Source organism: Ferrimonas sediminicola (assembly GCF_005116715.1).
GTDB lineage: Bacteria > Pseudomonadota > Gammaproteobacteria > Enterobacterales > Shewanellaceae > Ferrimonas > Ferrimonas sediminicola.
Genome location: NZ_SWCI01000008.1, coordinates 115,344 through 168,991 on the forward strand (window position 1 = coordinate 115,344; position 53,648 = coordinate 168,991).

General features: G+C 62.2%; 46 protein-coding genes (1 of these 46 only partly in view). 29 read left to right on the forward strand and 17 right to left on the reverse strand.

What is annotated here, in order from left to right; all coding sequences use genetic code 11:
- Positions 1-384 carry the beginning of a bifunctional diguanylate cyclase/phosphodiesterase gene (locus tag FCL40_RS13180; RefSeq protein WP_136853768.1) on the reverse strand. The gene continues 1,824 nt to the left of window position 1, outside the view, so the window shows 384 of its 2,208 coding nt (coding positions 1-384); the start codon lies at positions 382-384; the stop codon falls past the left edge of the window.
- Positions 385-769: 385 nt separating this feature from the next.
- Between FCL40_RS13180 and FCL40_RS13185 the strand changes: the two genes are divergently transcribed.
- The 4 genes from FCL40_RS13185 to FCL40_RS13195 all read left to right on the forward strand — a co-directional run bounded on the left by FCL40_RS13185 (position 770) and on the right by FCL40_RS13195 (position 4,588).
- On the forward strand, positions 770-2,398 hold the full coding sequence (locus FCL40_RS13185) for a PAS domain-containing protein (protein WP_136853769.1): 1,629 nt from the start codon (positions 770-772) through the stop codon (positions 2,396-2,398).
- 745 nt (positions 2,399-3,143) lie between these two features.
- Positions 3,144-3,677: a hypothetical protein gene (locus FCL40_RS13190; protein WP_136853770.1), complete on the forward strand. Its 534-nt coding sequence runs from the start codon at positions 3,144-3,146 to the stop codon at positions 3,675-3,677.
- Between the two features lie 196 nt (positions 3,678-3,873).
- Positions 3,874-4,041 (forward strand): hypothetical protein, encoded by a 168-nt coding sequence (locus FCL40_RS18605; RefSeq protein ID WP_169307124.1) that lies wholly within the window; start codon positions 3,874-3,876, stop codon positions 4,039-4,041.
- A 91-nt stretch (positions 4,042-4,132) separates the two neighbouring features.
- Complete coding sequence (locus FCL40_RS13195) at positions 4,133-4,588, forward strand: low molecular weight protein-tyrosine-phosphatase (protein WP_136853771.1); 456 nt, start codon at positions 4,133-4,135, stop codon at positions 4,586-4,588.
- A 72-nt stretch (positions 4,589-4,660) separates the two neighbouring features.
- Here FCL40_RS13195 and FCL40_RS13200 read toward each other — a convergent pair whose 3' ends face one another.
- Together FCL40_RS13200 and rne are read right to left on the reverse strand one after the other, a co-directional pair.
- On the reverse strand, positions 4,661-6,037 hold the full coding sequence (locus FCL40_RS13200) for a cytochrome C biosynthesis protein (RefSeq protein ID WP_136853772.1): 1,377 nt from the start codon (positions 6,035-6,037) through the stop codon (positions 4,661-4,663).
- A gap of 232 nt (positions 6,038-6,269) precedes the next feature.
- Positions 6,270-9,572 carry a ribonuclease E gene (rne, locus tag FCL40_RS13205; RefSeq protein ID WP_136853773.1) on the reverse strand — a complete coding sequence of 1,101 codons (3,303 nt, stop codon included), beginning with the start codon at positions 9,570-9,572 and terminating at the stop codon, positions 6,270-6,272.
- A 554-nt stretch (positions 9,573-10,126) separates the two neighbouring features.
- Between rne and rluC the strand changes: the two genes are divergently transcribed.
- Together rluC and FCL40_RS13215 are read left to right on the forward strand one after the other, a co-directional pair.
- A complete protein-coding gene (gene rluC / locus FCL40_RS13210; RefSeq protein ID WP_136853774.1) occupies positions 10,127-11,107 on the forward strand; it encodes a 23S rRNA pseudouridine(955/2504/2580) synthase RluC in 981 nt (326 codons plus the stop codon).
- A complete protein-coding gene (locus tag FCL40_RS13215; RefSeq protein ID WP_136853775.1) occupies positions 11,104-11,748 on the forward strand; it encodes an HAD family hydrolase in 645 nt (214 codons plus the stop codon). The genes rluC and FCL40_RS13215 overlap by 4 nt, the downstream gene beginning before the upstream one ends.
- Before the next feature lie 105 nt (positions 11,749-11,853).
- Here FCL40_RS13215 and gltA read toward each other — a convergent pair whose 3' ends face one another.
- Positions 11,854-13,143 (reverse strand): citrate synthase, encoded by a 1,290-nt coding sequence (gltA, locus tag FCL40_RS13220; protein WP_136853776.1) that lies wholly within the window; start codon positions 13,141-13,143, stop codon positions 11,854-11,856.
- 410 nt (positions 13,144-13,553) lie between these two features.
- Here gltA and sdhC point away from each other — a divergent pair, with 410 nt between their 5' ends.
- The 8 genes from sdhC (at position 13,554) to sucD (ending at position 23,109) form a co-directional block, all read left to right on the forward strand.
- Positions 13,554-13,928, forward strand: a complete 375-nt coding sequence (sdhC, locus tag FCL40_RS13225) for a succinate dehydrogenase cytochrome b556 subunit (RefSeq protein ID WP_136853777.1) — start codon at positions 13,554-13,556, stop codon at positions 13,926-13,928.
- Positions 13,922-14,269 carry a succinate dehydrogenase, hydrophobic membrane anchor protein gene (gene sdhD / locus FCL40_RS13230; protein ID WP_136853778.1) on the forward strand — a complete coding sequence of 116 codons (348 nt, stop codon included), beginning with the start codon at positions 13,922-13,924 and terminating at the stop codon, positions 14,267-14,269. The genes sdhC and sdhD overlap by 7 nt, the downstream gene beginning before the upstream one ends.
- Complete coding sequence (sdhA, locus tag FCL40_RS13235) at positions 14,270-16,024, forward strand: succinate dehydrogenase flavoprotein subunit (protein WP_136853779.1); 1,755 nt, start codon at positions 14,270-14,272, stop codon at positions 16,022-16,024.
- 13 nt (positions 16,025-16,037) lie between these two features.
- Positions 16,038-16,745 carry a succinate dehydrogenase iron-sulfur subunit gene (locus FCL40_RS13240; RefSeq protein ID WP_136853780.1) on the forward strand — a complete coding sequence of 236 codons (708 nt, stop codon included), beginning with the start codon at positions 16,038-16,040 and terminating at the stop codon, positions 16,743-16,745.
- Positions 16,746-16,936: 191 nt separating this feature from the next.
- Positions 16,937-19,750, forward strand: a complete 2,814-nt coding sequence (gene sucA, locus FCL40_RS13245; RefSeq protein WP_136853781.1) for a 2-oxoglutarate dehydrogenase E1 component — start codon at positions 16,937-16,939, stop codon at positions 19,748-19,750.
- Positions 19,751-19,770: 20 nt separating this feature from the next.
- Positions 19,771-20,973 (forward strand): 2-oxoglutarate dehydrogenase complex dihydrolipoyllysine-residue succinyltransferase, encoded by a 1,203-nt coding sequence (gene odhB, locus FCL40_RS13250; RefSeq protein ID WP_136853782.1) that lies wholly within the window; start codon positions 19,771-19,773, stop codon positions 20,971-20,973.
- A 97-nt stretch (positions 20,974-21,070) separates the two neighbouring features.
- Positions 21,071-22,237: an ADP-forming succinate--CoA ligase subunit beta gene (gene sucC, locus FCL40_RS13255; protein WP_136853783.1), complete on the forward strand. Its 1,167-nt coding sequence runs from the start codon at positions 21,071-21,073 to the stop codon at positions 22,235-22,237.
- Positions 22,237-23,109 (forward strand): succinate--CoA ligase subunit alpha, encoded by an 873-nt coding sequence (gene sucD / locus FCL40_RS13260; protein WP_136853784.1) that lies wholly within the window; start codon positions 22,237-22,239, stop codon positions 23,107-23,109. Before sucC ends, sucD begins: the two co-directional genes overlap by 1 nt.
- 125 nt (positions 23,110-23,234) lie before the next feature.
- Here the strand turns inward: sucD and FCL40_RS13265 are convergent, their stop codons facing one another.
- On the reverse strand, positions 23,235-24,272 hold the full coding sequence (locus FCL40_RS13265) for an energy transducer TonB (RefSeq protein WP_136853785.1): 1,038 nt from the start codon (positions 24,270-24,272) through the stop codon (positions 23,235-23,237).
- Positions 24,273-24,510: 238 nt separating this feature from the next.
- Here FCL40_RS13265 and FCL40_RS13270 point away from each other — a divergent pair, with 238 nt between their 5' ends.
- Positions 24,511-24,813, forward strand: coding sequence for an NrfJ (locus tag FCL40_RS13270; protein WP_136853786.1), 303 nt, complete (start codon positions 24,511-24,513; stop codon positions 24,811-24,813).
- A gap of 72 nt (positions 24,814-24,885) precedes the next feature.
- Here FCL40_RS13270 and FCL40_RS13275 read toward each other — a convergent pair whose 3' ends face one another.
- Positions 24,886-25,233 carry a DUF1904 family protein gene (locus FCL40_RS13275; RefSeq protein WP_136853787.1) on the reverse strand — a complete coding sequence of 116 codons (348 nt, stop codon included), beginning with the start codon at positions 25,231-25,233 and terminating at the stop codon, positions 24,886-24,888.
- Between the two features lie 380 nt (positions 25,234-25,613).
- Between FCL40_RS13275 and napF the strand changes: the two genes are divergently transcribed.
- Genes napF through FCL40_RS13300 form a run of 5 tightly spaced genes read left to right on the forward strand, consistent with a single transcriptional unit; the run spans position 25,614 to position 29,964 of the window.
- Positions 25,614-26,099 carry a ferredoxin-type protein NapF gene (gene napF / locus FCL40_RS13280; RefSeq protein ID WP_136853788.1) on the forward strand — a complete coding sequence of 162 codons (486 nt, stop codon included), beginning with the start codon at positions 25,614-25,616 and terminating at the stop codon, positions 26,097-26,099.
- Entirely contained in the window at positions 26,092-26,334 is a 243-nt protein-coding gene (locus tag FCL40_RS13285; RefSeq protein WP_136853789.1) for a chaperone NapD, read from the forward strand. Before napF ends, FCL40_RS13285 begins: the two co-directional genes overlap by 8 nt.
- A gap of 25 nt (positions 26,335-26,359) precedes the next feature.
- Positions 26,360-28,852, forward strand: a complete 2,493-nt coding sequence (gene napA, locus FCL40_RS13290) for a nitrate reductase catalytic subunit NapA (RefSeq protein ID WP_136853790.1) — start codon at positions 26,360-26,362, stop codon at positions 28,850-28,852.
- A 50-nt stretch (positions 28,853-28,902) separates the two neighbouring features.
- Entirely contained in the window at positions 28,903-29,349 is a 447-nt protein-coding gene (locus FCL40_RS13295) for a nitrate reductase cytochrome c-type subunit (RefSeq protein ID WP_136853791.1), read from the forward strand.
- Between the two features lie 3 nt (positions 29,350-29,352).
- On the forward strand, positions 29,353-29,964 hold the full coding sequence (locus tag FCL40_RS13300) for a NapC/NirT family cytochrome c (RefSeq protein ID WP_136853792.1): 612 nt from the start codon (positions 29,353-29,355) through the stop codon (positions 29,962-29,964).
- Between the two features lie 105 nt (positions 29,965-30,069).
- Here the strand turns inward: FCL40_RS13300 and FCL40_RS13305 are convergent, their stop codons facing one another.
- Both FCL40_RS13305 and FCL40_RS13310 read right to left on the reverse strand, forming a co-directional pair.
- On the reverse strand, positions 30,070-30,723 hold the full coding sequence (locus FCL40_RS13305) for a DsbA family oxidoreductase (RefSeq protein ID WP_136853793.1): 654 nt from the start codon (positions 30,721-30,723) through the stop codon (positions 30,070-30,072).
- A 171-nt stretch (positions 30,724-30,894) separates the two neighbouring features.
- Positions 30,895-31,689 carry a CLCA_X family protein gene (locus FCL40_RS13310; protein ID WP_136853794.1) on the reverse strand — a complete coding sequence of 265 codons (795 nt, stop codon included), beginning with the start codon at positions 31,687-31,689 and terminating at the stop codon, positions 30,895-30,897.
- A 169-nt stretch (positions 31,690-31,858) separates the two neighbouring features.
- Here FCL40_RS13310 and FCL40_RS13315 point away from each other — a divergent pair, with 169 nt between their 5' ends.
- Positions 31,859-32,236, forward strand: a complete 378-nt coding sequence (locus FCL40_RS13315; RefSeq protein ID WP_136853795.1) for an acyl-CoA thioesterase — start codon at positions 31,859-31,861, stop codon at positions 32,234-32,236.
- Here FCL40_RS13315 and FCL40_RS13320 read toward each other — a convergent pair.
- Together FCL40_RS13320 and FCL40_RS13325 are read right to left on the reverse strand one after the other, a co-directional pair.
- Positions 32,220-32,570: a DUF952 domain-containing protein gene (locus tag FCL40_RS13320; RefSeq protein ID WP_169307125.1), complete on the reverse strand. Its 351-nt coding sequence runs from the start codon at positions 32,568-32,570 to the stop codon at positions 32,220-32,222. The two genes, FCL40_RS13315 and FCL40_RS13320, sit on opposite strands and share 17 nt — an antisense overlap.
- Positions 32,571-32,697: 127 nt before the next feature.
- Positions 32,698-33,093, reverse strand: a complete 396-nt coding sequence (locus FCL40_RS13325; RefSeq protein ID WP_136853797.1) for a hypothetical protein — start codon at positions 33,091-33,093, stop codon at positions 32,698-32,700.
- A gap of 97 nt (positions 33,094-33,190) precedes the next feature.
- Here FCL40_RS13325 and FCL40_RS13330 point away from each other — a divergent pair, with 97 nt between their 5' ends.
- Positions 33,191-33,784: a DUF938 domain-containing protein gene (locus tag FCL40_RS13330; RefSeq protein WP_136853798.1), complete on the forward strand. Its 594-nt coding sequence runs from the start codon at positions 33,191-33,193 to the stop codon at positions 33,782-33,784.
- On the opposite strand, the gene FCL40_RS13335 is transcribed toward FCL40_RS13330, so the two are convergent.
- Both FCL40_RS13335 and sstT read right to left on the reverse strand, forming a co-directional pair.
- Positions 33,769-34,926, reverse strand: a complete 1,158-nt coding sequence (locus FCL40_RS13335) for a GNAT family N-acetyltransferase (protein ID WP_136853799.1) — start codon at positions 34,924-34,926, stop codon at positions 33,769-33,771. The two genes, FCL40_RS13330 and FCL40_RS13335, sit on opposite strands and share 16 nt — an antisense overlap.
- A gap of 104 nt (positions 34,927-35,030) precedes the next feature.
- Positions 35,031-36,251, reverse strand: coding sequence for a serine/threonine transporter SstT (sstT, locus tag FCL40_RS13340; protein WP_136853800.1), 1,221 nt, complete (start codon positions 36,249-36,251; stop codon positions 35,031-35,033).
- 274 nt (positions 36,252-36,525) lie between these two features.
- Between sstT and FCL40_RS13345 the strand changes: the two genes are divergently transcribed.
- The 3 genes from FCL40_RS13345 to FCL40_RS13355 all read left to right on the forward strand — a co-directional run bounded on the left by FCL40_RS13345 (position 36,526) and on the right by FCL40_RS13355 (position 38,260).
- Positions 36,526-36,849, forward strand: a complete 324-nt coding sequence (locus tag FCL40_RS13345; RefSeq protein WP_136853801.1) for a cupin domain-containing protein — start codon at positions 36,526-36,528, stop codon at positions 36,847-36,849.
- A 165-nt stretch (positions 36,850-37,014) separates the two neighbouring features.
- Entirely contained in the window at positions 37,015-37,464 is a 450-nt protein-coding gene (locus FCL40_RS13350) for a tellurite resistance TerB family protein (RefSeq protein ID WP_136853802.1), read from the forward strand.
- A 52-nt stretch (positions 37,465-37,516) separates the two neighbouring features.
- A complete protein-coding gene (locus tag FCL40_RS13355) occupies positions 37,517-38,260 on the forward strand; it encodes a class I SAM-dependent methyltransferase (RefSeq protein WP_136853803.1) in 744 nt (247 codons plus the stop codon).
- A gap of 73 nt (positions 38,261-38,333) precedes the next feature.
- Here FCL40_RS13355 and FCL40_RS13360 read toward each other — a convergent pair whose 3' ends face one another.
- The 5 genes from FCL40_RS13360 to FCL40_RS13380 all read right to left on the reverse strand — a co-directional run bounded on the left by FCL40_RS13360 (position 38,334) and on the right by FCL40_RS13380 (position 45,467).
- Positions 38,334-41,399 (reverse strand): molybdopterin-dependent oxidoreductase, encoded by a 3,066-nt coding sequence (locus FCL40_RS13360; protein WP_136853804.1) that lies wholly within the window; start codon positions 41,397-41,399, stop codon positions 38,334-38,336.
- A gap of 6 nt (positions 41,400-41,405) precedes the next feature.
- Positions 41,406-42,122, reverse strand: a complete 717-nt coding sequence (locus FCL40_RS13365; protein WP_136853805.1) for a 4Fe-4S dicluster domain-containing protein — start codon at positions 42,120-42,122, stop codon at positions 41,406-41,408.
- A gap of 1,083 nt (positions 42,123-43,205) precedes the next feature.
- Positions 43,206-44,003, reverse strand: coding sequence for a DODA-type extradiol aromatic ring-opening family dioxygenase (locus tag FCL40_RS13370; protein ID WP_136853806.1), 798 nt, complete (start codon positions 44,001-44,003; stop codon positions 43,206-43,208).
- Between the two features lie 16 nt (positions 44,004-44,019).
- Positions 44,020-44,967, reverse strand: a complete 948-nt coding sequence (locus FCL40_RS13375; protein WP_136853807.1) for a glutathione S-transferase family protein — start codon at positions 44,965-44,967, stop codon at positions 44,020-44,022.
- Between the two features lie 50 nt (positions 44,968-45,017).
- Positions 45,018-45,467: a DoxX family protein gene (locus FCL40_RS13380; RefSeq protein ID WP_136853808.1), complete on the reverse strand. Its 450-nt coding sequence runs from the start codon at positions 45,465-45,467 to the stop codon at positions 45,018-45,020.
- Positions 45,468-45,630: 163 nt separating this feature from the next.
- Between FCL40_RS13380 and FCL40_RS13385 the strand changes: the two genes are divergently transcribed.
- The 4 genes from FCL40_RS13385 (at position 45,631) to FCL40_RS13400 (ending at position 52,833) form a co-directional block, all read left to right on the forward strand.
- Positions 45,631-46,542 carry a LysR family transcriptional regulator gene (locus FCL40_RS13385; RefSeq protein ID WP_136853809.1) on the forward strand — a complete coding sequence of 304 codons (912 nt, stop codon included), beginning with the start codon at positions 45,631-45,633 and terminating at the stop codon, positions 46,540-46,542.
- Between the two features lie 707 nt (positions 46,543-47,249).
- Positions 47,250-50,963 carry an ATP-binding protein gene (locus tag FCL40_RS13390; protein WP_136853810.1) on the forward strand — a complete coding sequence of 1,238 codons (3,714 nt, stop codon included), beginning with the start codon at positions 47,250-47,252 and terminating at the stop codon, positions 50,961-50,963.
- A complete protein-coding gene (locus tag FCL40_RS13395; protein ID WP_229360334.1) occupies positions 50,960-51,589 on the forward strand; it encodes a condensin complex protein MksE in 630 nt (209 codons plus the stop codon). The genes FCL40_RS13390 and FCL40_RS13395 overlap by 4 nt, the downstream gene beginning before the upstream one ends.
- Positions 51,589-52,833 carry a hypothetical protein gene (locus tag FCL40_RS13400; RefSeq protein ID WP_136853811.1) on the forward strand — a complete coding sequence of 415 codons (1,245 nt, stop codon included), beginning with the start codon at positions 51,589-51,591 and terminating at the stop codon, positions 52,831-52,833. The genes FCL40_RS13395 and FCL40_RS13400 overlap by 1 nt, the downstream gene beginning before the upstream one ends.
- Positions 52,834-53,648 lie beyond the last annotated feature (815 nt).

The following is a 53,648-nucleotide window of genomic DNA, read 5'->3' on the forward strand; positions in this document are numbered from 1 at the left end:
CAGCAGATTATGGCCTATGGCGCGGCGGTTGTTGCCCAGGGGATAGATGGCTTTGACTATGGCGTCAGGGGCCAGCTGAAGGTTGGAGACCGCTGGAGCCAGAGCCAGATAGGTGGGTGCCAGGGTATTGAGCCGGGTTTGGCCGATCTCAGGGTTGGCCTGAATCTCCTGGTCAAGGGCGGTCAATATCGAGACAATATCGTCTAACTGACGATTAAGATCCGTCAACTGGTGTTGTGCGATGGCTTCCAGGTGCCACTGGTCGTTCTCTTGCCAACGTTGAAGCTGATCCTGAATGATGCCTCCCCCACAAAGGATGGTGATCAGGGTCAGCAGCCAGGGAGAGAGTGAGCGAGCAGGCAACCTGGGAAACATAGCACGCATAAGATACCGTTGATAACCACTCCAATGTGATGAATGTGATTATATGTATTTAGCAACAATTGTGGTCAATATTCGCGTCAAATAATCCGATTTAGTTGAACTTGATCATGCTTGTTATTTCTCAAAACTGAGAAATAAACTCATTGGGGTTTATTGTTTGTTCTACTTCAAATTAGACGCTCGAACTTATTTGTTTTTTGATTCACGTGTGATAATAATCCCCTGAGCAGGGATGAACCGTTTAAATTTTGAGAGCAGTTGAGTGATTGTTGAGCTTAGACGACTTTACCATTTCCCAACTCAGTTTCTAAGCCAGCAGGATGTGGCGGAACTGCAGACGCGGGCCAGGAGAAGGTTTGGCTTTGCCTTTCTGAAACTGAGCTTAGTGCTGCTGATCCTGCTCGGCCTGCTGGTGACGGGCAGCCATTATGGCACCTATCAAAGCAGCGTGGATGCCAAGCGGCGGGAGCTGGGTCAGACCGCTGTGCTGATTCATAACAGGGTAGGGCTGATCGAGCTGGCTCTGGATAGGGAGGTGGACGCCTTTTCCGCACACTTGGCGGCCGGCCTGGATCCGCGCAGTCGCAGTTTTTCTGTTCCCTCCAGCCTGTCGACCATCATCATGGCCCTGGGTTACGTGGATATGGGCACCTACAGTCAGGAGCTGTTCCTGAGGGCCAATGGGACAGAAAAATACCGCTACACCATGAGCCAGGCCGCCACCAGCGAGGAGCACTGGGCCAACTATTTCAAAGACCCGGACAGTCGCCAGGCGGTGTTCAGCATGGGGTCCCAACCCGATCAGGAATCCACCCTGTTTATCACTAAGCCTATCGTTATTCAGGGAGAGCTGATAGGGCTGTTGCAGCTTCATCTCGACAGTGCCCTGCTTGAATCCGACACCGTCAACCGTGGCAGCAATGACTGGATGATGTTTGCCAATGGCAGGGAGCTGTTTGGACGTGAGCTTGCTTACCCGATGCAGGCGCTGTCCGGCAGCAAGGTCGCCCAATGGGCCTTTTCCCACGGACCCTCTGGGGTCCTGCCGGTCAGGGCGGGGGTGCTGGCCTACCAGAATCTGGAGTTCCGGGCGAGAGAGGGGGAGCCCAACCCCCTGCGCATCAGCCTGGTGGCCCATGTTCCCTTCTGGAAGGGTTTGATCGATAACCCTTCCTTCCTGGTGCTGTGCCTGGTCGGGATCGGGGTGATGTTGCTGGCCTGCATGGGCGTCGCCGCCATGTTCACCCTGATGAGGTTGCAGGGCTGGGTGGAGGGGATGGAGTCCAGGATTCAGGCGATGGCGTTTGAGTCAGGGGAGGGGATGATCATCAGGGACAAGCAGGGGGTTATCATCAATGCAAACAGGAGTTTTCTCAGCCTGACCGGCTATGCCAAGGAGCAGCTAACCTGCACCAGCCGAAGCTTTATCGATCAGGATCAGCTTCAACCCAAACTGCACCAGGCACTGGTGAGGGAGCTGGAACGCTCCAGCTACTGGCAAGGCGAGGTACAGGTCCGAGATTGTAATGATGACACCGTGCCGTGTCAGCTGACCATGGCTGCGGTGATGGATGATGACGACAGACTGGGTTATATCGTAGAAAACTACTCGGATCTGACTCGCATCAAAGCACAGGAGAGCGAGCTAAGGGTGGCGGCGGCGGCTTTCGATTGCCACAATGCGTTGGCGGTCACCGATGCCGATGGTCGTTTCAAGAAGGTCAACCGCGCCTTTGAGCAGCTGACCGGCTACGATCAGAGCGAAGTGCTGGGTCATCGCCCCAATATCCTCAGGTCGGGTCGTCATGATGCTGAGTTCTTTCAAGGGTTGTGGCGTGAGCTTAGCCAAACCGGCTGCTGGCGCGGAGTAATCTGGAACCGGCGAAAAGATGGGTCAATCTACCCAGAAATGAAGGTGATCTCCGCCGTACGGTCAAAAGAGGGGCGGGTGACCCACTATGTTTCCATCGGCAGTGAACTTGCCCTGTCGTCGGTGCCCTCCCCCAAGGAGTGAGCCACACGCTATGCTTCGATGCGGCCTATACTTATAGGTGAAATGAATAGGAAATTCTGACAAGGTTCCACAGGCTTTGCCATGAGTGCTCGGGGTAGTGTGAGAACCTGTTGCTCAGGGAGGAGGTGTTCGGCGATGGGCCGGCGCTAAGTGCAAACTGCTGAGAGAGGGGAGGCGCGGCCTGAGGTACACCTTCATACAGGCATACAGGAGGTGCTCATGGACTGGTACTACATCACCCATGTGTTGTTCACCAAAGATATCCTGGGTCAACTGCTGCTTATCGTTTCCATAGTGGCTTTCGTTTACTGGACCGCGACCCGCACCTGAACCGGCGCCAATCTGGCGTCAGCGGCAGCTATCGCCGCTGTCTGTCGACAATGGCAATCTTGCCTAGCGATCATTGACCTCCTGTCCCCACCTGTTAGCTTCTTTGTCTGGCTTGGTATACGGGCCAATAAAGCGCATCAAGGATGAGCATTTTTCTAACCTCAATGGCACCACTGCTGCCGGCGTCCCGGTCCCGCGATGTTCACTGCCTATCTCAGGCAGGGATCCCTCCGCTGGGCTCAGGCCGAGGCGCTGACCTGCCAGTCATCATGGAGAGAGCAATGACGAAGGGAGTCATAACCGGCTTTATCGGGGGCGTGCTCACCGCCGTGGTTGGCCTCTATTGTGCGGAGCGTCTTGGATCTCCGGTGTCGAAGGGCTGGGAACGGCTGGGGCCACCGGCGGCGGGAAACCCATGGCAACGGAGAAGACCGTCAATCAGGATATTGCCCCCCATCCACTGGAGCAGAGGCTGGAGGCTGCGGCTGCCAAGCCGATCAGGATCGCCGTCAATCCCGGGAGCGCGGCGGAACCGGATTTCGACGCCCTGGTGAGGGATCAGCGTGTCGACGCTTCGGCGCTGTATCCGCTGATCAGCGCAACACGCTTTGATGCCGTTTTGGACAAGTTTGACGTCCAGGGGCAGCCGTCGGAAGAGGTGGCCCAGTTTCAGGCCCGCATCGAGGAGTTTATCCTTGCCTCAGAGATCAACCCCTTGCTCCAGGATGCCCGGGTTGCCTGTAACAATGACCTCTGCCTGGCGGAGTTCTCCTCGCTCTCCGGGCCTCAGTTGCAGGGTTTTGTCCAGGAGTTCCTAAGCGGAGCGGAGAGCCCCCTTCATCCGGGGGGCACCGTCACCCGTTATGAGAGGGAGGGGGATGGACGCCACTGCATCCGATTGGCGTTTAACTCAGATCCGGAGATTGTCGCCCTGATGATGCCACGGTAGTTGAACGTCATTGTTCAAAAATTAGGCGGTAATGCCTAATTTTTCAGTTTACCCTCAGATCAGGTTGGTGATCAGGGCCTGAGATCAGGAGGCGGTGATCACTGTCGTTCAGCCATGGAGACCGGCTGTCCCCAAGGGAGGACCTGGCTGCTGTCACGGTCTGGGGGGCAAGCTTCGGGTACAGGAGGGGGGGGTTATGACCGTATCCTCAACTGCAGTGACCGCACTTATCCATTTTTGTCTGACGCTGTTGGTGGTTCTGGCGTTGCTGCTCGGCTGGATCTGGCGGGTCAGCTGGCGTTTCGACGTGCCCAGGGGCATCACCGACAAGGCGATCGACGACGATCTCCACTATCACTCGTGAGAACCGAGGGGGGCGGTCCGAGCGGGGCTCGCCCCGGCGGGACGGGTCTGATAGTCTGACAGGCTCAGATTTAGTGGATTCGTGTCACTCAATGAACTATCAAGCTGTCTCCTCCGTTCTGTTTGTCTGCCTGGGCAACATCTGCCGCTCCCCCACCGCCGAGGCGGTGTTCCGTCACCGCTTTCAGGGAGCGGGGTTGGCCTTGGAACTGGACTCCGCCGGCACCGATGCCTATCACGCCGGTGAACGACCGGACCGGCGCTCCGCCTCCGCCGGCAGGCTCCGGGGATATGACTTCTCCGGCATCCGTGCCCGCCAGGTGACCGCCGAGGATTTCGAGCGTTTCGACCTGATCCTGGCGGCCGACAGCAGTAACCTGCGCGATCTGCGCGCCCGCTGTCCGGGCCACCTGGCCTACAAGCTGGATAGGATCGTCCACGCCGGCGAGGTGCCCGACCCCTATTACGGCGGCAGTGAGGGCTTCGAGCTGGTGCTGGACCTGCTGGAGCAGGCGGCGGACCGCTGGATAGAGCGTCTGGGGCACTAAAGAGGGACGTAGGAAAGAAAAAGCCGGCTCAGTGAGCCGGCTTTTTAGTGCCCGATTGGGGGCAGCACGCCCTTAGGCTTGTCTGCGCTCCCAGCGGCGCTTGATGGGCACGATGATGGCGGTGGCAGCGATGGCTCCCAGGATCATGCCGATGGCCACTACCGGGCTTTGCAGGGCGTTGGGGTTGACCGCCAGGGTACCGCCCAGGGACAGCATCATCACGCCGGACATCAGTTTCAGGGTCTGTCCCTCCTTCTCGGTCAGCTTGCGCTTGCCCATGGTCATGGCGAACACGGTGACGATCGCCGCCAGCGGGATCACGTACACCACGTTATACATCACCAGGTAGAGATAGCGGGTGCTATCGGTCATCTCATGCATGGAGAGCACGCTGGTGTAGATCATCGGGAAGCCGGCGGTGCACAGCAACTCGTAGGCGTTGGCCAGGATCGCCAGCACGGTGGCGCCGACGATCATCGCCGCCAGGCTGGAGGCACTGGAGAGCTTGCCCATCCGCTTGATCAAACCGGTGCGGTTCTCCGCCGACATGGACAGGGAGATCTCGCCCCGTTGCAGGAAGAACTCCTTGATGTTGATGCCACCCGCGACGATGGCCAGCATTCCCGCCGCCAGGATGATCCAGCCGCCGTCGGCGCCGTCCCCCAGCAGCTGGAACAGGTTTAGCCAGGCGGTCATAAACAGGAAGTAGATAAGACCAGAGAAGAACACGAAGATGCCGCCGACGATCAGCATGCGGCCGCGACTCTTGGCGTTCACCATCACGCTGAGCAGGAACAGCAGCACGAAGAAGGCGCAGGGGTTAAAGGCGTCCACCCCGGCCAGTACCACGGTCAACGCCGGCAGCGAAAGCTTCTCGGGATTGACCACGCCGATAAGGGGCAGCTCCACCGGTTGCACCGCAGGGGCGTTCATGTCGGTCACGCCGCAGGTGCCCTCCTCACCGTCGCCGCACTGGGCACCCAGATCCAGCGGGGCATCCATGTCGAGGCTGTCGCTGGCCACCATGTCGACGCCACTGAGGCTGCCTCCCAGGCGCTGATAGCAGGCGCGCAGCTGGTTCTCCAGGAACTGGCCGGTGGTTTGTTCGCTGGTGTAGCCAACGATGGGGGTGCCACACACCGCCATAAAGGGCACAGAGTTGGGGGCGGTGCCGGTCAGTTCGGCCACCCTCTGCCAATGGGCCCGGGTACCGGCGTCCTGTACCTTGTAATCCTTGAGGTCGATCCAGGGGTAGTGGGGCAGCAGCTCCTCCTCGATGAAGGGGTGAGCCTCGGCGCAGTGGGGACAGGTCTCGGACCAGAAGAAGTAGAGGGTCACCCTGGGTTGGCCCGCACTGTCATGGGTGAACCAGTCCGCGTCGGCGGCCTGGCTCAGGGGGGAGAGGAAGACGAGTAACAGGCCCAAAAGCAGGCCTCTGATGGGATTCATCGAGAATCACTCCTAAAACCGATTAACTACCATGTTAGTTTTCACTCTAAGGTGCGGAGTTCAGTGTTGGTAAAGGATTTTTATCAGGATGTTATCCAAGCCACGTTTTGGGCGACTTTCCATCGAAAAAGATGCAAAGGCGCACAGATTGTGATGCGGGGCAGCGGCTGACACCGCGGGCAAAAAAAAACCGACAGCCTGGGCTGTCGGTTTCTGTGCGGGTTGAGCGCGCTTACTCGGCGTCGGTCGGCTTGGTCATGCCTGCGTTGGAGGAGAAGCGGTAGCGGCTCTGAGCGAACTCGTTGGGCTTGGCTTCCACCTTGCTCTCTTCACTCTTGGGCACCACTACAGGCTCGAAATCCGGCACCTCCACCTGGGGCGTGGCGGCCTGGGAGAAGGCGGCCTTGGCAAAGCGGCTGCCTGCAGCCTTGGGCGCCGCGGCTTTCGCTTCCACAGCCTTAGGTGCTTCGGCGGGTGCTTCGGCCTGGGCTTCTACGGCCTTGGGCGCTTCCGCCTGGGCTTCGGCCTTGGGCGTTTCCGCCTGGGCTTCGGCCTTGGGCGTTTCCGCCTGGGCTTCGGCCTTGGGTTCTTCCGCCTTAACTTCGGCCTTGGGCGCTTCTACCTTGGTTTCGACCGCCTCGGGGGCGTCCGCCTTGGCTTCGGTGGCCTTAGGGGCTTCCGCCTTGGCTTCTACCGCCTCGGCTTTGGCTTCGACCGCCTTAGGCTCTTCAGCCTTGGTGTCTCCCTTGTCAGCCTTGGGCTTGCGGCTGCGCGGCTGGCGGCTGCGACGGGGCTTGGGGGCCTCGGCCTGCTCTTCGGTGTCGGCCGGGGCGGATTGCTGCTCGCCGTCGAACATCTCCAACTGGGTCTCATCCGCCAGGTCGGTGGTTTCGGGGTAACGGGCCGTTACCGGATCTTTCTGGGCTTCGGCCTCCAGATCGGCGGCGTCGGCGTCGACATCGTCGTCACGCTTGCGGCGGCGGCGCTGACCGGCGGCGCGCAGGTGACGGGGGCTGCGGCGACTGCGACGGTTGTTGTCTCGCTCATCCTCCTCACCGTTTTCACCACCCTCCGCATCGGCGGCCTGGGCGACCTCCTCGGCCTTGGCGTCCATGCTCTGCTGAACGACCACGGTCGGGGTTTCGTTCTTCGCTTCTGGCTGTGGGGTGACCTCGGTGGCAACGGCCTCGATCTGAACCTCCTGGGCCTTGGGCGCGTCCTCAACCTTGGGCGCGTCCTCATCCGCCTTGGGAGCGGTCTCTGCGGCGCGGGGTTCGGCGCTCAGTCGAACGGAACGCTCCAGCTTGCGGCGCTGACGGCGCTCCTTCATCACTTCGCGTTCCCGCTTCTCCTGCTGGGACGCCTCCTGGACGTCGCTGCCTTCGGCGAGCTCTTGTGGCTCCCTCTCCTTGCGGCGGCGGCGCTGACGGCTTGGCTGCTCCTGAGTATCCTCAGAGCGGGCCTGCTGCTCGGACTGACGACGTTCCTGCCTCTCTTGCGACTTCTGCTCGTCGCGACGGTCGTCACGACGGCGGCGATCTTTACGCTCACCGCGTTCCTGGCGGTCGCCACGCTCTTTACGCTCACCGCGCTCCTGGCGGTCGCCACGCTCTTTGCGCTCGCCGCGTTCCTGACGGTCGCCACGCTCTTTGCGCTCACCGCGCTCCTGGCGGTCGCCACGCTCTTTGCGCTCACCGCGTTCACCGCGTTCGCCACGACGACGGTCGCCGCGACGTCGGTCACCGCGCTTGGCATCGCGAGATTCCTTCTTCTCCTCCCGTTTGGGTTGCTCCTCTTCGCCACTAAACAGGGACTTCAGGGCACCGGCCAGCTTGGACAGAAGGGAGGGCTTCTCCTCTTCGACCTTGGGCTTCTTGTCCTTCTTGGGCTGCGGCTTAGCTGTCTCCTCCTTTGCCTTGGATTTCAGCTTCAGCTCTTCAGGCTTGGGAGCTTCCATGGCGCGGATGGCGGGACGATCGGCAACCTGCTTCTCCAGCTTGCGCGGCTCGTACAGCACCGGTTCCGGTGCCTCGGCGATCTTGTAGCTGGCTTCGGTGATGGTGTCATCCTTGCGGTGACGGGCCACGGTGTAGTGTGGCGTCTCCATATGAGGATGGGGAATCACGTACACCTCAACTTTGTGCCGCTCTTCGATGATGCGGATCGCCTTGCGTTTTTCGTTCAGCAGGAAGGCGGCCACGTCGGTGGGGACCTGGGCTTCGATCTGGGCGGTGTTGTCCTTGATCGCTTCCTCTTCCATCAGACGCAGGATCGACAGGGCCAGGGATTCGGTGCCGCGTACCACGCCCTGACCGCTACAGCGGGGGCAGATGTGGGCAGAGGACTCACCCAGGGAGGGGCGCAGCCGCTGGCGAGACATCTCCATCAGGCCAAAGCGGGAGATGCGGCCAATCTGGACCCGGGCCCGATCCTGGCGCACGGCGTCGCGCAGGCGGTTTTCCACTTCACGCTGGTGGCGCACCGGTCCCATATCGATGAAGTCGATCACCACCAGGCCACCCAGGTCGCGCAGGCGCAACTGGCGGGCGATCTCGTCGGCCGCTTCCAGGTTGGTCTGCAGGGCAGTCTCTTCGATATCGCCGCCCTTGGTGGCGCGGGCGGAGTTGATGTCGATGGCGGTCAGGGCCTCGGTGGGATCGATGACGATGGAGCCGCCGGAGGGCAGGCGCACTTCGCGCTGGAAAGCGGACTCGATCTGGCTCTCAATCTGGTAGTGGGTGAACAGGGGCACCTCGGCCTTGTACAGCTTCACCCGGCTGACGTAGTCGGGGCGCACCAGGTTGATGTGCTGTACCGCCTCGTCGTAGATGCGGGGGTGGTCCACCAGGATCTCGCCAATGTCGCGGCGCAGGTAATCGCGGATGGCGCGCACGATCACGTTGCTTTCCTGGTGAATCAGGAAAGGTGCGGAGCGGGATTGGGAGACCTCTTTGATCTTGTCCCAGTGGTTGAGCAAAACCTGCAGGTCGTACTCCAGCTCTTCGGCAGCCTTGCCGACGCCGGCGGTGCGGACAATCAGGCCCATTCCCTGGGGAACGGTCAGCTGGCTGAGGGCGTCTTTCAGCTCTGTGCGCTCGTCACCCTCGATGCGGCGGGAGATGCCGCCGGCACGGGGGTTGTTAGGCATCAGAACCAGGTAGCTGCCGGCCAGGCTGATGAAGGTGGTCAGGGCGGCACCCTTGCTACCACGCTCCTCTTTGTCCACCTGGACGATCACCTCCTGACCCTCCTTGATCACCTCCTTGATATTGGGGCGACCCTGGAAGGAGTATCCCTCGGGGAAGTACTCACGGGCGATCTCTTTCAGGGGCAGGAAACCATGGCGCTCGGCGCCGTAGTCCACAAAGGCGGCTTCCAGAGAGGGCTCTACGCGGGTGATTTTGCCCTTGTAGATGTTGGCTTTCTTCTGTTCGTGACCCGGAGCTTCAATATCCAGATCATAGAGGCGCTGCCCATCAACCAGGGCAACACGCAACTCTTCGGATTGAGTTGCGTTAATCAGCATTCTTTTCATCTTGGGTGATCCAATTTTCCATTGGTCACCGCTTCAGGTCGAGCGTCGGCTGCACCGGCACCCCAGAATCAAATTGCAGGCAGTCTCACGACTGGTTGACCGGGGCCTTGCCCATCAACACATCAGGTTACTGGGGGGTTGGCTGCGGGCACGCCGCAGATGCTCTGTCTCAACCCCTGTTCTCTTTGCTGTGCAGCTTACAACTGCTGCCGCCGCGCCTTGGGAGGCGTTGCGACTGAAATTTTTTCCCGGTACACCACCGGACGGAGGACCTGAAACGGTTTCCGATTTTGCATTCCTATTAGGGGGTCAACTGCTCGGCTGGAGTGTCGTGCCGGTCCTTTGGCAGGAGAGGGTTCCTCGCTGTCGCGGACCTGGCATCGTTTGACTTCTCAGTAAAAAAACCGATAGCAGGACCAAATCTGTGCAGACATGCTAAAAATCCAACTTTTAGTCAAGCTGCAACCGCAAGAATATAGCAACTTCCGCCCGCTGCGGCAATCGACAATCTCGATATTGTTCGCCGTGGCGCGATTCGGTGTACAATGGCGCCCATGACTGATTCATCACAGAGTAATTCACCCAAGGTGCAATGGGTGACCGTGGAGCCCGACTATCAGGGCCAGCGGATTGACAACTTTTTGCGCACTTTCCTTAAAGGGGTTCCTAAGAGTCTTATTTACCGACTGCTTCGCAAGGGGGAGGTCCGGGTCAACAAGAAACGGATCAAGCCCGAGTACAAACTGCAGGCCGGCGACCTGCTGCGTATCGCCCCCATCCGCGTCTCTGAAAAGTCCCAGGAGGAGACCCTGCCGTCGGCCAAGTTGACCAAGGTGGCCCAGCTGGAGGAGTGCATTGTCTACGAGGACAAGCTGATCCTGGTGATCAATAAGCCCTCTGGCATCGCGGTACACGGCGGCAGCGGGGTCAACTTCGGTGTGATCGAGGCCCTGCGCGCCCTGAGGCCGAAGGAGAAGCACCTGGAGCTGGTGCACCGGTTAGACCGGGCCACCTCCGGGCTGTTGATGCTGGCCAAGCGCCGCAGCGCCCTCAAGCACATGCAGGATCAGCTGCGCAGCAAGACCATGAAGAAGCAGTACCTGGCGCTGGTGAAGGGCAAGTGGCAGGATCGCGACCGGGTGGTCAATGAGCCGTTGCTGAAGAACACCCTCAACTCCGGCGAACGTATGGTGCGGGTCAGCAGTGACGGCAAGCCCTCCGAGACCCGTTTCCGGGTGCTGGAGCGTTTCGGCAGCGACGCCACCCTGGTGGAGGCCAGCCCCATCACTGGGCGGACCCACCAGATCCGGGTGCACACCCAGTGCAAGGGACACCCCATCGCCTGTGATGATCGCTACGGCGATGACGGCTTCGACCGCGCCATGAAGGAGAGGGGGCTCAACCGCCTGTTTCTCCACGCCCACAGGCTGCGCTTCCTCCATCCGGGGGAGGAGGTCACCATGGAGCTGGAGGCCCCGTTGGAGCCCAGGCTGCAGAAGCTGCTGAAGCGCCTCAAGACGGAGGAGCGCCCGTGAGCCGTTGTGACCTGGTGATCTTCGACTGGGACGGTACCCTGATGGATTCGGTGGATCGCATCGTCGACAGCTGGCAGCGGGCCTGCGCCGAGCTGTCCATGACGGTCAACTGCGCCGAGTCGGTGCGCTCCATCATCGGCCTCTCCATCGAGTCCGCGGTGGCGGCCCTGATCCCCGATCTGCCGCCTGAGCGGCTGGAACCCTTCGTCCGCACCTACCGCAGCTGGTACCTGGAGCGCTCCGACGTGCCCACGCCGCTGTTCGACGGTGCCGAGCCCCTGCTCCATGAGCTCAAGGGGCGGGGCTACCGGCTGGCGGTGGCCACCGGCAAGGGGCGGCCGGGCCTGGAGCGGGTGCTGGATGCCTCGGGACTGCGGCCGCTGTTCGATGCCAGCCGTACGCCCACCGAAGCGGCGTCCAAGCCTCACCCTGACATGATTCTGCAGCTGTGCACCGAACTGGATTGTCAGCCAAACAGGGCGGTGATGGTGGGCGATGCCCTGTTCGACCTGGAGATGGCCAACCGCGCTGGCGCCATCGGGGTGGGGGTCTCCTACGGAGCCGGGTCAGAGGATGTCCTGCGTTCGGCGTCACCCAAAGGGATCATCCACCACCCGATGGAGCTGCTTAACCTGCTCTGATTGAGGCTATTTTCCGATTGAGGCAATCGAATCTCCCAGTGCCCGTCAGGCATAAAAAACCCGGAATCAGGTTCCGGGTTTTTCTGTTTTTAAGGCTCGCTGACCTTAGTCCCTGTCAGACAGCTCGGCGTAATCGCGTCTGGCGGCACCGGTGTACAGCTGGCGAGGACGGCCAATCTTGTGGCCGGGCTGGCTCAGCATCTCCTGCCAGTGGGCAATCCAGCCTACGGTGCGGGAGAGGGCGAAGATCACGGTAAACATGGAGGTGGGGATACCAATGGCCTTCATGATGATGCCGGAGTAGAAATCCACGTTGGGGTAGAGCTTCTTTTCGACGAAGTAGGGGTCTTCCAGCGCAATGCGCTCCAGCTCCATGGCCACGTCGAGCAGTGGATCCTGGATGTTCAGCTCCTTGAGTACCTCATGACAGGTCTCACGCATCACGGTGGCACGGGGATCGAAGTTCTTGTACACCCGGTGGCCGAAGCCCATCAGGCGGAACGGGTCCTCCTTGTCCTTGGCCCGGGCGATAAACTCGGGGATGCGGTCGACGCTGCCGATCTCGGCCAGCATCTCCAGGCAGGCTTCGTTGGCGCCGCCGTGGGCCGGACCCCACAGGGAAGCCACACCGGCAGAGACACAAGCGAAGGGGTTGGCACCGGAGGATCCTGCCAGTCGCACCGTTGAGGTGGAGGCGTTCTGCTCGTGGTCGGCGTGCAGGATGAAGATGCGGTCCATGGCACGTTCAACAACCGGGTTCACCTTGTAGTCTTCACAGGGCACAGAGAACATCATGTGCAGGAAGTTGCCGGCGAAGGAGAGGTCGTTGCGCGGGTAAACGAACGGCTGGCCCAGGTTGAACTTATAGGCCATGGCCGCCAGGGTAGGCATCTTGGAGATCAGCCGGTAGGCGCAGATCTCGCGATGCTTGGGATCATTCACGTCCAGGGAGTCGTGATAGAAGGCAGACAGGGCACCGACGACACCACAGAGGATCGCCATGGGGTGGGCATCGCGACGGAAACCTTTGAAGAAGGTGGAGATCTGCTCGTGGACCATGGTGTGATAGGTCACGGTCTTTTCGAACTTCTCCAACTGCGCCTTGCTGGGCAGTTCACCGAACAGCAATAGATAGCAGACTTCTACATAACTGGAGCGGGTGGCCAGTTGGTCGATGGGGTAGCCGCGGTGAAGCAGCACGCCCTTGGCGCCGTCGATGAAAGTGATCGCAGACTCACAGGAAGCGGTGGCCATGAAGCCGGGGTCGAAGGTGAAGTACCCGTGCTTACCCAGGGAGCTGATATCGATGACATCATGGCCAGCGGTGCCCGATTTAATGGGCAGTTCCACCGCGTCCTGGCCTGGAACCTGGAGTGTGGCTTTAGATTCAGCCATACCGTGTTCTCCTTACTACATTCTTGTTATCTATCCGTAACGTCGTTCCCATTTTAAGAGACAGCAATCACAAAAATCAATTGCCTGGTCGGATGTTTAATCGAAATTGCTTCACTTTCATGCACTTTTGGACGCTATTCTCAGCTCACTGCCGGTTCGGATGGATCTGTGTGGCAAATCTCATAAATTGGCAAAATGTGATGTTTGTAATCAAAAACGGCGCTATGTATACTGGGCGCGGGCCGCTGAAAAGAGGCAGTAGAGCGGTGAGGTCATGCGGAATTTTCCAGCAATCACTCGGCTAACATATTGCCTGTTTTCTGTTTAAAACGCCTACCTAGGAGTAGGGACAACTGTCCCGGTTTCGGTGGAAATAACAAAAAGTGCTCAATGGAGCTGAGTGAGCAGCTGTGAATAAGCAAAGACCTGTGTACCTGGACCTGAGTCAGATCCAGTTTCCCGCCACGGCGATTGCGTCGATACTGCATCGTGTCAGTGGTGTCATCACCTTCGTCGCCCTCGCCATCCTGCTATGGCTCCTGGCCACGTCCCTGAGCGGTGCTCAAGGATTTGCCCAGGTTCAATCCTACTTCCAGACGGTTTTCGTCAAATTCATCGTGTGGGGAATCCTCACCGCTCTGGCGTACCACGCCATCGGCGGCATTCGTCACCTGTTCCAGGACCTGGGACACTTTGAAGAGATGGAGTCTGGCAATGCGTCCGCCAAGGTCAGCTTTGTCATCACTCTGGTGGTATCCGTTCTGGCAGGAGCCTGGCTATGGTAAAGAATGCCGCAACTTTCGGACGCAGCGGCGTCCAGGATTTCGTTCTGATTCGTGCCAGCGCCCTGGTGCTGCTGGCCTATGTCCTGTTCATGGTGGGGTATCTGGTTACCACTCCCTCACTGACGTTTGACACCTGGCAGGGGCTGTTCGCGTCTGTGGGCATGAAAGTGTTCACCCTGTTGGCGCTGATCAGCGTATTGATTCACGGTTGGATTGGGATGTGGCAGGTGGCCACGGACTACATCAAGCCCGCCAAGCTTCGTGCTTTTGTCCTGTTTGTGATCAACGTTGTCCTGCTGGCCTACCTGGCCACCGGTGTTGTTATTCTGTGGGGTGTGTAAGTGAGTATTCCAGTTCGCGAATTTGACGCTATTGTAATCGGTGCCGGCGGCGCAGGCATGCGCGCAGCACTGCAGATCTCCCAGGAGGGCAAATCCTGTGCCCTGCTGTCCAAGGTATTCCCAACCCGCTCCCATACCGTGTCCGCCCAGGGGGGCATCACCGTGGCCCTGGGCAACGCCCACGAGGACAACTGGGAATGGCACATGTACGACACCGTCAAGGGCTCCGACTACATCGGTGACCAGGACGCCATCGAGTACATGTGTAAGACCGGTCCTGAAGCGATCATCGAGATGGAGAACATGGGCCTGCCTTTCAGCCGATTCGACAACGGCAAGGTGTACCAGCGTCCCTTCGGCGGCCAGTCCAAGAACTTCGGTGGTGAGCAGGCGGCCCGTACCGCGGCGGCGGCCGACCGTACCGGTCACGCCCTGCTGCACTGCCTGTACCAGCAGAACGTCAAGAACAAGACCGAGGTGTACTCCGAGTGGTATGCCCTGGACCTGGTGAAGAATCAGGACGGTGCCGTGGTGGGTGCCACCGCCATCGACATCGAGACCGGCGAGATCGTCTTCTTCAAGGCCAAGGCCACCGTGCTGGCCACCGGCGGCGCCGGCCGCATCTACGCCTCCACCACCAACGCCCACATCAACACCGGCGACGGTGTCGGCATGGCCCTGCGCGCCGGAGTGCCGGTTCAGGACATGGAGATGTGGCAGTTCCACCCCACCGGCATCGCCGGCGCCGGGGTGCTGGTGACCGAGGGGTGTCGTGGCGAGGGCGGTTACCTCCTCAATAAGGATGGCGAGCGCTTCATGGAGCGTTACGCTCCCAATGCCAAGGACCTGGCCGGACGTGACGTGGTGGCCCGTTCCATCATGACCGAGATCCGCGAAGGCCGCGGCTGTGACGGCCCCTGGGGCCCCCACGCCAAGTTGAAGCTGGACCACCTGGGTGAAGAGGTGCTGGAGTCGCGCCTGCCCGGCATCTGTGAACTGTCCCGCACCTTCGCCCACGTCGATCCGGTGAAGGAGCCGATTCCGGTGATTCCCACCTGCCACTACATGATGGGCGGTGTGCCCACCAACGTGAACGGCCAGGTGATTGGTCTGGGTGACAAGCCGGTTCAGGGTCTGTTCGCCGTCGGTGAGATCGCCTGTGTGTCGGTCCACGGCGCTAACCGCCTGGGCGGCAACTCCCTGCTGGATCTGGTGGTGTTTGGTCGAGCGGCCGGTAAGCACCTGGGTGAAACCCTGGCGGCCCAGACCGAAGCCCGCGAAGCCTCCGAGTCTGACATCGAGGTTTCTCTGGCCCGACTCAACCGCTGGGAGAACAACCAGAGCGGTGAGGATCCAAACCAGATCCGCAAGGACCTGCAGAACTGCATGCAGCTGAACTTTTCCGTATTCCGCCAGGGCGACGCCATGGCCGAAGGCCTCAAGGAACTGAAGACCATCAAGGCCCGCCTTGAGAACGCCAAGCTCAACGACCGCTCCAAGGCGTTCAATACCAACCGCATCGAGTGCCTGGAACTGGACAACCTGATGGAGACCGCGCTGGCCACCGCCGAGGCGGCCAACTTCCGCACCGAGAGCCGTGGTGCCCACTCCCGTGAGGATTTCACCGAGCGGGACGACGCCAACTGGCTGTGCCACTCCCTGTATGACCCCATCACAGGTGAGATGTCCAAGCGCGATGTGAACATGTCGCCCAAGCTGCGGGAAGCCTTCCCGCCGAAGAAGCGTACCTACTAAGGAGTGACAGGGAATGAGTTTGCAAGTTTCCGTCTACCGCTATAACCCGGAGACCGACGCCAAGCCCAGCATGCAGGATTACACCCTGGACCTGCCGGAAGGCAAGGACATGATGGTGCTGGACGTGCTGCTGATGCTTAAGGAGCAGGATCCCGGCCTGACCTTCCGCCGCTCCTGCCGTGAGGGCGTGTGCGGTTCCGACGGCCTGAACATGAACGGCAAGAACGGCCTGGCCTGTATCACCCCCATCTCCGCCTTCAAGGGCAAGAAGCTGGAGATTCGTCCGCTGCCGGGGATGCCGGTGATTCGCGATCTGGTGGTGGATCTCAGCCTGTTCTACAAGCAGTACGAGAAGGTGAAGCCCTTCCTGATCAATGACGACAAGAACCCAGGCCGGGAGCATCTGCAATCCCCCGAGGAGCGTGCCAAGCTCGATGGTCTGTATGAGTGCATCCTGTGCGCCTGCTGCTCCACCTCCTGTCCCTCCTTCTGGTGGAACCCGGACAAGTTCGTCGGCCCCGCCGGCCTGCTGCACGCCTACCGGTTCCTGGTGGACAGCCGCGACACCGCCACCGACGAGCGTCTGGCGGATCTGGACGACGCCTTCAGCGTCTTCCGCTGCCACGGCATCATGAACTGCGTGAACGTCTGCCCCAAGGGTCTGAACCCCACCAAGGCGATCGGTCACATCAAATCCATGCTGCTGCAACGGGCGGTGTAACCATGCAACGTGTCGTTTATCGTTGTATTTAATATTGAGGTCACCTCTTCGGCTGCGAAGAGCGTGACCTTTTTGTATAGTGCCTTTAGCCACCAGCCTGATAACTACGACTAAAGGGCAGTGGCAAAAACAACAACAATGCCTTAGAAAGGCAACAGGCATAACCAGGCTTGGTTGATAAAGGAATACAGATGCAACAAGGCTCACTGCAGGACTGGCTGGACAGCTCCCATCTGGCCGGTGCCAACGCAAGTTATATCGAAGAGCTGTACGAACTCTACCTGGACGAACCAGAGGGGATTTCAGAGCAGTGGCGTGAGATCTTCGATCGGCTGCCCACCAACGGCGCAGGCCCGGAGGCGAATCATCGACGCATCCAGGACTACTTCCGTCAGGCGGCGATGGAGCAGACCAGTTCGGTCAAGACCGCGGTCGACCCGGAGCTGACAGCGAAGCAGGTAAAGGTCCTGCAGCTGATCAACGCCTACCGCTTCCGCGGCCACCAGGCCGCAGACCTCGATCCCCTGGGTCTTTGGAAGCGCGATCCCGTACCCGAACTGACCCCGGAATTCCACGGTCTCACCCTGGCTGACATGGAGCGCGAGTTCAATATCGGCTCCTACGCCTCGGCCAGCGGTGACACCATGAAGCTGTCCAAGCTGGTGGACGCGCTCAAGGCCACCTACTGTGGCTCCATCGGTGCCGAGTACATGCACATTACCGACACCGATGAGAAGCGCTGGATCCAGCAGCGGCTGGAGCCGGTCTCCGGCAAGGCCAGCTTCGATAACGACCACAAGAAACGGATCCTGAGCGGGCTGAACGCCGCCGAGGGTCTGGAGAAGTACCTGGGGGCCAAGTTCCCCGGTGCCAAGCGCTTCTCCCTCGAGGGCGGCGACGCGCTGATCCCGATGATGCGCGAGCTGATCTACCGCGCCGGTCACCATAACACCAAAGAGGTGGTGGTGGGCATGGCCCACCGCGGCCGCCTCAACGTGCTGGTGAACGTGCTGGGCAAGAAGCCCCAGAACCTGTTCGACGAGTTTGCCGGCAAGCACGATGAGAGACTGGGCAGCGGTGACGTCAAGTACCACCAGGGCTTCTCCTCCGACTTCGCCACCCCGGACGGCAACGTCCACCTGGCCCTGGCCTTTAACCCCTCCCACCTGGAGATCGTCAATCCGGTGGTGATGGGCTCGGTCCGCGCCCGCATGGATCGCCTCGGCTGCGAAAACGGCGCCAAGGTGATGCCGGTGACCATCCACGGGGATTCCGCCATCGCCGGTCAGGGGGTGGTGCAGGAAACCTTCAACATGTCCAAGACCCGAGGCTTCAGCGTGGGCGGCAGCGTGCGGGTGGTGGTCAACAACCAGGTGGGCTTCACCACCTCCAACCCGGAGGACACCCGCTCCACCGAGTACTGCACCGACATCGCCAAGATGGTGCAGGCCCCCATCTTCCACGTCAACGCCGACGATCCCGAGGCGGTGGCCTTCGTGGCCCAGCTGGCGGTGGATTTCCGTTTCGAGTTTGGCCGCGACGTGGTGATCGACCTGATCTGCTACCGCCGCCACGGTCACAACGAGGCGGATGAGCCCAACGCCACCCAGCCTCTGATGTACCAGAAGATCAAGAAGCATCCGACGCCTCGCAAGGTGTACGCCGACCGCCTCATCGACCAGCAGGTGATGAGCCCGGAGGAGGTGACCGAGCAGATCAACGGCTACCGGGAGCAGCTGGATAAAGGCGAGTGCGTGGTACCCGAGTGGCGCACCATGGAGGCTCATTCCGTGGACTGGACCCCCTTCCTGGGTCACGACTGGGACGCCGAGTACCAGTCCAGGGTGCCCATGGCCAAGCTGACCGAACTGGCCCGCGCCATCTGCGATGTGCCCGCTTCCCACAAGCTGCAGTCCCGAGTCGCCAAGACCTACAAGGACCGCGAGCTGATGGCGGTGGGTGAAAAGCCGCTGGACTGGGGGATGGCCGAAACCCTGGCCTATGCCACCCTGCTCGACAGCGGCACCCGCATCCGCCTCACCGGCCAGGACTCCGGCCGCGGCACCTTCTTCCACCGCCACGCGGTGCTGCACAACCAGGAGGATGCCACCACCTACATGCCCCTGCGTCACCTGAGTGACGATCAGGCGCCCATCGAGATCTACGACTCGGTGCTGTCCGAAGAGGCGGTGCTGGCGTTCGAGTACGGCTATGCCACCGCCGAACCCGCCACCCTGATCCTGTGGGAAGCCCAGTTCGGTGATTTTGCCAACGGCGCCCAGGTGGTGATCGATCAGTTCCTCAGTTCCGGTGAGCAGAAGTGGGGGCGTCTGTGCGGCCTGACCATGCTGCTGCCCCACGGCTACGAGGGCCAGGGTCCGGAGCACTCATCCGCCCGCCTGGAACGTTTCCTGCAGATGTGCGCCGACCACAACATGCAGGTGTGTGTGCCCTCCACTCCGGCCCAGGTGTACCACATGCTGCGTCGTCAGAGCGTCCGCCCCATGCGCCGCCCCCTGGTGGTGATGTCGCCCAAGTCGCTGCTGCGTCACCCGCTGGCCATCAGCGACCTGTCCGAGCTGGCCGACGGCACCTTCCAGAATGTCATCGGTGAGCTCGATGAACTGGATCCCAAGGCGGTGAACCGGGTGGTGTTCTGCTCAGGTAAGGTCTACTACGACCTGCTGGAGAAGCGACGTCGCAGTGAACTGACCAACGTGGCCTTGATCCGGGTCGAGCAGCTCTATCCCTTCCCCCATGAGGAGATGGCCAAGGTACTCGAGGCATACCAGCACGTAACCGATTTCGTCTGGTGCCAGGAGGAACCCCAGAATCAGGGGGCCTGGTACTCCAGCCAACACCATTTCTGGCAGGCGATCCCCTCAGGGGCCAACCTGACTTACGCCGGCCGTCAGGCCTCGGCGGCACCGGCGGTGGGCTACCCCTCCGTCCATAACAAACAACAACAGGCGCTGGTGAATGCCGCCCTGAATATTGAAGAATAATTGCACAAGGAAAGGTTCAGATGAGCATCGAAATTAAAGTTCCCGTACTGCCAGAGTCAGTCGCCGATGCCTCCATTGCCACATGGCACGTCCAGCCGGGCGAAAGCGTCAGCCGTGACCAAAACCTGGTGGATATCGAGACCGATAAGGTGGTACTGGAAGTGGTGGCCCCGGAAGATGGCGTCATCAGCGAGATCATCCACGCCGAGGGCGACACCGTCCTGGCAGAGCAGGTGATCGCCCTGTTCAAGGCTGGCGCGTCCCCCGGAGCCGAGGTGACCAAAGAGGAAGCCCAGGCCAAGAGCGACGCCTCGGTTGCCGTGGCGGAGCAGGGCGAGGGCAACGATGCCCTCAGCCCCTCGGTACGCCGCCTGATCGCCGAGCATAACCTGGACGCCGCCCAGATCAAGGGCACCGGCGTTGGCGGCCGCATCTCCAAGGAGGATGTGGAAGCCTTCCTCAAATCCAAGCCCGCCACGGCGCCCGCTGCCGCCGAGTCCGCCCCCGCCGTGGAACTCACCGGCCGCACCGACAAGCGCGTGCCCATGACCCGGCTGCGCAAGCGCATCGCCGAGCGTCTGCTGGATGCCAAGAACTCCACCGCCATGCTGACCACCTTCAACGAGGTCAACATGAAGCCGATCATGGAGCTGCGCAAGCAGTACCAGGAGATCTTCGAGAAGCGCCACGGCATCCGTCTGGGCTTCATGTCCTTCTATGTGAAGGCGGTGGTGGAAGCCCTCAAGCGTTACCCTCAGGTGAACGCCTCGCTGGACGGCGACGACATGGTCTACCACAGCTACTTCGACATCAGCATCGCCGTGTCCACCCCCCGTGGCCTGGTGACCCCGGTCCTGCGTGACGCCGACAAGCTGTCCGTGGCCGAAATCGAGAAGGGGATCAAGGAACTGGCCATCAAGGGCCGTGACGGCAAGCTGACCGTCGAGGAGCTCACCGGCGGCAACTTCACCATCACCAACGGTGGTGTGTTCGGTTCCCTGATGTCCACCCCGATCATCAACCCGCCCCAGAGCGCCATCCTCGGCATGCATGCCATCAAGGATCGTCCCATGGCGGTCAACGGCCAGGTGGAGATCCTGCCGATGATGTACCTGGCGCTCTCCTACGATCATCGCGTCATCGACGGCAAGGAGTCCGTGGGCTTCCTGGTGACCATCAAGGAGCTGCTGGAAGATCCGACTCGTCTGCTGCTGGACATCTAAACAAGCAAAATGCGGCCGCCTCGGAACCCCGTGGCGGTCACCCCCATGCCTGGCCGGAAAACGGTCAGAATAACAAGACGTTATATGGATAGAACATATGAATCTGCATGAGTATCAAGCTAAGCAGCTGTTCGCTGAGTATGGCCTGCCCGTGTCCGAGGGCTACGCCTGCGACACTCCTCAGGAAGCTGCCGAAGCCGCCGACAAGATTGGTGGTGACAAGTGGGTGGTTAAGTGCCAGGTGCACGCCGGTGGCCGCGGCAAGGCCGGTGGCGTCAAGCTGGCCTCCAGCAAGGAGGAGATCCGCGAGTTCGCTCAGAACTGGTTGGGCAAGAACCTGGTGACCTACCAGACCGACGCCAACGGCCAGCCCGTGGCCAAGATCCTGGTGGAGTCCTGCACCGACATTGCCAACGAACTCTACCTGGGCGCCGTGGTGGATCGTGGCAGTCAGCGCATCGTCTTCATGGCCTCCACCGAGGGGGGCGTAGAGATTGAGAAGGTGGCGGAGGAGACCCCTGAGCTTATCCACAAGGCTGCCATCGATCCCCTGGTGGGCCCTCAGCCCTATCAGGGCCGTGAGCTGGCGTTCAAGCTGGGCCTCAAGGGCGACCAGATCAAGCAGTTCACCAAGATCTTCATGGGCCTGGGCCAGATGTTCCTGGACCTGGATTTCGCCCTGCTGGAGATCAACCCTCTGGTGATCACCGACCAGGGCAACCTGCACTGCCTGGACGGCAAGATCAACATCGACTCCAACGCCCTGTACCGTCAGTCCTCCATCCGCGAGCTGCACGATCCCTCCCAGGAAGATGCCCGTGAAGCCCATGCGGCCCAGTGGGAGCTGAACTACGTGGCCCTGGACGGCAGCATCGGCTGCATGGTGAATGGTGCCGGTCTGGCGATGGGCACCATGGACATCGTCAATCTGCACGGCGGCCAGCCCGCCAACTTCCTGGATGTGGGCGGCGGCGCCACCAAGGAGCGCGTTACCGAGGCGTTCAAGATCATCCTGTCCGACGCCAATGTGAAGGCGGTCCTGGTCAACATCTTCGGCGGCATCGTCCGTTGTGACCTCATCGCAGACGGCATCATCGGTGCCGTGGAAGAGGTGGGCGTCGAGGTGCCCGTGGTTGTTCGCCTGGAGGGCAACAACGCCGAGCTGGGCCAACAGCGCCTGGCCGAGTCTGGTCTGAATATCATCGCTGCCACCAGTCTGACCGACGCCGCGCAGCAAGTAGTGAAAGCCGCGGAGGGTCAGTAATGAGCGTTCTTATCAATAAAGACACCAAGGTGATCTGCCAGGGCTTCACCGGCGGTCAGGGGACCTTCCACTCCGAGCAGGCGATCGCCTACGGCACCCAGATGGTCGGCGGCGTCTCTCCCGGCAAGGGGGGCACCACCCACCTGGGCCTGCCGGTGTTCAACACTGTCCGTGAAGCGGTGGAAGCCACCGGCGCCACCGCCACCGTGATCTACGTCCCGGCCCCCTTCTGCAAGGATGCCATCCTGGAAGCCATCGACGCCGGCATCGAGCTGATCGTCACCATCACCGAGGGCATTCCCACCCTGGACATGCTGGACGTGAAGGTGAAGCTGGACCAGGCGGGCGTGCGCATGATCGGCCCCAACTGCCCCGGCGTGATCACTCCCGGCGAGTGCAAGATCGGCATCATGCCCGGTCACATCCACAAGCCCGGCAAGGTGGGCATCGTCTCCCGTTCCGGCACCCTGACCTATGAAGCGGTCAAGCAGACCACCGACGAGGGCTTCGGCCAGTCCACCTGCGTGGGCATCGGTGGCGACCCGATCCCGGGCTCCAACTTCATCGACATCCTGGCGATGTTCGAGAAGGATCCGGCCACCGAGGCGATCGTGATGATCGGTGAGATCGGCGGTACCGCGGAAGAGGAGGCGGCCGCCTACATCAAGGCCAACGTCACCAAGCCCGTGGTCTCCTACATCGCCGGTGTGACCGCCCCTCCGGGCAAGCGGATGGGTCACGCCGGCGCCATCATCGCCGGGGGCAAGGGGACTGCCGACGAGAAGTTTGCCGCCCTGGAAGACGCCGGTGTGAAGACCGTACGCTCCCTGGCCGAGATCGGCTCCGCCCTGCGCGAAGTCACCGGTTGGTAAGCTGTCCCGCGTCAGTGCTCACTCACTGACCGGAACAGAGACGGGCCCCGAAAGGGGCCCGTTTTTTATCTGTGCTGACAGGCATTGTCCAGGCTCAGCGATTGGTGGCGGCCCGGCAGTCTGGATCAGTTTAATTTGTAGTCGATCCTAACTGTGGTGATCGCTTCCACCGGTTTGCCATCCTCAAACTTGGGCGCATAACGCCACTGGCTGACCATCTTCTTGGTCTCTTTGACAAACCCCTTAGGCCCCTGATTATCCAGCAGTTCGGTATCGGAGACAAAGCCCTGCTTGTCGACGGTGAGCTTCATCACCACCGCCCCCTCCTGGCGACGTTTCAGCGCCGCAGAGGGCCAGCGAGGAGGCGTACGATAGAGGGGGGTGGCTTCGATGTCGTCCTGCCAGGGCACCATCTGGCCGATGGCCAGGCAGTGGGCGGTGGCCTCGTCGCTGCGGTCCTTCTTCTCCAGCAGCGGCACCAGCCGCGAGTGGGCGGCCAGGGCGTAGGGGTGGGAGTAGTCCAGCTCCCTGAACAGGGCCACCACAGTCTCGAAGTGCTCGATCGCCTCATCGGTTCTGTCAAACCCCTGGGCGTACAAGCCATTGAGGAACTCGGCTTCGGCCCGCTGGACGGTTTTGCCGCCCTTCTCCTGGGCGACCAGCGGCAGCGCCATCCGGGCGTAGCGGTGCCCCTTGCGGGGGTTGCTGTGGGTCATGGCGTTGGCCAGGTCCATCAGCATCAATCCGTGGGTGTAGCTCGACTCGCCGTAATGGCTGGCGCTGATGCGAACATACTCTTCGTGGTAGTCGGCGCGGCGGCTGTGCTGCTGCAACGCCAGGTAGATGTCCAGCAGCTCGATGGCGTTGTTACCATAGCTGCGCTGAAACACCTCGAGTGCGGGCTGCAGCAGCGCCAACGCCTCGGTGTCGTCCCGGGTGTGATTGGCCAGGTTCAGCGCCAGCTTGGCGGTGTTGATGGAATCCTTGCCATACTCCTTGCTGCCCAGATCAAAGGCGAGCCGGGCGGCCTGGGTGATCTGCTGACCTCCGCCGGCCTCCACCGCGTCCAGATAGGACTGGTAGGCCTTGGCTGCGTCACCCTGGGCGAAGGCGCCGAGCGACAGGCTCAGCAGCAGTGGTGCGATAAACTTTCCGCTGTTCACTTGATAACTTCCCTGTTTTTAATAAAAAATCTCTATCAGTCTACCGGGGGAACCCGGGGGGAGCAACGGAGGCGATGGGGCGGGAGGGGATTGCGCCCAAGGCAGGGAGTTCCCGCCGATACCGAAATTATTTCAAATTTGGGTGACAGCTAACGTTTGCCGCCGCCGCAGTGGTGTTGTGTCCCATCAGCTGCTTTAATGGCAACATCACCTATCTGACTCCATATAAGGGACGAACATGTTTAAGACTCTGGTTAAGGCGGCGGGTACCGCCGTCGTGGCACTGGGCATGGCCGCGGCTGCCCACGCGGCTCAGCTTCATAACGGCGAAGTGGTGGAGACCATGAACGCCGGCGGCTACACCTATGTCCAGATCAAGGAGGAGGGCAAGCTGGTGTGGGCGGCGGCCCCGGAAACCAAGGTGAAGAAGGGCGACAAGGTCGAGTTCGATGAGCAGATGAACCTGCCCAGCTTCGAGAGCAAGACCCTCAAACGCACCTTCTCCCCCATCATCTTCGCCGGCAAGATCGTGGTGAAGTAGGGTCAAGCCCAAGCCAGTCAATCAGAAAGGGGGCCGGATGGTCCCCTTTTTCGTCCGCGCCCGCCGGTCAGGTTAACCGAAATGGGCACCATTTTCGTAGTATTTGAAGGGATCCAGGGGGAAGAAGCGGACGCAGATCTCCACCCCCTTCTCCTCCTCTTTCAACTGACCCCGAATGGCACCGGTGATGATCCCCGCCGCCTTGTCCTGAATCTGTTGGCCACGCTCAAACCAGTGAACGTCGATGATTGGGTAGCGATTGGCATCCATCTTGTCGTCAAATATGAACTCCGTCGGGAGCAGCTCTATGGTGAAGTGATCCCGGGGGCACCCCACCACCTCCGCCAGCTGATCCACCAGGTTCTGGCTCATGTGCATCACTTGTTGACGCTCGACGCCACTGATTCTGATATGGGGCATGACCTCTCCTGTTTTGCTTTTCTGTTATTGGGACACCCTACCGGCATTGTAGGTGCTGGCCGGGAAGTTTTCACTGGCAAAACCGAGGTTACGGTCCTGGCTGTGTGGGGGAATCCGCTTCGTTAACCTGGTTGGATAAATGGCGAGAAAATGTGAAACAGATTGGTTGGTCGGTCGCCCGGGTGTGAGGGTGCTCTGGGTTACGGTCGATTTGTGACCTCAAAAGGCAAGCAAAACAGGGCATTTTATTGATAAGGATCAATCGAAACTTCATCTATTTCCTAATGGGTATATCCCCGCCATTAACCCAACGGTTACATTGCCCTTGAGTATGAAGATTTCTCAGGCGAGTGCCTGATTTATTTGACTGGGACAACAAGATGGCACGTTCTCCGCTGTGGCGCAGGGCCAGCGGCCGCAAGGCCCAGGTGATGCGGATGCCACACCTGGTTTCAGAGGAAGAGTTTGTTGACGGTTGCACGCGCTGTCACCAATGCCTCTCCTCCTGTGAAACCGGCGTCATCGTCATCGGCGACGGGGGCTTCCCCGAGCTGGACTTTGACAAGGCGGAGTGCAGCTTCTGCGGACAGTGTGCCGCCGCCTGTGGGGAGCCCCTTTTTCGGGATTCGGAGCAGTCCCCCTGGCCTTACCGGGTGGCACTGGACGACACCTGCCTAACCTTGCAGGGCATAGAGTGTCGCAGCTGTGCCGATGCCTGCGAGCTGGCCGCCATCAGCTTCAAGCCGTCAATTGGTATCTCTCATCCGATTCTCTCAGCGGCTTGTAACGGTTGTGGCGCCTGCCTGTCCCGTTGTCCCAGTCAATCCCTCTCGTTGCAGATACCCAAGGAGCCTGTCCATGACTGAGCACATCTGTTCATTGGTGGTGAACACCCAGCCGGAGAACCGGTTGGCGGTGGCAGCCAGCCTCAATGAGCTGCCCGGAGTGAGCGTCGAGCTGAACGACCCCTCCGGCAAGATGGTGGTGTTGCTGACCCACACCCACCAGGACGCCCAGGTGGAGTGCATCGATCACATCAAGGGGTTGCAGGGTGTAGGCGCGACCTCTCTGATCTATCACCAAAAAATTTCTAACGACTGACCGTAAACGGTTCAAGGAATAGATGATGAAACTATCACGTCGAGACTTTGTTAAGGCGCAAGCCATCGCCGCCGGCGCCGCCGCGGCCAACCTGGCCGTGCCCGCCGCCGCACAGGGGATCATCGCCACCCGTAATGACGACACCATCGTCTGGGACAAGGCGCCCTGCCGCTTCTGCGGCACCGGCTGCTCGGTACTGGTGGGCACCAACCAGGGCAGGGTGGTGGCGGTCCAGGGCGATCCCCAGGCGCCGGTCAATCGAGGCCTGACCTGCATCAAGGGCTATTTCCTGCCCAAGATCATGTACGGCAAGGATCGACTGACCCAGCCGATGCTGCGCAAGCTCAACGGCAAGTACGACAAGAATGGCGAGTTTACCCCGGTCTCCTGGGACGAAGCCTTCGACGTGATGGCCGACAAGTTCAAGGTGGCCCTGAAAGAGAAGGGGCCCACCGCCGTGGGCATGTTCGGTTCAGGTCAGTGGACCGTGTGGGAGGGCTACGCCGCCGCCAAGCTGTACAAGGCGGGCTTCCGCTCCAACAACATCGATCCCAATGCCCGCCACTGTATGGCTTCCGCCGTGGGCGGCTTTATGCGTACCTTCGGCATCGATGAGCCCATGGGCTGCTACGACGACCTGGAACAGGCGGACGCCTTCGTCCTGTGGGGTTCCAACATGGCCGAGATGCACCCCATCCTCTGGTCCCGCCTCAGTGCCCGCAAACTCTCCGCCGAGCACGTGAAGGTGGCGGTGCTCTCCACCTACCAGCACCGCAGTTTCGAGCTGGCGGACAACCCCATCGTGTTCACCCCCCAGACCGACCTGGCGATCCTCAACTTCATCGCCAACTACATCATCCAGAACGACAAGGTGAACCACGACTTCGTCAACAAGCACACCAACTTCCGCAAGGGAATCACCGACATCGGTTACGGCCTGCGCCCTGAGCACCCCCTGGAGAAGGCGGCCAAGAACCCCGGCAAGGGCGGTTCCGAGGCGATCGACTTCGATCAGTTCAAGCGGTTCGTCGCCGACTATGACGTGGAGACCGTCTCCAAGCTCTCCGGCGTGGAGGCGGACAAGCTGATCGCCCTGGCGGAGCTGTACGCCGATCCCAACCGCAAGGTGGTCTCCTACTGGACCATGGGCTTCAACCAGCACACCCGTGGCGTGTGGGCCAACAACCTGGTGTACAACATCCACCTGCTCACCGGTAAGATCTCCCAGCCCGGCAACGGTCCCTTCTCCCTGACCGGACAGCCCTCCGCCTGCGGCACCGCCCGGGAAGTGGGTACCTTCGCCCACCGCCTGCCGGCGGACATGGTGGTGAAGAACCCCAAGCACCGCGCCTACGCGGAGAAGATCTGGAAGCTGCCCGAGGGCACCATCCCGCCCAAGCCCGGTTATCACGCGGTGCTGCAGGACCGCATGCTCAAGGACCGCAAGCTCAACGCCTACTGGGTGATGTGCAACAACAACATGCAGGCCGGTCCCAACATCAATGAGGAGCGCCTGCCCGGTTACCGTGATCCCGCCAACTTCGTGGTGGTGTCCGATCCCTACCCGACGGTGACCGCCATGGCCGCCGACCTGATCCTGCCCACCGCCATGTGGGTGGAGAAGGAGGGCGCCTACGGTAACGCCGAGCGCCGCACCCAGTTCTGGTACCAGCAGGTGAAGGCCCCGGGCGAGGCCAAATCCGATCTGTGGCAGCTGCTGGAGTTCTCCAAGCGCTTCAAGGTGGAGGAGGTGTGGCCCGAAGAGCTGCTGGCCCAGAAGCCGGAATACCGTGGCAAGACCCTGTTCGATATCCTCTACGCCAACGGCCAGGTGAACCGCTACGGCCTGGACCAGGTGCCAGAGACGCGGCTGAACGACGATGCCCGTGCCGCCGGTTTCTACATCCAGAAGGGGCTGTTCGAGGAGTACGCCAGCTTCGGACGCGACCACGGCCACGATCTGGCGCCGTTTGAGCGCTATCACCAGGAGCGAGGCCTGCGCTGGCCGGTGGTCAACGGCCAGGAGACCCGCTGGCGCTTCAAGGAGGGGAGCGATCCCTATGTGAAGGCGGGCAGCGACTTCCAGTTCTACGGCAAGCCCGACGGCCGGGCGGTGATCTTCGCGCTGCCCTATGAGCCGGCTGCGGAGTCGCCGGACGGCGAGTTCGACCTGTGGCTCTCCACCGGCAGGGTTCTCGAGCACTGGCACACCGGCACCATGACCCAGCGGGTGCCGGAACTGTACAAGGCGTTCCCCGATGCGGTGGTGTTCATGCACCCGTTGGATGCCAGGGAGCGGGGTCTGCGCCGGGGCGACAAGGTGGTGGTGAGCTCCCGCCGCGGCGAGGTGGAAACCATGGTGGAGACCCGAGGGCGCAACAAGCCGCCCCGTGGTCTGGTCTTCATGCCCTTCTTCGACGCCAGCACCCTGGTCAACAAGCTGACCCTGGATGCCACCGACCCGCTGTCGAAGGAGACCGACTACAAGAAGTGCGCCGTCAAGGTGCAAAAGGCCTGATTGAGACCAGGGCCCCCCGGGGCCCCCAGTCAAACGAATTGGAGAACACCATGAAACTTCGAATTGCCCTGTGTGGCGCACTTCTGCTCCCCCTGGCGGCCTTCGCCGCCGAAGAGACCCTGTTCGGCATGCGCGCGGATGTCCCCCTGGCAGAGACCAGCAAGGCGCCCGGCCTGAAGAAGGTACTGAAAGAGACCGACCGCAAGGCGCTGAACTACGTGAACCAGCCACCCCTGGTGCCTCACAAGGTTCAGGGTTACCAGATCACCCAGAAGACCAACCGCTGCCTGCAGTGCCACGACGTGGATAACTACCTGACTACCGGTGCGCCCAGGATCAGCCCCACCCACTTCACCGACCGTGACGGCATTGTCCTGCCTCACGTGGCACCCCGTCGCTACCTGTGTCTGCAGTGCCACGTGACCCAGGCGGATGCCAAGCCCCCGGTGGACAATAGCTTTCAGGGCCTGGGCCAGTTTGCCAAGGATAAGGAGTAGGCCATGAAACTACCCGGCTTTATCGGACGCATCTGGGGCTGGCTCTGCCGCCCCAGTGGCAAGGCCCTGGGCAGCCTGCTGCTGGTGGGATTTGTGGGGGGAATCCTGTTCTGGGGCGCCTTCAACACCGGCATGGAGATGACCAACCGCGAAGAGTTCTGTATCGGTTGTCACGAGATGGAGGCCAACGTCTACGAGGAGTACGTGACCACAGTTCACTACAACAACCGCAGCGGCGTACGGGCCACCTGTCCCGACTGCCATGTGCCCAAGGACTGGACCCATAAGATGGTGCGCAAGATCCAGGCCTCCAAGGAGTTGTGGGGTAAGGCGATCGGCATCGTCGATACGCCGAAGAAGTTCCGTGATCACCGTCTGGTGATGGCGGAGCGGGAGTGGGCGCGGATGCGCAAAACCGACTCCCAGGAGTGTCGAAACTGCCACAACTTCGAGTTTATGGACTTCACCGAGCAGAAAGGGGTGGCCGGTCGCATGCATGCCTCCGCCAGTGAGCAGGGCAAGACCTGCATCGACTGTCATAAGGGGATTGCCCACCGTCTGCCGGAGAACTATGAAGGCAACGACGCCATCTCTGAAACCCTGGCGGCCCATTAGCGTAAGCTGAACGCGGTGACGCTACCCGGGTCAAGCGGGATGCAACGACGAAGGGGGAATCCAGTGGATTCCCCCTTTTCTGTGTGCTGACTGTCGGTGGCTGCGTCAGGCGGCGCTCAGGTGACCGGCAATCTCCCGCAGGTCGTTGATGAAGGTCTCCACCGGCTGGCCGCCGCTGATGATGTACTCATCGTTGATGACAAAGGCGGGCACCGAAGTGATCCCCAGACGCACGTACCTCATCTGGGCCTGGCGCACCTCCTCGCCGTAGCGTTTGCTGTCGAGCACCTCCCTGGCGCCCTCGCGGTCCAGTCCGGCGGCCACGGCGCACTCTATCAGCGCATGGTGATCACTGGGGTTGCCGCCATCGCGGAAGTAGAGGTAGAACAGGTGTTGCTGCAGGCTGGGCTGCCTGCCCTGCAGTTCTGCCCAGTGAAGCAAACGGTGGGCATCGAAGGTGTTGTAGGTATTGGGTTGGCGCTCCAGATGCATCTCAAACCCAAGCCGGTTGGCCCGCTTGTTCAGCACCAACTGGTTCTGGCCGATCTGGGCGTCGGTGAAGCCGTACTTGTTTTTCAGGTTCTCGGCACGGGGCTCGCCTTCGGCACCCAGGTGGGGGTTGATTTCGAAGGGTTGCCAGTGAATTTCGGCGGCCAGTTCCCCCTGCAGCTGCGCCAGCGCCTGTTCAAGCGCCTTGTAGCCGATGATGCACCAGGGACAGGTGACGTCCGAAACGATGTCGATACGCAGATGGTTCATATCAAAAACACCAAATCAGGTTCGAAACTAGACACTACTTGGTAACCGGGTGGGGGTCAATTCACCCTGAGGCAGTATCGGTTAACAACAATTCACAATTGCTCACGGGATCAAAAAGCGCCCCGGATCGGGATCTGGCGCACGGATGGGTGTTGCCGGGCGTGATCGGGATCACCCTGCAGAGAGGACCTGGCCCAGGGGCTGAAAGTAGTGGTGCAGGGCCAGGTTAATCAATTGTAAATGTTCCTGGCCTGGGTAGGCGCCTGCCCGGGCCAGTTGTCCCTGCTTGGTGCCGCTGACCAGGTAGTGGTTCTTGATCTGATGATCCTGGATGCAGGCTTCGAAGGCCCGGGCCATCAGTTCCGTCGGCAGGGAGAAGTAGCGCCTGCCCAGCTGCTCGTCCAGCGCCAGGGCCTGGGTGACAAACTCGCCGTGGGCGTCACTGTTCGGGGCAAACACCGCATTGAACAGTGCCGACAGCCGCCGGTTCAGCGGATGGGGCACCATGGGGCGTTGCAGCAGCCACAGGTGGCTGGCGAAGGCGACATCCCGTCCCTCGTTGTGAAACGCCTTGGCGGCGATGTGATGGTCGAAGGCGTGCCAGTACTCGTGGGCCAGGGCACCGGCCCCGGCGTTTTTGGCCAGGGCCAGGGTATGAGCGGCCGGTTGGTAATGGGCCTGACTCTGGGGCGTGCCGCCGGTGCCGAAGGCCAGGTGCAGCCGGCCGCGAAGGCCGATCACCGTCGGTGGCACATTGAGGATGTAGGCCAGGTCGGCCATGGCATCGAACACCAGGTTGGCGGCCAGCCGCTGTTCGCCGCGGGAGACCCAGCGTCCCACCTTGACCCCTGCCAGGCCAAACTGGTCGCGGACGTCGGCAAAGGAGACATCGTCGCCACAGCGGTAGTCCGGGCCGCGGCGATAGTGGTGGCGGTGCAGGGCACCGGAGGGGGCAGTGTCGCTCATGAGGGGATCTATACCCCAGGGGGCTGCATCGAACAAGGGCGGAGTGTGCACCATGGGGGCGCAGCGGCGGCCTGGCCATCGGGATTCGGGGGGATGCGCCGCCGTTAACGGCCTGGCACGGAACTGGCTTGATCCCGGCGGCGAGGCGTTAACACTCAAGGAGTCTCTGATGAAGTACTACTCAAGGCGGGTGGTCAAGCCCGAGGACCTCAATCCTGCCCAGATGCTGTTTGGCGGCCGTCTGCTCAGCTGGATCGATGAGGAGGCGGCCATCTTTGCCGCCTGCCAGATGGCCAATACCAGGCTGGTGACCAAACGCATCTCCGCCATCGATTTTCGTCGTCCGGCTTACCTGGGGGAGGTGATCGAGTTTGGCTTGGAGCTCACCGGTCATGGCAGAACCTCGGTCACCCTGGGCTGCGAGGTGCGCAACAAGGTGACCAAGGCGGTGATCGCCTCCATCGACGCCATGGTGTTCGTCTGCCTGGATCAGCGGGGCAGGCCGGCACCCCACGGGCTGGCCTGCCGGCTTACTCCTGCAGGGTGAAGCGCCCGGATTCCGGCTGGAACTCGAAGTGCAGCAGCTCGGTGACCATCTCCAGGGTCAAATTCGGCAGGGTGGCACAGGGCTGGGGCCAGGGTTTCTCCTGGGTCGCCTCAAACTCCTGAATGTGCTCTGCCAGCCGGTCACCATCCAGTCGCAGGGCCAGGGGCTGGTCCGCTTCGGAAAAGTAGTGGTTGGTCACCTGCTCCAGGGACTGGTAGTAGTTGAGGTGGATATGACCGTGGGCCCGGTCGGCACCACAGGGGGGGATCAGGCCGCTTTCCTGGGCTTGTTGCCACTGGGCCTGGGTTACCACTTTAAAAAGAGAAGGGATCAACGGCATTATGCTCCGTAAAACTCTCGGGAACTCAAGCTACCAGATCAGAGGGGGGTTGGGGAAGCCCCGGTGACGCACCGGGGCCCGGAATGGCTCGATGGGGCTCAAAAAGGGGGGCTCGGCGCCCCTACCCCTGCATCAGGCTCTGGCAACGGCTCTTGTACTTGACCATCAGCGGCCCCAGGGAGCCGGGATCCGGCAGAGTGGCCAGCTGCTCCTCCCTGGCCTGGGCGATGGCCGCTTTGGCGGGCTCGGCGCCGCCCAGGGCGGCGGCCCGCTCCTCGGCGGTGAGCGCCGACTGCTGCAGGCGCTGACCCACCGCCTGCATCTGTGGGGCATTCATGCCGGAGATGGCGTCTGAGGCGATCTGGTAGTAGGCGGCGCACTGAACCAGGCCGGCCCACTGCTGCTGGTCGGCGGCGGAGAGCTCGGGGGAGGTGGCCTGGCCCTGGTTGATCATCACTGCGCCGGCTCCGGCGATCCCGGCCACGATCACGGCGGCGGTCAGAAGAGTGGATTTCATCATTATTGGTCCTGTAGATGGTATGCTGAAGACCTTAATCTAACGTGACTCATATCGCAAATATGTGAAAAATGAGACCTGTTGTGCTGGAGTGTCGATGAACCTGCCCTTTTCCCAGTCCTGTGAAAACAACAAGGCGCCAATTCTGGCGGTGCTGAAGCGGGCCCTGGCCCCCGCAACCCGGGTGCTGGAGATTGGCAGCGGCACCGGTCAGCACGCGGTCTACTTCTCCCGTCAGTTGCCTCACCTGCACTGGCAGCCATCGGATCAGGGCGAGTACCTGGCGGGTCTCAGGGCGCGGCTGGCGCGTTATCCGGCGGCCAACCTAGGGGCGCCCCTGGAGCTGGATGTGGCCGGTGACTGGCCCGACCGGTGCTACGACGGGGTGTTTACCGCCAACACCTGCCACATCATGGCCTGGGAGCAGGTGGTGCAGATGTGGCAGGGAGTGGGGCGGGTGCTGGAGCCCGGCGGCCGCTTCTGCGTCTATGGCCCCTTCAATCGGCAAGGGCGCTACACCAGCGACAGCAACGCCGCCTTCGACCGCTGGCTGATCCAGCGGGACCCGTTAAGCGGCATTCGCGATCTGGAGGCGATGGAGGCTCAGGCACAGCGGCAGCAGATGACCCTGGCCACCCTCCACACCATGCCGGCCAACAACCTGCTGCTGGAATTTCATCGGGCCTTGTAGGGCAGGGCCTGGCGGTAGAGGGCCATCACCCTGTCCAGTTGCCGCTGCTCCTGGTTCACCGCATCCGCCACCGCCTGGTCGAACAGCGGGTGGTAGAGCAGGTGATTGGAGTAGGTCCAGTGGGGCTCAAAGCCCCGGGCCAGTTTGTGTTCCCCCTGGGCGCCGGCCTCGAACCGGGACAGGCCGTGGTCGATGCAGTAGTCGATCCCCTGGTAGTAGCACAGCTCGAAGTGCAGCCCCTTGTGTCCCCTGAGACTGCCCCAGTAGCGACCGTACAGGGCGTTGTCCTCCTTGAGGTAGAGGGCGGCGGCGAACCAGTGGGCCTGGTCGGCCTCCCTGGCCATCACCAGCAGCGGGGCCTGGGGCAGGCGCCGGGACAGTTGCTGGAAGAATGCCAGGTTGAGGTAGCCGATGTGACCGGAGCGCTTGGCGTAGGTGTGCCGGTAGCAGGCGAGGAACTGGCGCCACAGCTCATCGGTGATCGCCTCCCCCTCGAACCGCTCTATCACCAGCGCCTGACAGCCGCGACGCTCCTTGAGGATCCCCCTGCGCTTGCGAGCGGTCAGCCTGGCGAGAAATTCGTTGAAGCTGCGATAGCCGCGGTTGTGCCAGTGAAACTGGATGTCGCGGCGCTGGCGCCAGCCCAGGCGGGAGAGCCGATCCGACAGATCCCGGTCCGGAAACAGCCACTGCATGCCGGACAGGCCCAGCGTCTCCCCCTGCGCCTTCAGGGTATCGGACAGACCCATCAGCAGCCACTGGCGGTCGACGCCTTCAGCCAGGCCTAGCCTGGGACCGGTCACCGGGGTGAAGGGGATGGCGCTCATCCACTTGGGGTAGTAGTTGAGGCCATGGGCCTCGTAGGCCCGGGCCCAGCTCCAGTCAAACACGTATTCGCCGTATGAGTGCAGCTTGAGGTAGCCGGGCAGGGCCGCCACCACCCGCCGCCGCGTCTCCACCAGCAGGTGCCTGGGGGTCCAGCCGCTGGCCGGGCCGACGCTGCCGCTGGCCTCCAGGGCCGCCAGGAAGCCATGACGCAGGAAGGGCTGGCCGTCGGTGAACAGCCGATCCCACAGGGGCGGTTCGATGCTGTCGATGGCATCGAGCCATCTTAAGGTGAAGGGGCCCAACTCCCTGGCCATACTGACTCCCGCTCGGTCAACTCCTCCTCAGTGTACGCCAGTCACGGGGACGGGGAACAAAAAAGGGGACTCAGATGAGTCCCCTGCGGTCGCCGTCTCGGCGTTTAGCCGGCCTTGCGCTCCGCCTCGCGGCAGGCGGCGGCGGTAAAGATCACGTCGGTGGAACTGTTCAGCGCGGTCTCGGCGGAGTCCTGAATCACACCGATGATAAAGCCGACGGCCACCACCTGCATCGCCACGTCATTGGAGATGCCGAACAGGCTGCAAGCCAGGGGGATCAGCAGCAGGGAGCCGCCGGCAACGCCGGAGGCACCGCAGGCGGACACCGCGGCCACGATGGAGAGCAGCAGGGCGGTCGGCAGATCCACCTGCACGCCCATGGTGTGCACCGCCGCCAGGGTCAGCACGGTAATGGTGATGGCGGCGCCGGCCATGTTGATGGTCGCTCCCAGGGGGATGGAGACGGAATAGGTGTCCTCATGCAGGTCCAGGCGCTTACACAGGTCCATGTTCACCGGTACGTTGGCGGCGGAGCTGCGGGTAAAGAAGGCGGTCACCCCGCTTTCGCGCAGGCACTGGAACACCAGCGGGAAGGGGTTTTGCCGGGTCTTGACGTAGACGATGGCGGGGTTGACCACCAGGGCGATAAAGCCCATGGCGCCCAGCAGCACCGCCAGCAGGTGGGAGTAGCCGCCCAGTGCCTCGAAGCCGGTGGTGGCGATGGTGTTGGCCACCAGGCCGAAGATGCCGATGGGGGCAAAGCGGATCACCACCTTCACGATGCTGGTGATCCCTTCGGAGACGTCGTGGAACACCTGCTTGGTGGCGTCGGTGGCCTTGTGTAGCGCCAGACCCAGGGCGATCCCCCAGGCGAGAATGCCGATGAAGTTGCCGGTCATCAGGGCGTTGACCGGGTTGTCCACCACCTTGAACAGCAGGGTGTTGAGCACCTCGGTGATCCCCTCAGGGGGTGCCACGGTGGCGTTGTTGGTCACCAGGGCCAGGGTGGTGGGGAACATGAAGCTCATTACCACCGCGGTCAGGGAGGCGGCGAAGGTGCCGAACAGGTAGAGCATGACGATAGGCTTCATATTGGTGTGCTCGCCACGCTTCTGGTTGGCGATGGAGGAGGCCACCAGGATGAACACCAGAATCGGCGCCACTGCCTTCAGGGCGGACACAAACAGGCCGCCGAGGAAACCCACGGATTTGGCGGAATCCGGTGCCACAGAGGCCAGGCCGACACCGGCGATGATGCCAACCAGGATCTGCAGGACCAGGCTGCCGCTCGCGATTTTTTTCACTAGAGATTGTTGATTGCTCATAATTTGCCTAACGCATTATTTTTATCTTGGGCGGACAGGCCGCCAGAGTCGGGAATTTTGGCAATTTTCCCTAGGCCATGTCCACCCGCATTCGATGTTTGATTGATCTTAATCGACACTATCTGCTGATGACTTAACTTAAACAACTCATTCTTATGATTTAATGCGTCGAGCTTATGCGTTGGTCCGATCTCTTCGCCAAAACTTGTTGCCTGAAAGGGGGATAGGTCAAGCGGCTCAAAATGTAATCAATGGGTAAATGGGGTGGTGAATTGTGAATAACCTGCTAACCGAGCTGCCTGAAAACTTAACAGGTGAGGTGTTTCAGACCATTATCGAAAATAAAGGGGTGAAAATTGAAAGAATTACCTCCCTGGGGCAGGTGACCCCTGCGGGAGAGTGGTACGATCAACCCCAAAATGAGTGGGTGCTGCTGCTGCAGGGGCGAGCCCGGCTGGCTTTCGAGGATGGCCGGGAGCAGTCGCTGCAACCCGGTGATCACGCTTGGCTGCCGGCCCACTGCAGACACAGGGTCAGCTGGACCGATCCCGACCAGCCGACCCTGTGGCTGGCGGTACACTGGCCGCGGCCGGAGTAAGCACTGACCCGCCTGGGTCCGATCTCAACGGGAACCTGCCTCGACGCACTGTGGTCGAACAAGTTCCAGGTCCACATCGAACGACGCCGATGGGCGGTCGTCAGTCCGGGCCCGCAGGGCGCCCAAGGTCAACCGGCCCTAACCGCAATCCAGGAGTTTGTGTCCATGATAAGTCGTCTGAAATCCCTCTTTTCCGGCCAGAGCCCCGTGGCCGAGGAGCTCAACGTCGAGCTGGCCAGTACCGCGCTGTTGCTGGAGGTGGCCCGGGCCGACTCCCAGATCAGCCATGAGGAGAAGGAGGCGGTGTGGCACCTGATCAAGGGGCTGCATCAGCTGTCAGACCGGGAGGCCAGGGAGCTGATTGAGGAGGCGCTGATCCAGTCCGAACAGGCCAACTCCATCCACAACTTCACCAATGTGGTGAAGAAGAACCTGCATCTGAAGCAGAAGCTCAAGCTGATCGAGGGGCTGTGGCGGGTGGCTTACGAGGACAATCAGCTTGATCCCCACGAGGAGGCGATGATCCGCAAGGTCAGCGACCTGCTCTACCTGCGCCACAGCGAGTTTATCCAGGCCAAGCTGGCGGTCACCGGGGAGCGCGGATCCCCCGCTTGAGTCACCACGCCGCCTGCCCCATAATGCCCACCTTCAGCAGTGGGGGGGATGGATGAGCAGCGAAACAACTCTTTTCGATGGCAGCGATGAGTGGGGTCAGGTCCGGGTCATAGAGCGCGGGCCTCACCGCATCCTCAGCTTCGGTCCGGCGGACGAGCAGAGCCGCATCCTCACCAAGCAGCCCTGGCTGCTTCAGCACGACTACACCCGGGCGATGTTGCTCTCCCTGCTGTTCTGTCAGCCCAAGCGCGCCCTGGTGCTGGGGGTGGGCGGAGGTTGCCTGATCTCCGCCCTGGCCAACGCGGTCAAGGGGATCAAGATCACCGGGGTGGAGCTGCGCCCCCTGGTCACCGAGATGGCCCTGACCCACTTCCGCCTGCCCCGCAGCAAGCGCATCGAACTGGTTCACCAGGAGGGGGCCGCCTTCCTGGCCGAGGGCAACCACAAGCGGGTGGACCTGCTGTTTGCCGACCTCTACGGTGCCGACTCGGTGGATGAGGTGCAGTTGAGGGAGAGCTTTATCGACAACGCCGCCGCCCTGCTCAAGGATGACGGCATGCTGGTGCTCAACTGCTGGGAGGAGCACCGCCATCACCAGGGGCTGAGCCGGGCCCTGACCCGCCATTTCAGCGCCATTCACAGCTGCCCGACCGCCGATGGCAACCTGGTGATTCTCGCCGGACGCAAGCCTCTTACCACCACCCTGCCTCGGCTGCGGGAGCAGGCGCAGCAGTTGTCGACCAGGCTGGGTTACCCCCTGGCCGACAGCCTGGGGCGGCTGGAGCCCTGGCCATAACCAAAAAAATCCGGAGCCTGGCTCCGGATTTTGCGTTTAGGAGAGACGAACGTCCCTGTTCAAGCCCGTTCTCCTAGACCTTGCGAATGCCCACCGGGACCCCGTGACGGCAGGTGGAGCCGAAGGTGCGATCCCGGTAGAGGCTGGCGCCCTTACGGGTGGGGTCCACCACGTTGAAGGGGTTGGGGTTGATGCCGCCAGCCCGCTCGGCCTGGCCAGGGATCACCTCTCCGTCGATGGTCACCGACTGGGCGCCGAACTGGCTGTGGCCAAAGCCGATCCCCACGGAGATGGTGCCCCTGGCCACGCTGTGGTCTGCCTGCACCACCCCCTCGAGGTGGGTGCCCTTGGGCGACAGTACCTGTGCCCGGTCACCGGATTTCAGGCCGTACTTGTTTGCATCCTCGGCGTTCATCTGGATGAAGTTGGCCTCTCCCAGGGCGGTCAGCCTCGGCAACTGGGCCGAGTAGGCGTTGCGCAGCTGCGGCTTGAAGGTGGAGAAGCTGAAGGGGTACTGAGTCTCGCTCCAGCGATCCCGCACCGCCGAGCCGTCCCAGAAACGGTCCACATCGAACACCGGTTGGCCATCCAGGTACTCGCCGCTGTAGGAGTCCTTCACCTGGGCCAGGGCCTCGTTATACACCTGGAACTGCACATCCATGCGGATGGCGGGGTTGAGGAACTCGCCGTCGTAGCGCTGCTCCAGCTGCTCGTAGCGGCCACCGCGGGTGAGCATAAACAGGGTGGGGCCCATCTCCTCGGGCTTGAGGCGCTTGGCGAACTCGCCCTGGATGCGGTCGACGCTGGTGAACTGGATCTCTTCCTGGGTGGGGGAGGGCAGCACCTCGCCGGAGTGGGCGGCGTTGGCAAACAGCGGCACATACAGGTCCTGGGGCAGATGCAGGCCGTAGCGGCGTCCCTTGGCGTCGGAGAAGGCGTCGTCGCCGAAGCCGGGAAGCCCCAGGGCCTTGCTGACGTCGATGACAAACTGCTCCATGCACACCGGATTGCCCTTGGCGTCTTTCACCGTCTTCGGCTCAATCACCGGCACACAGGCCACGTCACCGATGTATTCACTGCCCCACATGCGGGAGTACATCCACTGCTCATACTGCAGCAGGTCCGGCACCAGGTAATCGGCATAGACGTTGGTCTCGTTGATGTAGGGATCGATGCCGATGATCAGTCCCAGCTGGTCGGGATCGGTGATGGAGTCCACCACCTGGTCCTTCAGGCCGGAGCAGTTGTAGATGGGGTTGGTGGACCAGATGAACCATGCCTTGAACTGGAAGGGGTTGGCGTTGGCGTGGGCCACCAGCATCTCGCCGCTGTTCTCCTGGACGAAGGTGTTGTTCCAGGGCTGATTGGCGGGGTAGGGGGGCTCGCCCCGGGTCAGCTTGGCCTTGTACTCTTCACTCTGCTCATAGTCGCCGGAGCGCTCGGCGTTGAAGCCGACCGGCTCTGCGTGGGCGAAATCGTTGAGCTTGTACAAAGGACCGTCGTAGATCTCGTACATCATGCCGAAGCCGACACCATTCATGTGGTTCAGGCCGCCCTTGGCGTTGTGAGCCCCCACCATGGTGGCCAGCATCGCCATGGCGTAGGCGCACTGGCCGCCGTCGGTGGCGTTACAGCCGGTGTTGGTCTCAATGGCCACCTGACGGCCATGGGAAGTGAACTCCCTGGCCAGCTCCTGGATCTTGGCCACCGGCACGCCACTGTGCTTGGCGTACTGCTCCAGGCTGTGCTCGTTGACCCGCTTCTTCAGCAGGGCGAAGGCGGTTTCCACGTTGACCTTGCTGCCGTCGGCCAGCTTGGCCTCCCCCTGGTAGATGAGGCTGGCCTGCTGGTCGCTGTCGCTGGTCACCAGCTTGCCATCGGCCTCGCGGCGCACCATCTTCACCTCGGCGCTGCCCAGCCCCATCGCCTCGGCGGTGAGGAAGCGGTTGTGCAGCGGATGACCCGGTTGCTTCACCACCAGGTAGCTGGCGTTGGTGTAGTTCACCTCGCCCTGCTTGTCGGCGGCGGCCTGGCTGGGGGCGGCCAGGTAGTTCTGACGGTAGCGCTTGTGGTTGATGATGCACTGCAGCATGCCGAACAGCAGGGCGGTGTCGCCGCCGGCGCGGATCGGCACCCATTCGCCATTCTCGGTGTCGGTCTCCGAGGTCAGGGAGCGCAACAGCGGATCGACCACCACGTACTTGAAATCTCCCCGTTCGGCACGGGCCTTGGCCAGGCGACGGGAGCCGGAGTTGAGGCTGTTGCCGGACAGACCGGGATTGGTGCCGATGAAGATGGCGAACTTGCAGTGTTCGAAATCGGTAATGGGCAGGGCGATCTCATCCACCACGTCGAAGCAGCCCAGGCCCCAGCCGGCGGCCTGTTGGTGACCGCAGTAGGAGTCTTTGTTGCCCACATTGGGGGTGCCCCAGGCGCTGTGGGTGAAGCGGTGCATGAAGTCCCAGCGGTTGGCCTGCTCGGTGGAGGTGGAGACCAGCAGCTGGTTCTTCACCGGGCCGAAGTCGGGGTAAAGCGGGTTGGCGTAGTTGGGGTTGGCGTGGATCGCCTTGAGGCCGTCCACATGGCCCTCGCCAAACAGGTTGCCCCCTTCGGTGACCTCCTTGATCAACTGCTCGTAGGAGATGGTTTTCCACTTGTTTTCGCCACGCTTGCCCACCCGCTTCAGGCATTGGGTGACCCGGTGCTTATTGCTGAAAGCGTCCAGTACCGCGTTGCCGCGGCCGCAGAGGGTGGCGGCGTTGTCCTGGTTGTACTGGCTGGCGGCGGCCAGGCGGAACATCGCCTCGCTGGGCGGCACCGACATGCTGAAGGGTTCGGTGTTGCTGGTGAGCATGTAGGGGTTGCCCCAGGCGCGCACCACCTGATCGGTGGCCTCGTCGATGCTGACCCGGGCGCCGCAGACGTTGAAGCAGCCGTAGCACTTGGAGAAGGCGAAGCGCTGGCCTTCCGCGGGTTTCACCGTCTTGCCGTCCACCACAAACTCCGGTTTGAGCGAGTTGGGGGCAAACTTCTCCAGCGCCTTGTCGCTGGTGGGGGTCTCGGCTTGTGCCGCCTTGGAGGCGCCGGAGGCGGAGAGGGCCGCAACTGACCCTGCTTTGAGGAATTGTCTACGATCCATAATGAGTTACCTCTGCCACAGTTGGGGGAATTTCAGGCTGAACTGGGCGTTGCTTTCCGCTTCGGTCAGGCCGATGTAGAACACATTGGGGTGGGTGTTGTTGGCCGCCTGGAGCACCAGCGGCTTCTCCTGCTCCAGTACCCTGGCGATCTCGCTGTGCTTGTCGTTGATGTCGCCGAAGATGCGGGCGCCACCGGTACAGGTGGTGACGCAGGCGGGCAGCAGGCCGCGGGCGGTGCGCTGAACGCAGAAGTTGCACTTGTCCACGGTGCCTGTGGTGGAGTTGACGAAGCGTACCCCCTCGTAGGGACAGGCCTCGATGCACATCTCACAGCCGATGCACTCGGTGGAGTCCACCACCACGATGCCATCCTGCTGCCGTTTGAAGGTGGCCCCGGTGGGACACACCTCGACACAGCTGGGTTTGTCGCAGTTGTTGCACAGCAGCGGCAGGTTGAAGGCGTAGGGTTTGTCCTGAACCTCAGTGCTGGCCTGGTACACCGCGGTGCGGTGCTCCTTGGGCAGGTTGCCGTTCTCGTTGCCGCAGGAGACAACGCAGGCCTTGCAGCCGTTGCAGCGGCGCAGGTCGATGACCATCGCCAGATGTTTGCCACCCTTGGACCGGATGGCCGCCACCGCATCGGCGGCGGAGATGAAGGAGAGGGAACCGACGCTCAGGGCGCCCCCCGCCATCAGTTTCAGTATCGATCTTCTATCTAACATGGTTCGCTCCTGATGGTATTTCTTGAGGAGAAATACTCGCATGTGAGATCAGTTGCGCCGATTTATAATGAAGGCACAAATAGATTATTTTCCTAGAGTTATCTCTAAGGGGCTTCGGACGAATAGGAACTGTCCATTCGTTGAATCCAGTATATGGCCCCCAGGCTAAAATAGGGTGTGAGCGCCATCACGCCGAGATTTTGAATTTTTATAATTGTGAATTTCAGACTGAATTTACTCCGGCGGGAAATGCATTTTCTATAATTCGGGTCAATGCCTTTGTACTGCTGGATCCAGTAATGACGGAGGTTTCAGAGGGGGTTGGGTGTTGGGGCAGGGAAGGGGGAGAGCAATTTCTGTATTTCGGGAAAAGCAATTGTTGAATTCTGGGAAAGTGATTTATGGCCTTATTATAAGCAAGTGTAATTAATATAAAATCATCAGGCAGCAAGGTAGGGCGTCATTCGGTCAATATTCTTTCTTCGTCTGTTGTTCTTTATTGTGGTCGGAGGATGAATTTCTGAGTCGGTGTTATTTCTAATGGAGAAGGCGCCAAGGTGAAAACGTTGTTCATCTCCGCTGCGGGTAAAGCCACTGGACCCTGGCGTGCGCCAGGGAGACGACAGTGGGTGAATGCGGATGGGCACCCCGTTGCCGCTTCTGCGGTTGCCTGAGCGTCTGCCGGGGGCTCTTATGGCGAGGCCTTTCGGATTGCACGACCGCGGTTTCATCAACGGCTGCTGCCCCCAGCACGGTCACTCCGGCGAACGCCGGAGCCCAGTGTCTTAGTGCACACGGGGTAGATAGGGTTGTCCCTCAAAGCCACTGGACCCTGGCGTACGCCAGGGAAACGGTTGTGGGGTTGGACCCTGGCGTGCGCCAGGGAGACGACGGTGGGTGAATGCGGATGGGCGCTTTGTTGCCGCTTCTGCGGTTGCCGGAGCGTCTGCCGGGGGCTCTTATGGCGAGGCCTTGCGGATTGCACGACCGCGGTTTCATCAACGGCTGCTGCCCCCAGCACGGTCACTCCGGCGAACGCCGAAGCCCAGTGTCTTGGTGATCATCGCATGGGAGCACCCGGCGTCACCACAGGTAGAAGCTGGCGCGCTTGCCGGCGATCTCCAGCTCATGGTGCTCCGGTGCGGCGGTTTCACTCACCCCGTAACACACCATCAGCGGCAGCAGGTGCTCCTCCCTGGGGTGGCAGTAGCGGGCGGCCGGGGCCTGATCCCAGCGGAGCAGCCGCTCACGGCGCTCTGACTCCGACAGGGCCGGGCTGGTGCAGGTCTCAATCAGCCAGTGCTCGAAGGCGGCGTTGGCCCGGTTGCCCTCCCGCTGTTCCTTGGCAAAGAAGGCGCGCATGTTGTGAAAGGAGAAACCGGAACCGATCACCAGCACCCGGCCATCCCCCAGGCCCCGCAGCGCCCGGCCCATCTCGATATGCTCCGCCGGATCCAGGTTGTGGTTCAGGGACAGTTGCACCACGGGGATCTCGGCGTCCGGAAACAGCAGGCTCAGGGGGATAAACATGCCGTGGTCGAAGCCCCGATGTTCGTCCAGCTCCGGAGAGAGGCCGGCTTGCTGCAACCTGGCGTGGATCTCCCCGGCCAGCTGCGGCGCCCCGGGGGCCGGGTACTGAAGCCGGTAGGCCGCGTCGGGAAAGCCGTAGTAGTCATAGATGAGCGGCGGCCGGGCCGCAGCGGTGATGGCAGGCCTGTCCGATTCCCAGTGGGCGCTGACCATAACGATGGCCGACGGGGTCGCCATCTCCTCGGCGATGGCTTGCAGCCGCTCCACCATCTGCCGGTGGCTCGGGTCACCCAGCAGCGGCATCGGGCCGCCGCCGTGGGAGAGGAAGAAGCTGGCGTAGTGCTTGGTCATTCTGTCCTCGCTCGGTTCAGAGTGATTCGGGCCCACGGGGCACTATGCCTCCGGGGTTCAGGGTCTCGATGGAGTAGTAACCCGCCTTGATGTGATCCAGCTTGACGGTGTCGGCCACTCCCGGTAGCCGGAGTATCCGCCCCATGTAGCCCCATAGGTTCGCCATGGAGGCCAGGGTGTTGCGGTTGCATTTGAACAGGCCGTGATAGGCGGCATCGAAGCGCACCAGGGTGACGAACAGGCGGATGTCCGTCTCGGTGAGGGTGTCGCCAAACAGGTAGGAGCGCCCATCCCCCAGCCTCGCCTCCAGCTGGTCGAGCATGTTGAACACCCTGTGGTAGGCCTCCTCATAGGCCTGCTGGCTGCTGGCAAACCCCGCCTGGTAGACGCCATTGTTCAACTCGCCGTAGAGCCGGGCATTCAGGGCGTCGATCTCACCGGCCAGTGCCTCGGGGCAGAGGTTCAGAGTATTGCCGGTCAGGTGATCGAAGGCACTGCCCAGCATGCGGATGATGTCCGCCGACTCGTTGTTCACCAGGGTGTCGGTGTGCTTGTCCCACAGCACCGGCACCGTGGCCCGGCCGGTGTATAGAGCATCGGCGCGGCTGTAGAGCTGGTGCAGGTAGCAGACGCCATGGACGCTGTCCTCGGTGGCGCCGGGGAAGCCGCCAAACTGCCACCCCTGTGTGCTCAGCCTGGGATTGACCACGCTGACGCTGATCATCTCCTCCAGCCCCTTGAGCTTCAGGGTCATCAGCACCCGGGATGCCCAGGGGCAGATGTAGGCCACGTACAGGTGGTAGCGGCCGGGCTCCGCCCTGAAGCCGCCCCGGCCGGTGGGGCCGGGGGCGCCGTCCGGGGTGATCCAGTGACGGAAGGAGGCGCTCTGGCGGATAAACCGCCCCTGCTCATCCTTAGCCTGTACCGGTTGCCAATTCTCTTTCCAGCTGCCATTGATCAACATGCCGATCTCCTTCAAAGCAGGGGCGGGCATGTCCGCCGTTCTCTCGTGTCTCAGCGGCCCAGCTTGCGGGCAACCAGGTTGTCCAGGGCGAGTCGGCCGCCCCCCTGGAGGGCCAGCGCCACGCCGATGACCGCCAGTGTCAGGGCATACTCGTAGCCGTTGTTGCTCATAAACAGGCCATTGCCGATGTGAACGCTGAACATCGCCACCAGCATGGTGAAGGCGGACACCGCCGCCGCCGGACGGGTCAGCAGCCCCAGCACCAGGGCCAGGCCGCCGAAGAACTCGGCGCTGCCCGCCAGCAGGGCCATCAGGTAGCCGGGCCCCAGGCCGATGCTGGCCATCCACTGACCGGTGCCTTCCAGGCCGTAGCCGCCGAACCAGCCAAACAGTTTCTGGGCGCCGTGGGCCGCCAGGATAAGACCGGTGGGGACACGCAGTACCAGGGCGGCGGTGCCGGCGTTGGAGTCGAAAAGGGATTTCACAAAGGTGCGGTTCATACTCTGTTCCTCGGGTTTGGGTTTGTGCGCCGGGCCAACCACTCGCCTCAGCTGTTGGAATCAGATTAACTTTCTCTCGATTGGTGATATATAGGGTGGATGTTGCATCATTATCAACGCTGAGTTGACAATGATGGCTGGTAGCAACGAATGGGAGCGGAACATGGACAGGCTGGAGGCGATGCGTACCTTCATCGCCGTGGTGAACGAAGGCGGTTTTACCCGGGCGGCGGAGCGGCTGGGGCATTCGCCGCAACTGGTGAGCAAATACGTCTCACAACTGGAGCAGCGGCTGGGCACCCGCTTGCTCAACCGCACCACTCGCAGGGTCAGCCTCACCGAGGCGGGCGCGGGTTACTATCAGCGGGCCCAGCAGGTGTTGGCGGAGATCGAGGAGATGGAGAGCCAGCTGGGGGAGCTGCAGCACAGCCCGCGGGGCCAGCTGCGCATCAGCGCCCCGGTGTCCTTCGCCAGCCGTCACCTGCCCAGGCTGCTGAGTGATTTTCGCAAAGCCTATCCCCAGGTCCTGGTGGATCTGCACCTCAACGACCGCCGGGTGGACATCGTCGAGGAGGGGTTTGACATCGCCCTTCGCATCGGTCAGTTGAAGGACTCCTCGCTGATTGCCCGAAAGATCGCCCCCATCCAGCTGGTGCTGGTGGCCTCCCCCGGCTATCTGGCGGAGCACGGCACCCCGGCGAACCTGGAGGAGCTGGCTCGGCACCAGTTCCTCAAGTACAGCTACAGTGACGACCATCTGCTGCTGGGCAAGCGCTCCGCAGCCCTGGTGCAGGCGCATGGCATCACCTGCAATAACGGCGATGTGCTGGTGGAAGCGGCGGTGGAGGGGGCGGGCATCGCCCTGCAGCCCACCTTTATCGCCGGCCCCGCCATCGCCGATGGCCGGCTGGTGCCCCTGCTGGCGGATCAGCTGCCCGAGCCCCTGGGTCTGTACGCGGTCTACGCCCACCGTCAGCTGCTGGCCAGCAAGGTGCGCTGCTTCATCGACTTTATCGACGGCTACTTCGGTTCGCCCCCCTACTGGGATCAGGGGTTGGAGCTGGGCTCGACGTAACTTAAGCCGCTGGACCCTGGCGTGCGCCAGGGAGACGGTTGTGGGGTGGGACCCTGGTGTGCGCCAGGGAAACGATGGTGGGTGAATGTGGATGGGCGCTTTGTTGCCGCTTCTGCGGTTGCCGGAGCGTCTGCCGGGCGCTGTTGTGGTGAGGCCTTGCGGATTGCACGGCCGCGGTTTCATCAACGGCAGCTGCCTCTAACACAGTCACTCCGGCGAACGCCGGAGCCCAGTGTCTTAGTGCACACGGGGGAGATAGGGTTGTCCCTCAAAGCCACTGGACCCTGGCGTGCGCCAGGGAGACGGTTGTGGGGTTGGACCCTGGCGTGCGCCAGGGAAACGATGGTGGGTGAATGTGGATGGGCGCTTTGTTGCCGCTTTTGCGGTTGCCGGAGCGTCTGCCGGGCGCTGTTGTGGTGAGGCCTTGCGGATTGTACGACCGTTGTTTCATCAACGGCAGCTGCCTCCAGCACGGTCACTCCGGCGAACGCCGGAGCCCAGTGTCTTTGACCCTGGGGCGGGCGTCGCGACGGACAACCAAAAGCCCCTGACGCGGCCTCATCGGCGCAAACTGATCAAAACAGAGTCAGTTGCGCCTGCAAACCCAGTGCTGGCGCGGGTTGCGTATTGTCGCGGGCCCGTCGCTGAGTTACCCTAAGCCGTTTCATTTTCGAATAATTCCATGCTCCCGGAGATAAGGTATCCCTATGAGTCAAGAGGCGTTTCGACTGCGTCGCATCATCATCATCGACAGTTTCTGGAAGGGAAAGGTCAATGAGATCGATTTCGACGGCCACACCCAGCTCGAGGGGACCAACGGCGCCGGCAAGACTTCGCTGATGAGGCTGCTGCCGCTGTTCTACGGCATGCGCCCCGGCGACATCGTCTCCAAGGTGGACCAGGCGAAGAACTTCGCCAACTACTACCTGCCCCGGGAGTCCAGCAAGCTGGTGTACGAATACCAGCGCCCCGGCCTGGTTGAGCCGCAGCTGTGCTGCATGATCGCCTCCTCAGACGGCCGCAGCGTCCACTACAAGCTGATCGACGCCCCCTACCGCCAGGAGCACTTCATCAATGCCGATCACAAACCGTTCAAGATGGGTGAGATCGAGCGCAACTACAAGCGCGCCCACGGCGCCTTCTGCTCCAACTACCTGGGGGTGGACAAGTATCGCCAGGTGATCCAGAACCTGCGCGGCGGCCGTGCCTCCGCCGAGGTTCGCCAGTTGCAGAGCCGCTTCAGCTTCGGCCAGGTACCGATGCCCCACATCGACAAGGTAGTCAACGGCACCATCGAGAAGAACCTCGACTTTGAGGCGGTGAAGAAGATGCTGGTGGCCATCGCCGCCGACTACCTGGCCCGCAGCCGCGCCGGCGACAGCCGCGAGCAGATGCAACTGAACAAGGATGAGATTGGCCGCTGGCTCAGCGACATCCAGGCCAGCCGCGAAGTCCACGGGGTGGCGGAGAAGATCCAGCGCTGGCAGGGCCAGTTCAGCGAGCTGGAGGAGTTCCTCGGTCAGCTGCGCCACCTGCTGGCCCTGTGCGACGAGCAGCGCAGCGAGCTGCAGGACAAGCTGGCGGCACTGGCCTCGGAGAAGGCCAGCCACCGCGCCTCCATCAAGGAGCTGGAGCAGGAGTTCGACGCCCTGGAGGGGGAGCTCAAGCAGAGCATCACCGCCGACAGCGATCTGGTGCACGCCCGCCAGGTGACCATCGAGCGCCTGGACGACGACAAGCAGAAGTACGACGACGATGACGCCGCCTCCTACCAGCTGCGCGCCGACGAGAAGGCCACCTTCAGCCAGCGCCTGAAGGAGGTCAACGCCATCATCGAGAGCTTCGAGGGAGACACCGCCAAGGTGGCCCGCAAGTTTGAGGAACTCCTCGGCAAGCTGGATCTGGAGCTGGCCCGGGGCGAGGGCGACAAGCAGCAGCAGATGGCCACCATCCGCCAGCAGGCCGCCGACCAGCTGGCCCAGGTGGAGCAGCAGTACCAGGCCAACCGCCGTCAGATGGAGCAGCGCCTGAGCCAGCAGGGCCTGGAGCTCAAGGACCAGCAGCTGCAGCTGCGTCACGCCCTGCGCATCAACACCAACAGCCGCGCCAACCCCCAGCTGCCCGCCGAGATCAGTCAGGGGCTGCAGGCCACCGCCCAGTCCCTGGGGGAGGCCCAGGGGCGCCACAACGAGCTGCTGCGCCTCATCTCCGACGAGCGCCAGCACGGCGCCCAGCTGGAGCGTCAGCGCGACCAGCAGCTGCACCGGCTCTCAGGGGAGCAGCGTCGCCTGGATGAGCTCAAGGCCCAGTACCAGGCCCTGGAGCAGCAGCTGCACCCTGCCGAGGGCTCGCTGCAGGCGTTCCTGGAGCAGCGCGGCGAGGCCGCCGGCTGGAAACAGAACATCGGTTGCCTGCTCTCACCCGAGCTGCTGGCCCGCACCGACCTGGCTCCCCAGTGGAAAGGGGAGGGCAGTGACACCCTCTACGGCGTCGGCCTGGATCTGGCGCCGTTGCAGCACAACAACCCCCTGGCTCGCGGCGAGGCGGAGCAGCAACAGCGGCTGGAGACCCTGGAGCAGCAATGTCGCGACCAGCAGGGTCAGATTGACCAAATTAACGAATTGCTGAAGCAGCTGGGTCGCCAGTTGGAGCAGCACCAGGCCCAGTTGGGTCAGCTGCAGCAGCAGGAGCGCCGCGCCAACGCCGAGATTGACCAGCTCAAGCAGCAGCAGGAGCGCCAGCAGCAGCACGCCCAGGAGGCGGTGAAGCAGCTCACCACCCGCCTGGATGAGGAGCGCAAGCAGCTCTCCAAGCAGCTGGAGCAGCTGGACCACAAGCTGGAGCAGCTGGAGGAGCAGGGGGAGGAGGAGCTGCACGAGCTGCACAACGCCGCCCTGGAGCGCCGGTTGATCCTGGAGACCGACCGTGACAGCCAGCTGGAGACCCTCTCCGAACAGCTGGAGTCCCTGCAAGAGAGCGTGCGCGAGCGTCGCCGCGACTACAAGAAGCAGCAGAAGCAGGCCCTGGATAAGATCGACCCGGACGGCGAAGTGGACAAGCGGATGGCCGAGCGCAAGGAGCTGCTGGCCGCCCTGGACCGCTGCGCCGAGTTCGAGCAGAAGGCCCGCGAGTACCAGCACTTCCTGTCCAGCCAGTACAATCAGCGCGAGCCCCTGGCCGCCGAGCTGTTGGAGTTGCAGCAGCGCCTGTCCGAATCCAGGACCAGGCTGGAGCATGCCCGCAACCAGCATGAGCATCAGCTGACTGAACACAAGGCGGTGCTCAAGCGCAACAAGGAGCAGCAGGAGCGCAGCGACGATCTGCTGGCGCGGCTGGTGCGGGTCAACGCCGTCTGTGAGCCCCTGGGGCTGGAGCCGGCCAGAAACGACCAGCTGCAGAACTACCAGGCGGAGATGCTGCCCGGTTTCATCGAGCAGAACCACGAGGGCTTCAGCCACCTGGAGCGCAAGCTCACCAAGGAGATCAGCCACTTCTCCAACGTGCTGCGCACCAAGCACGGCAAGAGCAGCCTGTTCGACACCTGGACTCAGCTGGTGGCGGACAACGACCGCTTCGAGGGTTGCGAGACCGTGCTCAAGTACCGCGCCCCCATCGGCGATCTGTTGCAGAGTGCCGCCCAGCTGGCCAAGTCCACCGGCCAGCTGGTGATCGTCAACGCCAACATGATCAACGAGTTCTACCGCCACCTGGAGAACTTCGATCGCCGCATCAAGTCGGTGGGCCGCCAGCTGTCGGAGCGGGTCACCGCCCTGGCCAAGTTCGAGGCGCTGGCGGAGATCAGCGTCGGCACCGTCACCAAGCTGGAGCAGCTGGAGTACTGGCAGCCGCTGCGCAGTTTCTCCGACTGCTTCGAGCAGTCCCGCGACCAGCTTCGTGAAGGCTCCTCCGAGATCCCCGAAGAGCTGATCCGAGCCATGCGTGAGCTGGCCCGGGTGCTGCCCGCCGAGGGGCTGGAGCTGGAGCACAACGACCTGTTCGACCTGGAGTTCGTCATCACCGAGAAGGGCCAGGTGAAGCGGGCCCGCAACGCCCGTCAGTTGAAGAAGGTCAGCTCCACCGGCCTCTCCTACCTGGCGATGCTCTCCCTGTTCGCCGGTCTGCTGGGGATGCTGCGCGGCGACGGCGAGCTGCCCAGCCGGGTGATCCTGCCGGTGGATGAGCTGGGTGAGCTGGCGGCGGAGAACATCGAGCTGCTGCTGGGGATGTTCGACGACAACCACATCCAGATGCTGTCGGCCTCGCCCTCCACCGACCGCCAGGTGCTGGCCCTGTACCGGACCCACTACAAGCTCAAGGACAGCAAGATCTACAGCGCCCACGTGCCGCTGTCCAAGCTGGAGCAGCTGCTGGCCACCCGGGCCGGACGCACCCATGCCACTACCGAGGAGGCCGCCCAATGATCTTCAAACAGACCGTGGAGAAGCTGCTGGCCGGGGCGGTGATCTGCCAGACCGCCCACCCGGACGAGTTCGAGTACCTGCAGGCCCCCGCCAACGCCGAGCGGGTGCATGAGTTCCTCAGCCAGCTGGACCGCAGCCTGACCCACTTCGAGACCGCCGCCGCCTTCTACTGCAGCTACGACAGGGTGGACGACAGCAACCGCAAGGGGATCACCCAGCTGTTCAGCTCGATGCGCAGCTACTTCCGCCCCCTGGTGGAGTGGCTGGATATGCTGCTGCGGGCCACCGGCAATGACGCCCCGCTGCACGCCAAGGACAGCCTCAAGTTCACCTCGCTGTTGGAGGCGTTCGAGCACGACCAGACCCTGGCGGAGCAGCTGCGCCGGCTCACCACCATGCCCCCGTTCAAGACCAACCGGGTGGAGATCCGTGACCAGTTGGGCACGGTACTGACCAAGCTGGAGGAGATGGGCTACCTGGTGCGCCATGCCCCTGGCAGCAACACCTGGTACGCCACCGCCCGCTTCGACCTGATCTACCTGCTGATCGAGTTCCTCAACGACAGCGAGAAGCTGGAGCTGCCCGAGGTGCAGGAGCCCGATCCCCAAGAGGAGCTGCTGCTGTAATGAGCCTCTACGACAGCAATCAGGTCGCGGCGCTGCTGCGACAGATGGGGCAGGCGGACGAACTGCTGGCGGAGGCCTATGTCTACGGCTCCGTCAGCGGCGACGGCGACAACGACGGCCAGCTGAAGAGCCTGCAGAAGGCCAAGCTGCTGCGTCCCGACGACGAGCCCGGCAGCTACCGCCTCACCGCCGACGTCAAGCGGCTGCTCAACAAGCTGATGCGCCAGCAGAGCGGTTATCGCCAGCTCACCGACATGGGCAAGGTGATCGACGCCATGGACGATGTGATCATCGACTACCGCGACTCGCTGATCGCCGGCCAGATGGACGACGCCGACCACTACCTCGACCAGCTGGACGACCTGTTGTTCGACGCCAGGGACAGCCTCAACACCAGCCTGGACAACATGCACTACGCCATCTCCAGCCAGTTCGGTTTTGTGGCCACCCTCACCGCCAAGGTGCGGGAGAACCAGAAGGCGCTGGACTACGCCCAGAAGCTGCTCAACGAGCTGCAGCAGATCGACCCCGAGACCTGCTACCAGTGGATCTTCGACGGCGCCCCCACCGAGTTTGCCCGCAAGATCACCGGTTTCGTGCACTGGTTCCGCAACATGCTGGGCCGGCTGGCCCACGTCATCGAGAAGATGCGCCAGAGCCTGTTCCGCCTGCGCCGCCAGGTGAAGCAGGCCAACCAGCTGCGTGGCATGGCCCGCTTCCTGCGCAAGCACCCCGAGTATGAGTTGCGCGAGGATCTGCCTTTCGCCCCCGAACTGCCCCGGGAATTGAAACTGGTGCCCGCCATGGTCACCGGCGGCCTGGTGGATGTGCGCAGCAGCGCCATCGAGCAGGATCTGGTGGAGATTGTCCAGCACCTGCGGCGTCAGGCCCCCTCCGAGCCCCTGGTCGGGGATCGCGAGGCGGTCAGCGTCGAGAGCGACGAGCTGGAGGTGCTGGCCTATCTCAGCGACTGGGTGCTGGACGAGGTGGAGCACTTCTTCGAGCAGGCGGTGCTGGCCGACCAGGGCCTCTCCGCCCTTGGCCACTGGCAGGCGCAGCAGGGCGCCTGGCTGAAAGAGAGCCGGGAGATAGACCCGCAGCTGTGGATCGAGCTGGTGTTCGGCTACTACTGCAAGCTGGCTCCCCAGCAGCAGAGCATCATCGCCCTGGAGATGGAGGAGCAACTGGTGCCCGGCACCAACAACAACTTCACCTACAGCGACGTCACCATCAAGGTCGCCTGACCGCCCACTCTCCGTCTCCCCGGCGAACGCCGGGGCCCAGCGGCGTTTGCCGATAGAGTTTCAAGACCCTGGATTCCCGCGTTCGCGGGAATGACGCAGGGAAGTTGCAACGCCGCAGTGCGCCCTTGCCCCCCTCGCACAATCGTCACCCCGGCGAACGCCGGGGCCCAGCGGCGTTTGCCGATAGAGTTTCAAGACCCTGGATTCCCGCGTTCGCGGGAATGACGCAGGGAAGTTGCAACGCCGCAGTGCGCCCTTGGCCCCCTCGCACAATCGTCACCCCGGCGAACGCCGGGGCCCAGCGGCGTTTGCCGATAGAGCCTCAAGACCCTGGATTCCCGCGTTCGCGGGAATGACGCAGGGAAGTTGCAACGCCGCAGTGCGCCCTTGTCCCCCTCGCATAATCGTCACCCCGGCGAACGCCGGGGCCCAGCGGCTTTTGCTGAGAGGAGCCCAAGACCCTGGATTCCCGCGTTCGCGGGAATTACGCAGGGAAGCGGGAACGCCGCAGTGCGCCCTTGCCTCTCGCACAATCGTCACCCCGGCGAACGCCGGCGCCCAGCGGCTTTTGCCGATAGAGCCTCAAGACCCTGGATTCCCGCGTTCGCGGGAAAGACGCAGGGAAGCGGGAACGTCGCAGTGCGCCCTTGCCCCCCTCGCACAATCGTCACCCCGGCGAACGCCGGGGCCCAGCGGCTTTTGCTGAGAGGAGCCCAAGACCCTGGATTCCCGCGTTCGCGGGAATTACGCAGGGAAGCGGGAACGCCGCAGTGCGCCCTTGCCTCTCGCACAATCGTCACCCCGGCGAACGCCGG

Coding starts and splice junctions, on each gene's coding strand:
- sdhD (WP_136853778.1), top strand. CDS start 13,922: ATGGTAAAGAATGCCGCAACTTTCGGACGCAGCGGCGTCCAGGATTTC.
- FCL40_RS13325 (WP_136853797.1), bottom strand. CDS start 33,093: ATGAAATCCACTCTTCTGACCGCCGCCGTGATCGTGGCCGGGATCGCC.
- sstT (WP_136853800.1), bottom strand. CDS start 36,251: ATGAGCAATCAACAATCTCTAGTGAAAAAAATCGCGAGCGGCAGCCTG.
- FCL40_RS18605 (WP_169307124.1), top strand. CDS start 3,874: ATGACCGTATCCTCAACTGCAGTGACCGCACTTATCCATTTTTGTCTG.
- FCL40_RS13360 (WP_136853804.1), bottom strand. CDS start 41,399: ATGGATCGTAGACAATTCCTCAAAGCAGGGTCAGTTGCGGCCCTCTCC.
- gltA (WP_136853776.1), bottom strand. CDS start 13,143: ATGGCTGAATCTAAAGCCACACTCCAGGTTCCAGGCCAGGACGCGGTG.
- FCL40_RS13275 (WP_136853787.1), bottom strand. CDS start 25,233: ATGCCCCATATCAGAATCAGTGGCGTCGAGCGTCAACAAGTGATGCAC.
- FCL40_RS13375 (WP_136853807.1), bottom strand. CDS start 44,967: ATGTTGATCAATGGCAGCTGGAAAGAGAATTGGCAACCGGTACAGGCT.
- FCL40_RS13195 (WP_136853771.1), top strand. CDS start 4,133: ATGAACTATCAAGCTGTCTCCTCCGTTCTGTTTGTCTGCCTGGGCAAC.
- FCL40_RS13285 (WP_136853789.1), top strand. CDS start 26,092: ATGACTGAGCACATCTGTTCATTGGTGGTGAACACCCAGCCGGAGAAC.
- FCL40_RS13200 (WP_136853772.1), bottom strand. CDS start 6,037: ATGAATCCCATCAGAGGCCTGCTTTTGGGCCTGTTACTCGTCTTCCTC.
- FCL40_RS13395 (WP_229360334.1), top strand. CDS start 50,960: ATGATCTTCAAACAGACCGTGGAGAAGCTGCTGGCCGGGGCGGTGATC.
- napA (WP_136853790.1), top strand. CDS start 26,360: ATGAAACTATCACGTCGAGACTTTGTTAAGGCGCAAGCCATCGCCGCC.
- odhB (WP_136853782.1), top strand. CDS start 19,771: ATGAGCATCGAAATTAAAGTTCCCGTACTGCCAGAGTCAGTCGCCGAT.
- FCL40_RS13315 (WP_136853795.1), top strand. CDS start 31,859: ATGAAGTACTACTCAAGGCGGGTGGTCAAGCCCGAGGACCTCAATCCT.
- FCL40_RS13240 (WP_136853780.1), top strand. CDS start 16,038: ATGAGTTTGCAAGTTTCCGTCTACCGCTATAACCCGGAGACCGACGCC.
- FCL40_RS13350 (WP_136853802.1), top strand. CDS start 37,015: ATGATAAGTCGTCTGAAATCCCTCTTTTCCGGCCAGAGCCCCGTGGCC.
- FCL40_RS13365 (WP_136853805.1), bottom strand. CDS start 42,122: ATGTTAGATAGAAGATCGATACTGAAACTGATGGCGGGGGGCGCCCTG.
- FCL40_RS13335 (WP_136853799.1), bottom strand. CDS start 34,926: ATGGCCAGGGAGTTGGGCCCCTTCACCTTAAGATGGCTCGATGCCATC.
- FCL40_RS13390 (WP_136853810.1), top strand. CDS start 47,250: ATGAGTCAAGAGGCGTTTCGACTGCGTCGCATCATCATCATCGACAGT.
- FCL40_RS13190 (WP_136853770.1), top strand. CDS start 3,144: ATGGCAACGGAGAAGACCGTCAATCAGGATATTGCCCCCCATCCACTG.
- FCL40_RS13385 (WP_136853809.1), top strand. CDS start 45,631: ATGGACAGGCTGGAGGCGATGCGTACCTTCATCGCCGTGGTGAACGAA.
- FCL40_RS13400 (WP_136853811.1), top strand. CDS start 51,589: ATGAGCCTCTACGACAGCAATCAGGTCGCGGCGCTGCTGCGACAGATG.
- rluC (WP_136853774.1), top strand. CDS start 10,127: ATGACTGATTCATCACAGAGTAATTCACCCAAGGTGCAATGGGTGACC.
- FCL40_RS13305 (WP_136853793.1), bottom strand. CDS start 30,723: ATGAACCATCTGCGTATCGACATCGTTTCGGACGTCACCTGTCCCTGG.
- rne (WP_136853773.1), bottom strand. CDS start 9,572: ATGAAAAGAATGCTGATTAACGCAACTCAATCCGAAGAGTTGCGTGTT.
- FCL40_RS13355 (WP_136853803.1), top strand. CDS start 37,517: ATGAGCAGCGAAACAACTCTTTTCGATGGCAGCGATGAGTGGGGTCAG.
- sucC (WP_136853783.1), top strand. CDS start 21,071: ATGAATCTGCATGAGTATCAAGCTAAGCAGCTGTTCGCTGAGTATGGC.
- FCL40_RS13310 (WP_136853794.1), bottom strand. CDS start 31,689: ATGAGCGACACTGCCCCCTCCGGTGCCCTGCACCGCCACCACTATCGC.
- sucA (WP_136853781.1), top strand. CDS start 16,937: ATGCAACAAGGCTCACTGCAGGACTGGCTGGACAGCTCCCATCTGGCC.
- FCL40_RS13300 (WP_136853792.1), top strand. CDS start 29,353: ATGAAACTACCCGGCTTTATCGGACGCATCTGGGGCTGGCTCTGCCGC.
- FCL40_RS13330 (WP_136853798.1), top strand. CDS start 33,191: ATGAACCTGCCCTTTTCCCAGTCCTGTGAAAACAACAAGGCGCCAATT.
- sucD (WP_136853784.1), top strand. CDS start 22,237: ATGAGCGTTCTTATCAATAAAGACACCAAGGTGATCTGCCAGGGCTTC.
- FCL40_RS13295 (WP_136853791.1), top strand. CDS start 28,903: ATGAAACTTCGAATTGCCCTGTGTGGCGCACTTCTGCTCCCCCTGGCG.
- FCL40_RS13370 (WP_136853806.1), bottom strand. CDS start 44,003: ATGACCAAGCACTACGCCAGCTTCTTCCTCTCCCACGGCGGCGGCCCG.
- FCL40_RS13380 (WP_136853808.1), bottom strand. CDS start 45,467: ATGAACCGCACCTTTGTGAAATCCCTTTTCGACTCCAACGCCGGCACC.
- FCL40_RS13270 (WP_136853786.1), top strand. CDS start 24,511: ATGTTTAAGACTCTGGTTAAGGCGGCGGGTACCGCCGTCGTGGCACTG.
- napF (WP_136853788.1), top strand. CDS start 25,614: ATGGCACGTTCTCCGCTGTGGCGCAGGGCCAGCGGCCGCAAGGCCCAG.